Genomic DNA, 57,671 nt, shown 5'->3' with positions numbered 1-57,671 from the left:
TTCGGCGTCGAGCGCCTTCATGGTCGGCATCGCCGCCATCGTGGTGCAGTTCGGGTTCGCGATGATGCCCTTCGGGGCCGCGTCGATCGCCTCGGGGTTGACCTCGCTGACGACCAGCGGAACCTCGGGGTCGAGTCGCCACGCGCTCGAGTTATCGATCACCAGGGCACCCGCCGCCGCAAACTCCGGCGAGTACTTCTTCGACGCGGTGCCGCCGGCCGAGAAGAGGGCGATATCGATCCCGCTCTTGTCCGCGGTCTCAACATCTTCGACGGTGATCTGCTCGCCGCGGAACTCCAGGGTCGTGCCCGCGGAGCGAGCGCTGGAGAAGAAGCGCACCGAGGCGATCGGGAACTCGCGCTCCACGAGGAGACGACGCATCACCGCGCCGACCTGACCCGTCGCGCCGACTACGGCGACGCGGACGCCATTCTGTTCTGACATGTGTGTTCCTATTCGTGAAGTGTGGGGGCCTACCGGCCGGTGCCTGCGTAGACGGTCGCGTCCGTATCGGCGTCGAGTTCGAACGCGGTGTGCAGTACGCGCACGGCCTTGTCCATGACGTCCGCACGGGTGACCACCGAGATCCGGATCTCCGACGTCGAGATCATCTCAATGTTGATACCTGCGTCGAAGAGGGTGCGGAAGAGCTTCGCCGATACCCCCGAGTTGGTGCGCATCCCGGCACCGACCACGGCGACCTTCGCGATCTGGTCGTCGTACTGCAGCGTCTCGAACTCGAGTGCGTCGCGTTCGGCCTCGAGCGCATCGATCACGCGCTTGCCGTCGCCGACGGGCAGCGTGAAGGAAATGTCGGTGCGGTTCGTGTCCGCGGCCGAGACGTTCTGCACGATCATGTCAATGTTCGACTGGGTCTTCGCGACGATCTCGAAGATCTCCGCGGCCTTGCCTGGGACATCTGGGACGCCGCCGACCGTAATCTTGGCCTCGTCCTTTTCGGCCGCGATACCAGTGATGATCGGATCTTCCACCTGATCTCCCTTCGGATGCCCCTTCGCGGGGTCGTAAACAATGGTGCCCTCTTCACCCGAGAACGAGGATCGAACGTGCAGCACCACGCCGTGACGGCGAGCGTACTCGACGGCGCGCAGGTGCAGCACCTTCGCGCCGGAGGCGGCGAGCTCGAGCATTTCCTCGGCGGTGATCGCGTCGATCTTGCGCGCGCGCGGAACCACGCGGGGATCGGTCGTGAAAATACCGTCGACGTCGGTGTAGATCTCACACACGTCCGCGTTGAGCGCGGCGGCGAGCGCCACGGCGGTCGTGTCGGATCCGCCACGGCCCAGCGTCGTAATGTCGCGGGAATCCCGGCTGAACCCCTGGAACCCGGCAACGATCGCGACGGCACCCTGATCGAGTGCCTCACGCACGCGGCCCGGCGTGACATCGACGATCTTCGCGGAGCCGTGCTCCGCGGTCGTAATCATCCCGGCCTGGCTCCCGGTGAACGACAGCGCTTCGATTCCCATCCCCTTGATGGTCATCGCGAGCAGCGCCATCGAAATGCGCTCACCAGCAGTGAGCAGCATGTCCAGCTCACGCGGTGCCGGGATCGGAGTGCACTCGGCGGCCAGATCGAGCAGTTCGTCCGTGGTGTCACCCATGGCGCTCACCGCGACAACAACCTCGTTCCCGGCGCGGCGGGTCTCGACGATCCGCTTGGCGACGCGCTTAATGCTCTCCGCATCGGCAACCGACGAGCCCCCGAACTTCTGCACGATCAATGCCACGCGGGTTCCTCCTCAAATGCGAACGCGAAGTGCCAGTCTATCGCTTCGCATATGACGATTCGATTTCGGGTGTCATATTGCGGGGTTCCCGGGCCGCGGCGTGCCCGATCCGGCGGGCCTCCCGATCCGGCAAGCACGTCGATCCGGGGGCACGTCGATCCGGGGGCTACTCGATCCGGCGACGTCCCTCGAACGCGCGTCCCAGGGTGACCTCGTCGGCGAACTCCAGGTCCCCGCCGACAGGGAGCCCGGAGGCGAGCCTGGACACGGGCACCTCGATGCTGTTCAGCAGGCGCGAGAGGTAGGCCGCGGTGGCCTCGCCCTCGAGGTTGGGGTCGGTCGCGATGATCACCTCGCGGATCTCGGATTCACCGAGGCGCCGCATGAGCGCGGGAATGGAGAGGTCGTCGGGGCCGATGCCGTCGATCGGGCTGATGGCACCGCCCAGCACGTGATACACGCCACGGAACTGGCGGGTCCGCTCGATCGCCACGACGTCCTTCGGTTCCTCGACCACACAGATCAGGCTGCGGTCCCGACGCGGGTCCCGGCAGATGGAACACTCTTCCTGCTCCGTGATGTTGCCGCAGACCGCGCAGAACCGCACCTTCTCGCGGACCTCAGTCAGGAGCTCCGCGAGCTTGCTCACATCGAAATTCTGCGTCTGCAGGATGTGGAACGCGATGCGCTGGGCCGATTTCGGCCCAATGCCGGGGAGCCTGCCGAACTCGTCGATCAGGTCTTGAACGATGCCGTCGTACACGGGGCGTGCCTCCAGAAGTGTGATGCGCGGATAGCCGCACCCCGCGTTCGCGGGACGGTTTCAGTGTAAGCGCTGCGCCGCCTACCGGGGCGGGAGCGGGCGTTCCTCCACAAACCGCGCCCCGAGCACCTCGCGGACGACCGCCTCGCCGTAGCGGGTAAAGGTCGGCGTGGTGCGCTGGGGAGCGCCCGTGGGCGGCGCGTCCGTGGGCGGCGCGTCCGTGGGCGGCGCGGAATCGGCGGGGCCCCGTGACGGCTCGGCGGCGGGCTGCGCCGGGGCCGGAGCAGGCGCGAAGGCTGGTGCCTGTGCCTGTGCCTGTGCCTGTGCCTGTGCCTGCGGCTGCGGCGCAGCCGCAGGCGCCGCAGCGGATGCCGCTGACGGTGCCGGTACGTGTGCCGGCGCAGGTACGTGTGCCGGTGCGGGAGCCGCAGCGTACGGGTCACTCGCCCCGTATGCATCTTCGTCGCTGTCCCCGCTGGGCAGCGCGTCCAGGTCACTGTAGGGATCACCGTGGGCGAACGGGTCCGCCGGGTCGCCCGCCGCGGGGCCGCCGGCGGCGGGTGCTGGGCGCTGGGCGGGTGCCGGGCGCTGGGCCGGTGCCGGGCGCTGCTCAGGTGCCGAGGCCGTGGGCAGGTCGTCGCGCGGCGTGACCTGCGGGGGCATCGCACCGGCAGCAAGTGCCGCGGCGGGTTCGGGCGCGGTGGGGCCCGACTCCGGAGTCGTGACGGGAGTCACGGGCGCGGTCGCCTCGTGCGGCGTCGCCGGCCCAGGGGTGCGCTCCGCCGCGGATGCCTGCGGGGGTGTCGGCGTCCCGTGGGGTGCCGGCGCTTCCGGCGCGGCACCCTGCGGCGGCGCGGGTACGGGATCCGCCCACGCCGGCGCGCTGAGCGCGGGGCCCAGCCCGTTCAGCCGCGCGGTTGCGCGAGCGACCGGGTCGTCAGCCCCCGCTCGGTGAGGCTCCTCTGCGTCGGCGTCCGGCCGGGGCTCGCGCGCCGTCGTCTGCGCGCCGGGGGCGGACCCCGCTTGCAGACGCGTCGGCTTGTACTTCACACTGATGCCGACCGCGGACAAGATCGTCTCGCGCAGCGGCCCGGCACCTGCCGCCTTGAAGGCCGCAAGGTCCGAACCGGAGGCGAGGCCCACCGTCAGTACCTCCCCCTCAAGCGCGAGCGGTGTGACCGGACGCACGGCGTTCCAGGCATCGCGGTTCGATTCGAGGAGCTCGTCCAGGAGATCCGGCCAGAGTTCCATGAGGTCGTCGAAGCCCGCGATGTGGCCGTCGTCCTCGGTCTCGTCACTCGGGTGCTCGCCGGTGACGCCGGTCTCCGGAGTGCCCGCGACGGGCGCGGCCGGGGAAGCCGGACCCGTGGCCGACGCTGCGGGGGCAGCGGCTTCGGGCGTCGACGGGGACGCCTGCGCGGGCGCGGATGCCGCGCTCGGGTAGGGACGCGTCGGCTCGGCCCCGATGCTCGCGACCTGCGCGGCGCTCAGGACGTCAGTGATCGGCCGGCCGAACTTCGCCACGCCCGCGTTTGGGTGCGGCTCGCCCGCGGCTGGAGAGGCGGACGGCGCGGGTTCCGCAGGCGCCGGCTGCGCCGCAGCGGGCTGCGCCGGAGCGGGCGGGGTCTGGGCCGGCTCGGTGTGAACCGAGGCGGTCTGTGCCGGAGCTGCAGGATCGGCCTGCTCGGGAGCCGCGGGTGCGGCCTGCGCCGGAGCTGCAGGATCGGCCTGCTCGGGAGCGGGCGGGGCTTGGTCCGGGGCTTGGGCTGCCGGGGCCCCGGGGACAGCCTGGGCCGGAGCGGGTGCAGCCTGGCCCTGAGCGGGTGCGGGCTGAGTGGGTGCAGCCTGGCCCGGCGCGGGCGCGGGCGCGGGCGCGGGCGCGGGCGCGGGCGCGGGCGCGGGCGCGGGCGCGGCTGACGGCTGCGCGGGCTGCGGTGCCGCGGCGGCATCTTCCTCTCGGAGGAAGTCACGAATCGATGCCGCGGTCTGGGCCGCATTCGGCACCGCGGGTGCCGGCGTGACCGGTGCGGCCTGGCCGGCGCTCGGCGCGGGCGTTGCGGGCACCTGCTGCGGGGCTGCGGGCTGCGGAGCTGCGGGCTGCGGCGGGGTGGCCGCGGCATTGCGGGCTGCGGCCACCGCGGAGAGCGGGTTCACGGCGGGGGCGGCCGGAGCTGCGGGAGCGGCCGGGGCCCCCGGACCTGCCGCGGCCGGAGCGGTCCCCGCCTGCGGTCCCGTGCGTGGCTGCATGCCGGCCTGGGCGCCGGCCTGATTCCCTGGCGCGGCGGACGTCTGCGCCGGCGCCGCGGACTGATCCGTCCCGGCAGCCTGCACCAGCACTCGGGCAATCATGAGTTCGAGCTGGAGCCGGGGCGCGGTTGCGCCGGCCATCTGATCGAGCGCAGCACTCACCACGTCGGCCACGCGTGACAGCTCGCCGCGGCCGAAGCGCTGAGCCTGCTCGAACATGCGCGTGAGCTGGTCCTCGGGCACTCCCCGGAACACGGCGGCCGCGCCGTCGACAGAGGTCGCGCTGACGACGATGAGATCGCGCAGCCGTTCCAGCAGATCCTCCACGAAGCGCCGCGGATCCTGCCCCGTCTGCACGACGCGATCCGTCGCCCGGAAGGCGGCCGCCGGATCATGCTGCCCGAACGCGGACACCACTTCGTCGAGGAGCTCGGTGTGCGTGAACCCGAGCAGCCCGGCCGCACGCTCCGCGGTCACGAGTGCCGTCTCGGATCCCGCGATGAGCTGATCGAGGATCGAAAGGGTGTCACGCACGGATCCACCACCCGCGCGCACCACGAGGGGCAGCACACCGGGCTCGACCTGCACACCCTCGCTGTCACACAGCGACTGCACGTAATCGATGAGCGTGCCGGGCGCGATGAGCCGGAAGGGGTAATGGTGCGTGCGGGAACGGATCGTGCCGATCACCTTGTCCGGCTCGGTCGTGGCGAACACGAACTTCACGTGGGGCGGCGGCTCCTCGACGATCTTGAGGAGCGCGTTGAAGCCGCCCGGCGTGACCATGTGGGCCTCATCGATGATGAAGATCTTGAAGCGGTCGCGTGCGGGGGCGAACACCGCGCGCTCGCGCAGGTCGCGCGCGTCATCGACGCCACCGTGGCTTGCGGCGTCGATCTCGACCACGTCGAGGGAGCCACCACCGTCGCGGCTGAGTTCCACGCAGCTCGGGCACACACCGCAGGGGGTGTCCGTGGGGCCCTCTGCACAGTTCAAGCAGCGCGCCAGGATACGCGCCGACGTGGTCTTGCCGCAGCCGCGCGGGCCGCTGAACAAATAGGCATGACCGATGCGCCCCGTACGGAGCGCGGTCATGAGCGGATCGGTCACCTGGGCCTGTCCGATCATCTCGGCAAAGGCTTCGGGCCGATAACGGCGATAGAGTGCGGCAACCACGGGGTCCATGCTACCCGGCACCCCCGACAATCACCCCCGAGGGAACGATCCCCCGCTGCCGCCGCCATCCTCCCCGACGCATTTTCCCCAAACTGAGCGAAACTCCGCGAAGAATACGTCGCGCGAGATATATTCCGTCGGTGTGGGCGGGGTGGACCGGCGCGGGTGCCCGGAGGGTGGGCCAGGCAGGCAGGGCCAGAGCCCTGCCCCACCCGCGCACACTATGCCGTGACGAGATCCCAGGTTTGGCGGGCGATTTCCGCTTCCTCGTCCGTCGGGACGACGAGGACCGCCACCGGCGAGTCGTCGGTGCTGATCCGCCGCGCCTCGCCGTTCGGTGCCGCGTTGCGCTCCGGATCGATCCGGATCCCGAGCCATTCGAGCCCCGCGCACACGTCGGCGCGCAGCGCGGCGTTGTTCTCGCCCACGCCCGCGGTGAATACGACGGCGTCGGCCCCGCCGAGCGACACGAAGAACGCCCCGAGGTAGTGCCGGATCCGGTGCACCATCACCGCGATCGCGAGCTCAGCTTCGGGTTCGCCCCGGTCGGCCGCCGCGCGCACGTCCCGGAAGTCCCCGGTGCCGGTGAGCCCCAGCAGGCCGGAGCGCTGGTTCAGCAGGTCGTCGACGTCGTCCGGGCTGAGCCCGGCACGCATCAGGTGGAGCAGCGCACCCGGATCGATGTTGCCGGAGCGGGTTCCCATGACGAGCCCCTCGAGCGGGGTGAGCCCCATACTCGTGTCGACCGAGCGCCCCCGATCGACCGCGCACGCGGACGCGCCGTTGCCGAGGTGCAGCACGAGCTGCCGCAGCTCCGTGACCGGCCGGCCCAGGAACTCGGCCGCGCGCCGCGAGACCACCTGGTGGGAGATCCCATGGAAGCCGTAGCGCCGGATCCCGTGCTCCGCCGCCACCGCGGTGTCGATCGCGTAGGTGGTTGCCTGCGGCGGCATCGTCTGGTGGAACGCGGTGTCGAAGACCGCGACGTGCGGCACGTCGGGGAAGACCTCGCGCGCCGCCACGATCGCCTGGTAGTGGCCGGGGTTGTGCAGCGGTGCCAACTCGCTCAGCGCGTTGATCCGCTCGGTAACCCGGTCATCGAGGAGGGTGGGCGCGCTGAACTCGCCGGCGCCCTGCACCACCCGGTGGCCGATCGCGACGATGCCAAGGTCCTGGGCCGCGAGCCCGTGCCGCGCGAACGCGTCGAGCATCGCGGTGAATCCCGCCGTGTGGTCGGGGACCGCGAGTTCGTGCTCGTCGGAACGCTCACCGCGGTGCAGGATCCGACCCTGAGGTTCCCCGATCCGCTCGACGAGGCCGGACGCCTGCCGGATACCGGTTTCCGCCTCGATCAGCTGGTACTTGATGGAGGAGGATCCGGCGTTGACCACCAGGACGTTCTTCATGCGCCTGCTCCGTCCCGCGTCATGCCGGCCTGGACCGCCGTGATCGCGACCGTGTTCAAGATGTCGGTGACCGTCGCCCCGCGCGAGAGATCGTTCACGGGTTTGGCGAGGCCCTGCAGCACGGGCCCGACCGCGACGGCACCCGCGGAGCGCTGCACCGCCTTGTAGGTGTTGTTCCCGGTGTTGAGGTCGGGGAAGATGAACACGGTGGCGTGACCGGCGACCTCGGAGCCCGGCATCTTGGCGGCGCCGGTCGCCGGATCGCTCGCCGCGTCGTACTGCATCGGTCCTTCGAGCAGCAGCTCCGGGCGAGCCGCGCGGGCGAGCGCCGTGGCCTCGCGGACTTTGTCGACGTCCGCGCCGGATCCGGACTCACCGGTCGAGTAGGAGAGCATCGCAATGCGGGGGTCGACGCCGAACTGCGCGGCCGTGTCGGCAGAGGAGATCGCGATGTCTGCGAGTTGCGCGGCGGTGGGGTCCGGGTTCACGGCGCAGTCGCCGTAGACCAGCACGCGGTCGGCGAGGGCCATGAAAAAGACGCTCGACACGACCGAAACGCCGGGGCTGGTCTTGATGATCTCGAGGCCGGGCCGGATCGTGTGGGCCGTCGTGTGAGCCGCCCCGGACACCATGCCGTCGGCGAGTCCGAGGTGCACCATCATCGTGCCGAAATAGCTGACGTCGGTCATCGTCTCGCGGGCCTGGTCGAGTGTGACGCCCTTGTGCGCGCGGAGCCGGGCGTACTCGGCGGCGAAGCGCTCGCGGAGATCGGAGGTCGCCGGATCGATCGTGTCGGCGGCCTCGATGGAGAGGCCCAGTTCGCCGCCGCGCTTCCGGATCGCGGCGGTGTCGCCAAGGATCGTGAGTCGCGCGGTGCCGCGGGAGAGGAGCGTGCTTGCGGCGCGGAGGATCCGGTCGTCGCTGCCCTCCGGCAGCACGATGTGCGCGTTGGCGGCGGCCGCGCGGTCGAACAGTTCGTAAGCGAACATGACGGGCGTGCGCACCCCGCCCGAATGCAGGCGGAGGCGCTCGCGAAGCGTCACTCCGTCGACGTGCTGGGCGAAGAGCGCGAGCGCGGTGTCGAACTTCGCGGTCGAGTCCGCGGTGATCAGGCCACGCGCACGCGTGATCCGGCGCACCGTGTCGAAGGTGCCCGTGTGGGTGCGGATGATCGGAAGCGTCGAGTCGATGCCGTCGAGGAGCCGCTCCACGTCGGCGGGCAGGGCGAAGTCGCCGTTCAGCACGACCGCCGCGATCGTCGGGAACGTCGGGGCCTCGTGCGCCATCGTCACGGCGAGCAGTGTTTCCGAACGATCGGCCGCGATGACCACGATCGACCCTTCAAGCAGGCGCGGCAGGACATGCTCCATGGACATCCCCGCCACGACGATGTCGCGCGCCTCGCGGGCGAGCAACTCGCGCGAGCCGCGCACGAGTTCACCGCCGACCGACTCGATCACGCTCGAGACGGGCGGGGCGACCAGGAGCAGTTCCTCGGGCACGGTCCAGACGGGAACCCCGGCGGGCAGGGCGGCCATGACCGCGCGCTCGATGTCGCGGAGGCGATCGGGGTCTGCGCGGTTCACGAGTGCGGCGAGCACGGTGGCGTGTTCGGATCGAAGCTCTGCGAGCCCCAGTTCCGCGAGCTGGCCCAGCTCCGCGGCCGTGCGGGCGGGCTGTTGCCCGAGGGACTCCGGCTCCTCATTGGATCGCCCGCCCAGGACGAGCAGCACGGGGGTGTCGAGGTTCGCGGCGATGCGGGCGTTGAACGCGAGTTCGGTCGGCGCGGCGACGTCGGTGAAGTCGGATCCGACCACCACAATCGCGTCGCAGTGCGCGCGGAGTTCCTGGTAGGCGGCCACGATTCGGGTCATCGCGGCGTCGGGATCCGCGTGCGCGTCCTCGTACGTGACGCCGACGCATGCCTCGTAGGGGACGTCCGCCGTCGCCCGCCGGTGCAGCAGATCGAGCACGCGATCGCGCTCGCTGGCGGATCGAATCAGGGGCCGGAACACGCCCACGCGCGGGGCGTCCGCGAGCAGGGTATCGAGCACGCCGAGTGCCACGGCGCTCTTTCCAGTTCGGCCCTCGGCCGAGGTCAAGTAGATGCTTGCTGCCACACGCTCAGTCTACGCGGGCACCCCTTCGGATCGATCGGGGGGGCGCTCGGCCCCGCGCAGGTGCCTCCGCGCAACACCGCCGAGCGGTGCCGCGGTGCCCGTCTCAGTCCGCTCACGACACAGGGCCGAATCGGAGGCTGCCGCCCCTGATCCGGCCCCGCGAGGAGTCCGAACTCGGACCGGGCGCATACGCACCCGCGACCGTGCCGGCTCCCCCGTTAGCGCGCGTCCGAGCCACGGTGTCCGGCCACAAAGCCCGCCGAGTAGCCGCGTTCGAACGCGATGCGTCCGGCACCGCGACCGGCACCCCGACCGCGCCCATACCCGTAGCCCTCGCCACGGCCGGAGAAGCCCCGGTCAGCGCCGTGGTCCCAGTCGTGGGCGGTGCCGTGGCCGGTGCCGTGGCCACGGCCGGTGCGGTGTTCTGCGTGCGCATCGTATGCGGGGCGTTCGCCGGCCCAGCCACGCGCGTCTGCGGAGTGGCCGCAGTGGCCCGGACGCGGCGCATGTCCGCGGTGGTGCTCGCCGCCGAAGTGGCCGCGCTCACCGCGCCCTCGGAACCCCTGCGGGTGGCGGTGCCCACGGCGGGGCAGGCGCGTGTCCTCGGTCCAGCCGAACTCGCGGGCAATCGCCTCGAGCGTGGCCCGAGTGGTGGCCAGGTCCTCCGGGGAGACCGCACCGGTGACGCGGTCCCGCGTGTCTTGCGCGGCGGCGGCGAGCCGCACCTGGGCCGCCGCTCCCTCTGCGGTGAGCTGCCAGCCCCCGCCACTGCGGGTGATCCACCCGCGCTCGGCGAGCGCGAATACACGCTTGCCCCCGCGGTCCAGGCGGGCCCGCAGCTCGGTGGGCACCGAGTCCGGTTCCGCGATCGCGGTCAGGATTCGCAGGTCCCGTCGCGTGGCACCCTCCGCCCCAAACCGCTGTGCGTGTTCCTGGGACACGAGGGCATCCGCCGCCTTGAGCCAGTAGCGGAGCGAACGCTCCGGTGCGGTCGGGGTGGCGGCAGTTTCTGAGAAGTCATGAGAGTTCGTCATGAAGAAGTCCTTTCGAGGGGCGGGAATCCTTCCCGCCGAAGTTGCATGTCAACTTGCATGCATATGTAGTGTGACATGGAATGCACATGCATGTCAAGTGGCATGTAAAATATCCGCATGACCAGCACAGCCCCCGACCCCTCGCCAGCGGACGCCGGCCCCGAGGCGGACCAGATCGTCGCCGCCCTCGCCAAGCTGCGGGGCCGCCGCGGTCACCGCGGCGGCCCCGGCCACCCCGGCGGCCCCGGCGGCCCCGAATTCGGCGGAGCGCCCCGCCACAGCGGGCCCGAGGGCGTGCGCGGAGCCGGGTTTCGACACGGGCGCGGCGAGCACCCCGGATTCGGGCCCGGCGGCGGCCCGGCGTTCGGGGGTCGCGGCGGCCACGGCCCCCGCGGCGGCTTCGGCGGCCCGGCCCTGCTTCGCCTCCTCGGGCAACTCGCTCACGCGGCCGAGGCGCAGAGCATCAGCGCACTCGCCGAGCAGATCGGCGTCGATCAGCCGCGCGCCTCGCGGCTGGTGCAGCAGGCCGTCGAGCGCGGCTTCGCGGTGCGAGAGGCGGACCCGGAGGACGCCCGCCGCACCCGCGTCCGGCTCACCGAGGCCGGTCAGCAGGCGGTGCACGGCTTCCGCGGGAGACAGCGCGCGGACATGCTCGTGGCGCTCGAACAGTTCGACCCCGCGGAGCGGCGCGAGCTCGCACGCCTGATGACCAAGCTCGCGGCGGCCTGGCCCGAGCACTAGGGCAGGCCAGCGCCAGCACCCGGGCGACCCTGCCCCGGCTGCGGCCCGGATGCCCCGCGCAGCAGAGGCCACCGAAACCTCGGAGATCCTGCACCCATGCCCGGTTTCCGGGAGAAAATCTCCTCGGATTCCGTCGATCTCCGAGGAATTGAGCGCGGAGCGATGAGCGCGGCGGCGGCGCCATGCGCTCCCGGAGCGCGATCGGCCGCGCGGAAAAAGAAAGACTCCCTACGCACCCGCTAGAGCCCGAGTACCCTTGCTTCGTTTCCGACCTGGGGGAGTTCCTCGAGATAGCGCCACGTAGGGAGCCGTTCTAGTCTAGCGGACTATTCACCCGCCTCGCGCCGCACGGCGTCCGGGCCGGGCGCGTCGCCCAGCGCGAGCGCGGACCGTCGCCGCGCCGCAACCACCGCGATCGTCGCTGCCCCCACAAGCAGCAGCGCTCCGCCGGCAATGATGATCGGCAGCGCGGATCCGCCACCGGTCTGAGCCAGCGGCCCACGCGCCTGCTGCTGCGGCTCGGGCGTCGTGGGCACGACGGGCTCCGGCTTCGGCTTCGGCGTCACTTCGGCCGCAATCGTGCGCACCGGCAACGTCGACGCGGCGGTCTGCCCCTCGGCGCCCACCGCCGTCACGCGCACCAGGTACGCGGTGTCTGCCGCGAGTTCGGTGAAGCGGTGCCCGGTCGCGTCCGCGGGCAACTCCACGCTTGCGAGCGGTGCGGGTGCCTGGTCGGCGCTCGGCGTCGCGGCGCCGGCGGCACCCGCCGCCTGCTCCGCCGCGCCGGGCAGGAGGTCAACGCGCAGGCTTGCGGCCCCGGCCACCGGGTCCCAGCCCACCGCGAACCCGCTCGCCGTCACGTCGGTGGCGCGCAGGCCCGTGGGCGCGGCGGGACCGACGGGTGCCGCGGGCAACGCTTCGAGCAAGCCCATCGCGTCGACGATTCCCGCACCGAACACGTCGGCATCGGAGTGTCCGGCGGCGAGATACGGGTTGACCGGACCGCCCTCGGCGGTGCCCCGCGCGGTGGCTTGAATCAGCGCGCTGAGCTCGGCCCCGCCGACGCTGGGCGCGTAGGACTTGCCGAGCGCCGCCACGGCGGCGGCGTTCGGTGCCGCGGCAGAGGTCCCGTAGAAGCGATACTCAGGCTGCTCCCCGTCCCCCTCGTCCTCACCGAAGAACGTCGTTTGGGTCCCATCGACGGCGGCGATATGCGGCGACTGGACGCGCACCGGGCTCGGCAGCGCGGCCGACGGCGTCGGGGCCTGCAGGTTCACCGGCTCAAATCGCAGGGTGGCTGATCCCAGCGAGCTGTAGTCCCGCACCGTTTCCGGCGCGTCCCAGTGCAGGGAGGCGGTGCTGAGTCCGGAGCCGTCCGCGCTGTGCCCGAAGGTGCTCGGGCCGACGATGTCGGTCACGCCGTCGCCGAGGTGGGCGCGGTCGGTGAACGCGGGGCCGCCACGCATGAAGCTGATGGTGACCGCCGGCAGCGGTGCCGCGGGATCGTGCGCCGTGCGCACCATCACCATGCGGATCTCCGCGCCGCGCGGCACGGCGACCTGTCCGGACACCCCGGGGAACTCCGCTCCGATCTGCGGAACGACGCCGACGAGCTCCGGCTCCTGCGTCGCAGGATCGACCGCGAAGTAGCGCCACTCGTACTGGGTGGTGACCCCGAACAACGGCTCTCCGATCGAGCCGATCGGCTGCACGGTGATGTCATTCCCGCCGGGCTCCCCCAGCGTGTGCAGCGTGTCGTACGGCGTCGCGACGGCGTCGCTCGGATCAAAGTCGAGGCAGTCGAAGCCCGTGGCCCCGTACAGCGGATCGTCCTCGTCATCGGTGACCACCCACGCCGGGCACTCGGTGGGCCGGTAGGCCGCGGTGCTCCATGAGGAGATCGGACGACCGGCACTCGCCCCGACCGATCCGACAGCGTTCGAGTTTCCGGCCGAGGTGAAGTAGGCCACCCCACGCGACTTCACTTCCTCGATCGCGCTCGAGATAAAGCCCTGCTGGTACAAGGTTTCCTGGGTCCACGAGATGTCGTCGACGATGATGTCGGCGCCAGCCTCTTGCAGCGCCACGATGTGGTTCGCCATCTCCATGTCGCTTCGCCCGGCGTCCGCGAACAGGATGCGGGCACCCGGCGCGATGCCGTGCACGAGCTGCGCCATACCGCGCCCCTCGTCGCTCGCCCCCGAGGTCCCGTCGAAGAGCACCTCGACCGGCGTCTCGCGTCCGCAGGGGTTTCCAGGTCCGGGCAGCGCGCCCGACGCCACGTCGTCCTGCCACGAGGTGGGTGCCGCGGTCTGGGCGAACGAGTCGGAGATCACGCCCACCGTGACCCCGGTGCCGTCGACGCCGAACTGCGCCCGCGCCTCCGCGGAGCGCAGGGGGCTGTCGGCCTCGATCGGGATCGGCCCGCAGGGTGCCACCGGGGCGTCGGTGGCAGCTCGGGGGCCCTCGGCGCGAACGTCAGTACCGGTGAACGGGCTGAGCGCGGGGGTCGCGCTCAGCACCCCGGGAAGCTCGCCGAGCGTTCCCAGCTGCGCCGGATCGACTCGGACCGTGAAGGCGGGGAACGGGGCGAGGTCGGTATCGATCTCTGCGAGGGCCGCGAGCGCCGCGCGGTCCGCGTCCGTGGGGGCCTGCGCGAAGACCACCGTGGCGACGATGCGTTCGGCCGCGTCGAAGGTGAGGCTGCCGCCGCCGTCGGCGGGCAGCGAGACCTCTGCAGCGAGCTCACTCGGCGCGGTCGCCCCGGCCTCAGCGGCCTCGACGATCCGCTCGGTCAGGGTGGTGGCCGGCGCCTCGCTCACGGGCTCCTCGGCGTGCGCGGCGGGGCCGAGCATCATCACTGCGATGGGGATCGCGGCACACACCGCGAGCCCTCTCCAGACGGGTGCCCGCATGTGGCCCACCTCTCAATTTGGGGTATCAACTCTGATGTAACGGTCCGAGACTAGTCAAACTTTCAGACGGTGTCCAACATTATCGCAAGTCTTCACTTCCTGGACACGCGGCATGGGCCACCAACACGCAGCGCCCAGCACGACGCTCGTCGTCCTGGGCGCTGCGCCGCTCACGCGGGAGGCTGCGTGTGAGTTACTGCCCGGTGCCGCCAGCCTCGCCGACGACCGGCACCGTCCCCGTGGTCACCACCGGCACCGCGCCCGTCAGCAGTTCCTCGGCGTGCGCCTCGTCCACTTCACCGGCGAACTGCGCCTGGTAGAGCGCGTAATACGCGCCGCGCCGCGCAAGCAGCTCGACGTGCGAGCCCTGCTCCACGATGTGACCGCTCTCCATCATGAGGATCATGTCCGCATCGCGAATCGTGGACAGTCGGTGCGCGATCACAAACGAGGTGCGGTCCGTGCGGAGCGCGCTCATCGCCTGCTGCACGAGCACCTCGGTGCGCGTATCCACGGACGAGGTCGCCTCGTCCAGGATCAGCAGCGAGGGCTGCGCGATGAACGCGCGAGCGATGGTCAGCAGCTGCCGCTCACCCGCCGAGAGCGAGGAACCGTTCTCCGTGATCACCGTGTCGTACCCGTCCGGCAGCTGGCGTACGAAGCGATCCACCATCGTGGCCTTCGCGGCGTCCACCACCTCGGCGTCGCTCGCATCCAGGCGGCCATAGCGAATGTTCTCGCGGATGGTGCCCTCGAACAGCCACGCGTCCTGCAGCACCATCCCGACGTGGCCGCGCAACTCGGCGCGAGACAGCTGGGTGATGTCGACACCGTCGAGCAGGATCCGCCCGCTGTTGAGCTCGTAGAAACGCATCACGAGGTTGACCAGCGTGGTCTTGCCCGCGCCGGTCGGTCCGACAATCGCGACCGTTTGCCCGGGGCGCGCCTCGAGCGACAGGTGCTCGATCAGCGGTTGCTCGGGATCGTAGCTGAAGCTCACGTCCTCGAACACCACGTGCCCGTCCGTGCGATCCGGCAGCGACGCCTCTTCGGTGTCGGGGTCCTGCTCATCAGCGTCGAGCAACTCGAAGGTGCGCTCCGCGGAGGCGACGCCCGACTGCAGCATGTTCGCCATGCCCGCCATTTCGCCGATGGGCTGAGCAAACTCGCGCGAGTACTGAATGAACGCGGTCACGTCGCCCAGGGTCATCTGGCCCGCGGTGACGCGCAGCGCCCCCGCCACGGCGATGAGCACGTAGCTGAGATACTGCACAAACTGCATCGCGGGCATGATGGTGCCCGACAGCGCCTGCGCCTTATAGGCCGCGGTGAACAGGCCCTCGTTCCGGCGATCGAACTCCGCCGCCATTTCCGCGTCGCGGTTGAAGATGCGGACCAGCTCGTGCCCGGTGAACGACTCCTCGATGTGCCCGTTCAGGTCGCCCGTGTGCTTCCACTGCGCCACGAACAGCTTCTGCGCGCGCACGCCCACCACGCCGGCGATGATGCCGGAGAGCGGAAGGGCGATCAGCGCGATGAGCGCGAGCTGCCACGACACCACGAACATCATCGCGGTGATGCCGATGACGGTGAGGAGCGACTGCACGAGCTGCGACAGCGCTTGCTGCAGCGCCTGCTGGATGTTGTCGACGTCGTTCGTGACGCGGGAGAGCACGTCGCCGCGCTGGCGCCCATCAAAGTAGCTGAGCGGCAGCCGGTTGATCTTGTCTTCGATGTCCTGGCGCAGGGTATACACGACGCGCATGACGAGCTTGTTCAGCAGGAACCCCTGCAGCCACATGAGGAACGAGGCCACCAGGTAGAGCCCGAGCACCACCAGGATCAGGCGGCCGAGGAGGCCGAAGTCGATCCCCTGCCCGGGCACCACGCCCGAGCCCTCGAGCATGTCGGCGAACTGATCCTCGCCGCGGTCGCGCGCGACGGAGACGATCTGCTCGAGCGGCACGCCCGCGGGCAGATCCTTCCCGAGCACCCCGTTGAAGATGACGTCCATCGCCTGGCCGAGAATCTTCGGCGCGATGACGGTGAGCACCACCGAGCCGATGACGAGCACCACGACGAGCGCGAACAGCATCTTCTCGGGAGCGAGGAGCCCCACCAGGCGCTTCGCCGCCGGCCAGAAGTGCTTGGCCTTCTTCGTGGGCTGGCCGCCCGTCCAATCATCGTTGTCGGGCTGGTAATCGTCGGGGAGCTCGAACTCTTCGACGGCCGCGGGTTGCGCGGACTTTCGGTCCTTCTTGGCCATTACGCCGCCTCCGCCTCTTCGAGCTGCGATCGAACGATCTCTTGGTAGACCTCGTTGCTCAGCAGGAGCTCATCGTGAGTCCCGCGACCCACAATCTCGCCGGCCTCGATCACAAGAATCTGGTCGGCCTCCGTGATCGTGGACACACGCTGGGCGACGATGATGGTCGTCGCACCCTCGGTCGCGCTCGGCAGCGCGGCCCGCAGGCGCGCATCCGTCGCCACGTCGAGCGCGGAGAACGAGTCGTCGAACAGGTACACCCGCGGCTTCGCGACGAGCGCTCGCGCGATCGAGAGTCGCTGCCGCTGGCCGCCGGAGACGCTCGTTCCGCCCTGGGAGACGGGCTCCTCGAGGCCGAGCTCCTTCTCGCGCACGAAGTCCTCGCCCTGGGCCACGCGCAGCGCATCCCACAGCTCGGCGTCGCTCGCGTCGGTCTTGCCGAACCGCAGGTTCGAGGCGATCGTGCCCGAGAACAGGTAGGGCCGCTGCGGCACGAGGCTCACGGTGTCCGCGAGCTGCGCGCGCGTGAGCGCGGCAACCGGGGCGCCGTCGATCGTGATAGATCCCTCCTGTGCGTCATACAGGCGCAACATGAGGTTCAGCAGCACGGTCTTGCCCGCACCGGTCGAACCGATGATCGCGGTCGTCTTGCCGGGCTCGGCAACGAACGTCGCGTCCCGGATGACCGGCTGCTCGGCACCCGGGAACCCGAAGGTCACACCGCTGAACTCGATGCGGCCGGCCTGCGGCGTCGCCTCGGTCTCGCGATCGGGGAACGAGAGCGTGGACGTCGTGTCGAGCAGCTCGCGAATGCGCTCGGCACACACGACCGCGCGCGGAATCATCATCGTCATGAAGACGCCCATCATCACGGCCATGAGGATCTGCAGCAGGTACTGCAGGAAGGCCGTGAGCGAGCCGACCTGCACGACGCCGGCCTCCACACGGTGGCCGCCGAACCACAGCACCGCCGCGGTCGCGAAGTGGAGCACCATCATGATGACGGGGAACATGAGCACGAAGATGTTGCCCACGCGCACCGACACATCGGTGATGTTGCGGTTGGCGGTCTCGTAGCGATCCGCCTCGAAGTTCTCGCGCACGAAGGCGCGCACCACGCGGATGCCCATGATCTGCTCGCGCAGCACGCCGTTGATCGCGTCAACGCGATCCTGCATCGTGCGGAAGAGGGGCAGGAGCAGCCAGACGAGGAAGCTGACAATCACGGCGAGCACGGCCACGGAGACCCAGACGAGCCACGACATCCCGGCGTCTTCGCGGAGCGCCATGATGACGCCGCCGATCGCCATGATGGGTGCCGACACCATGAAGTTCAGCGCCATCAGCACCAGCATCTGGATCTGCTGCACGTCGTTCGTGCCACGGGTGATGAGCGTGCCCGCACCGAACTTCGTGGCTTCGAGCGTGCTCAGCGAGTCCACCTTGCGGTAGACCTCGCGGCGGAGATCGCGGCCGATGCCCATCGAGGTGCGCGCACCGAAGTACACGGCGACGACCGCCGTGAGGAGCTGACCGAGCGAGACGATGAGCATGAAGCCACCGGTACGCCAGATGAAGCCGGTGTCGCCCTTCGCGATGCCTTGATCGATGATCTGGGCGTTGAGGCTCGGAAGCCACAGGGCGGCAATCGTTGAGAGTAGTTGGAGCACAAGCACCGCAACCACGAACGGCCAGTACCGTTTCGCGTGTCGCAGTGTCAGTGAGATGAGGGCCACGAGGATCCTTTCGTCGCGCGCCAATCGCCGAAGAATCACGCAGGGCAGGCGAGAAACACGAACGACGGAGCAGGCGAAAACATTACCATCGCTTGCGCCCAGATTCGACGGTTTGACCCGAATTCAGTAGTTACTCCGGGGTGCGCTGCGTTTCACGCTCGGCCGCGGGCGCCGTTCCGCCCTGCACTTCGGCGACTTCACGGTCGCTCAGCATGCGCCAAGGCGAGTTCTGCGGCAGGACCAGCGCGGCGTCCGGACTCTCGCCCGTCGTCCACCAGCGCGCCTCATATCCGATGCCGTCGAAGATCACCCGGTCGCCCTGGCGGTACTCGGTGGCGTGGCTCCACGCGGGGTAGGCACCCTCGGGGAGCTTCGGGCGCTCAATCGGTGTCTCCCCGGGCAGCACGGGGCCGAGGAGACGCCACGGCTGCGCGCCGCTCTCGCTGGGTTCGTCGGGCTGCTCGGCCTGCGTCCACCACTTCGCCTCGTACACGTTGCGCCGCCACACGACCTTCGTCTCGGCCGGGTACGCCGCGTCGCTGTTCCACACCGGGTAGGGGCTCGTCTCCGGATCGTCCACCGCCGCCCCGTGATCCGGATCCACCGGTTGGGGCGTGGGCGTCGGCTGCGCGATCGCGCCGCTGCGCTCCCCCGCGAGCGTGCGCGAGAACCGCTCATCGCCCTGGTCGACGCCACTGCACGAATCTGACACCTGCTTGGGATCGGGCCAGTTCGCGTCGCACTCGCGGTCGCGGTTCAGCGACCACATGGACAGGCGTGCCATGCCGTGCTCGGCGGCGAACTCGGAGAGCGCTCGCGCATCGGCGATGGTGAACACCTCATCGCGCACATCGTTCTGCCCGATCATCGGTGTGGCCCCGATCCGGCTCCACGCGGTGGCCTCACCGATCGGGGTTCCGGTCTCCTGCGCGAGCGCGCGCACCTGCCCGTGGAGCGCGGTGAGGCTCCCGCGGATCGTGTCGATCAGCGGCTCGTCCAGGCCCGAGTTGTAGTTCATCGTCATCGCGTTGACACCGGCGACCGTGACACCAGCGTCGAGGTAGCTCCGCACGGCGGCGAGCCCGTCCTCGGTGAGGCCGCTCGGCGCGATCGGGAGCGTGAGCCACACGTCGAGCCCGTCGCTCACACTGGCCTGCACCTCGTGGATCGCGCGCGCCTGCCGCTCGACCGCGGCGCGATCAGCGAGCATCTCGCCCTCAAGATCCATGTCGATGCTCGCGAGTTCGTAGCGCTCGACCACCTGCCGATACCCGTCGGTGAGCGCCTCGCGGTCGGTGCACTCGAGCGCGAGATCGGAATTCGCCTGGCCGCCGAAGGCCACCATCGCCGACCCGCCGAGGTTGCGCAGGCGCGCGAGCCGGCGATCGAGATCGAGCATCTGCTCCGCCTCGTCGAGACCGTACACGCCGCCCCACGCCGGGCTGCAGGCAGCGCCGGGGTCTCCCACGACAAACGCGAGCGCAACGTTCTTCGGCCCCGCACTGCCCGGGCTTTCGAACGGGAAGCTCGGCGTCGCCGTCACATCGACGTAGCCGTCACTCCAGGGGTGCTGCTCGCTCGCCTCGCGCTGGTCCTGCCACTGCCCCCAGCCGAAGATCCCGCCACCCACGAGCGCCGCAACCACGATGAGCAGCACCGAGAGCCGGAGCCATGAGAGCTTGCGCCCCGGAAACCACTTCGACATTACTTCCCCACCGCGTCCTCATCGGGTCTGACGTTGCACGCGATCGATCACGCTCGATCGGCGCCCTCCCGGATAGGATTATCGTGACACACTCGGCACCGGATCGACGAGATTCCGCTCGAGTCGGGTTCGCGCCGCCCACAGGGAGCGCGCCACCACTGGGGATGGAGGAGACGCGTGCCAGAAAACGATCCTCAGCGCGCCCGCCGCAGGCAGTGGGGAGCTGAACACCGCGCTGAGCCGCTCGCGATCGTCCCCTCGCGTCCGTCGCCCGCCGCGATCGTGTGGGCCCGACTCGCGATCGTCATTACGGTGGTGTCCTGGTTCCTGTACATGCTCACCACCATCATCCGCATGGTGATCGAGGGACCCAAGGAATCGTTCGTGTTCCACCTGCAGACCTGGGTGTATGGGCTCACGGTCACCGCGCTCACGTTCTCGGCGATCATGTATCTCACCGCCCGCTACGGAGCGCTGGTCCGCTTCCGCGAGCACCGCCGCGTCGAACGCGCGCTCCTCGACGAACACTTCGCGCGCTCCGACGACCGCGTCACGGTGCTGATCCCGAGCTACGACGAGGAACCCGACGTGGTGCGGTACACCCTGTGGTCGGCCGCGCTGCAGGAGTTCCCCGACATTCGCATCGTGCTGCTCATCGACGATAAGGCCGCGGGGCTCACGGGCGAGCCGCTCGCCCGGCTGGAGCGCACACGCGGCCTGCTCGGTGAGATCTCGGCGGAGCTTGAGGCACCGCGTGCGGCCGCCCAGGCCGCGCTCGACGCGTTCCGTGCGGACGCGCCCGCGGTTCCGGGCCCGCTCGACGCGAAGCGCGCGGCCGATGCCTACGCCACGGCGGCCGGCTGGCTCGACCGCTTCGCGGGGACCGAGCAGATCGACGAGCACATGGGCGAGTTCTTCGCGGAGTACGTGCTGCTCGGCCTGTCGAACGATCTCCGTCTCACCCGCCTCGCGCTCGACGCGGCCCACGACCAGGGCGCTGCGCCCGACTGGGAACGGCTCCGCCAGCTGCACCAGCGCCTCGTATGGATCTTCAGCGCCGAACTCGGCTCCTTCGAGCGCAAGCAGTACGCCTCGCTCTCGCAGGAGCCGAACAAGGCGATGAACCTGAACTCGTACATCTCGCTGATGGGCGGGAACTACCGGATCGCGCGCGAGACGGGCGAGCAGATCCTCGAGGAGCTCGGCGTCGATGAGGATCCCGCCACCGCCGACCTCGTGATCCCCGATTCGCGCTACCTGTTGACGCTCGACGCCGACTCGCAGCTGCTGCGCGAGTACTGCCTGCGGCTCGTCTACCTGCTCGAGCAGCCCGAGAACGAGCGGGTCGCCGTGACGCAGACGCCGTACTCGTCCTTCCGCGGTGCCAGCACGCGCATCGAGCGCATCGCCGGTGCGACGACCGATCTGCAGCACATCCAGCACCAGGGCCTCACCTACTTCGGCGCGACGTTCTGGGTCGGCGCGAACGCCGTGATCCGCACGGCCGCGCTCGACGACATCGCGGTGACGCAGACGGTCGGCGGGTTCGAGATCACCACCTACGTGCAGGATCGCACCGTGATCGAGGACACCGAGTCAAGCATCGACCTCGGGCTCCACGGCTGGACGCTCGAGAACTACCCCGAGCGGTTGAGCTACAGCGCGACGCCGCCCGACTTCGGTTCGCTCGTGGTGCAGCGTCGCCGCTGGGCGAACGGCGGCCTGCTCATCATGCCGAAGTTCTTCGAGATGATCCGGGCGCGCAAACACTCCCCTGACCGGGTCCGCCTCACCGAGAAGATGCTGCGCAGCAACTACATGTCCTCGCTCGCGTGGGCGAGCTTTGGGCTCCTGTTCCTGCTGTTCTTCCCGTTCGACTCCCGGCTGCTCAGCCCCCTCGTGATCGCGGCCGCGCTGCCGTACTTCATCTCGATGGGGCTCGACCTGCGCGCGAGCGGGCACCGCTTCGGCGATATCTTCCGGATCTACGGCTTCAATCTCATCCTGCTCCCGGTGAACCTCGCGGGCGTACTGAAGTCGATCCAGCAGGGGGCCACGGGCGCGAAGATTCCGTTCGCGCGCACCCCCAAGGTGGTCGGCCGAACGGCGGCACCCGGCATCTACGTCACGCTCCCCTTCATCATCGTCGGGTTCTCCGTGCTCACGGCGGTGCGCGACTTCACCGTGGGGAACTGGGGCAACGCCGCGTTCGCCTCGTTCAACGCGATCATGGCGGCGTGGGCGATCGTGGCCTACATCGGCATCCGTGCGTCGATCGCTGATGCGACGCTCGGTCTCATTGGCTGGCTCTACGTGCCGATCAAGCCCAAGCGCGTGAAGCAGGCGTCGCTCGTCGACCCCAGCGCGACCATCAACTGGCAGGCGATCCTCTACCACGGCGACCGCCGTCTGCGCCGCGACCTCGCGCGCACGAGTGACCGCCGCCGGCGCCTGAGCGGCGTGCGGGCGGACGTGCGAGACGACACCGCCCCGGCCGAGGTGCCGCGGGTCAGCGGTCGCGCGCGGCGACGTGCTGCGCGGCATTCCAGCACTTCGCGCTAGGGGTCCACCCGGGACGCGCACGCAGTCTTTTCTGCGGTCACTGTTCACTTTCTCGGTTCCGTGGGGCAAGGTGGGGATCACGGCCCCGCTGCGGAGCACCACTCCACGTCGGGGAGAAGATGCGGTGGGGGTACGGTCCAGCGTTCCCCTCCGCGACACGCGAAGGGGAAGCAATAGTGCACACTGATATCCCGCAGCTCTCGGAGATCGAGCAGCTCGCTCAGGTCAACCGGCCCAATCTCGTGACCATCGTGCTGCGCACGACACCGGTCACCACGGAGGCGGAGGCGAACCGCATTACCTTCGGCACACTCATCGGGGAGGCCGTCGCTCGCCTCGCCGCGGTGGGTGGCGATGCCGCTGAGCGGGATCGCACCGAAGCCGGATTGCGCGCCCTGCACGAAGATCAACACCTGTGGCGCTACCTCTCGCACACGCTCGTGGTGTTCGCGAGCCCCGACCGCACGGTGAGCTACCGGCTACCCAACGAGCTCGAAACCGAGTGGTTCGCGGGAGAGAACTTCCGCATCGTGCCCCTCCTACGCACGCTCACCTTCCCCCATGAGGCGTCGGTGCTCGCGCTCAGCCAGAACGCGGTGCGTCTCATTGAGATCGGGCCGTCCGGCCCCGGCACCGAGGTTGAGGTGCCCGAGTTGCCGAGCGACCTGCTCGATGCGTTCAACGTCGAAGACCCCGGGGTCGACTCGCATCGCCGCCGTCTGCACGGGCCAGAGGGGCACACCATGCGGCTCCTCGGCTACGCTCGCGCCGTGGACCGCGCGGTTGCTCCGCAGCTGCGCGGCACTCAGCGCCCGCTGATCCTCGCGGCAACGCAGCCCCTCAACGGCATGTTCCGCTCGGTCACGTCGGCCTCGCGACTGCTGGCGTCATCCATCGACGGGAACCCCGACGAGCGCAGTGCGGCCGAGCTCGACGAGGCCGCCCGCGCGCTGCTTGACGAGCACTACGCTGCGGAGCTGGTGCAGCTGCGCGATCGCTTCGAGACTCGCCGGGCGGCCGGCCGTGCGGTGACCGACCTCACGGACATCGCCCGCTCGGCGATCGCGGGGGCGATCAGCACCCTGTACGTGGATGTGGACGCGCGCCCCGAGGGCACCCTCGACGTCGCGACCGGCAGCGTTGCCGCGGAGTCGGCTCCCGGCCGCAGCCTCATCGATGAGATCGCGGGGCAGGTCCTCCAACACGGCGGCCGCGTGCTGGTGCTGCGCGGCGGAGACGTCCCAGGCGGGGGCGCGCACGGCGCGGAGACCCGCTTCGCGGTCTAGCCCGCACGAGAAACACAAAAAAAGGGGGCCCGCTCAAAAGAGCGGGCCCCCAGTTTCGCAAGTGCGAAAAGACTTAGACGAGCTTGACGCCCGCGCCTGCCTCTTCGAGCTTTGCCTTTGCCTCTTCGGCAGCATCCTTCTTCGCGCCCTCGAGCACGTTCTTGGGTGCTTCCTCAACGAGAGCCTTCGCCTCGCCGAGGCCCAGGCCGGTGAGCTCGCGCACAACCTTGATGACCTGGATCTTCTTGTCGCCAGCCGACTCGAGGACGACGTCGAACTCGTCCTTCTCCTCGACAGCCTCAGCAGCGCCGGCAGCCGGAGCAGCAGCAACGGCAACCGGAGCAGCAGCCGACACGTCGAAGGTCTCCTCGAAGGCCTTCACGAAGTCGGAGAGCTCGATGAGGGTGAGGCCCTTGAACTGCTCGAGCAGCTCTTCAGTCGAAAGCTTAGCCATGATGTATCTCCTTGATGTTTGCCTCAGGCGCTCGCGCGCCTCAGGCGGGGTGTGTGTACGTGAACCGGCGTGAGCCGATCCTTACGCGTCCTGCTTCTCCTGCAGCGCGCCGAAGCCGCGTGCGGCCTTGGCGGGCAGGGCAGCGAACAGCTGAGCTGCACCGACGAGCGAGGCCTGCATGGCACCTGCGGCCTTGGCCAGCAGCACCTCACGGCTCTCGAGATCGGCGAGCTTGCCTACCTCAGCGGCGGTAAGCGGCTTGCCATCGAAGTAGCCCGCCTTCACCACCAAAAGAGGGTGTGCCTTGGCGAAGTCACGCAGTGCCTTGGCGACCGCGACGGTGTCACCGTGAACGAAGGCGAGCGCGGAGGGACCCGCGAGCTCGGCATCGAATGCGGTGATTCCGGCGTTGTTGGCCGCAATCTTGGTGAGCGTGTTCTTCGCCACAGCGTATGTCGCGTGCTCGCGGATGCTGTTGCGGAGTTCCTGCAGCTGAGCAACCGTGAGACCGCGGTACTCAGTCAGCAGAACGGCGCTCGACTCTTCAAACTTCCGCTGAAGATCGGCGACCGTAGCGTCCTTCGTTGCCATGGCGCTCCCTAGCTTGTTGTACCCACGCGGCGGATGCCACCTGGGGGCCGTGCCGCAAGAGCTTCATCCAATGAAAAAAGCTCCGGCGCGCACGCACGGAGCTTCGAGAATTGGGATTGGATCCGCCACTCAAGGAGTTCAGTACCTGCGCTGGTCTCTGCTCTCGCAGACGTTCCGGGATCCTCGCGGATCCTACCGGCGGTCTTTGGCCAGGGACTACTGTAGCACACCTTCCGCGCGCTGCGTCGCACGCACGTGCCACGCACGCAACGCCTCCACGAGCACGACGCCCACGCCGACGACCCCGAGGACCAGCAGGCCCAACTCGTTCGGGAGCCAGGTGACCTGGAAAAACTCGCGCACGAAGGGCACCGCCCACACCAACGCGAGGCCCGCATACATCGCGAGCACGATGAGGACGCGGAGCGGGTGGATCGGCCGCGCGAGCACCGCGAGCACCCACAGCGCGATGCCGGCGAGGGTCAACGTCGACGCCGACTGCAGTTCCATCTCGGTGTACTCCCCCAACCGCGACGCGCCGAGATGGACGGCCACAATTGCGAGGGTCACCACCAGCCCTGCGGGGATCGCGAACGCGAGCGAACGCTTCAAGAAACCGGAGCGATAGCGTGCGGCGTTCGGCATCAGCGCGAGGAAGAACGCCGGGATCCCGATCGTGAGCCCGTCGGTGATCGACAGCTGGCGCGGCAGGAACGGGAAGCTCCAGGCGATCAGGCCGAACACGACCGCAATGGCGAACGCATACGTGGTCTTCGTGAGGAACAGCATCGAGACGCGCTCAATGTTCGCGATCACGCGACGCCCCTCGGCGACCACTCCCGGCATCCGGTCGAAGCGTCCATCGAGCAGCACGAGCCGCGCCACGGCCTTCGTGGCCTGAGCTGCGGTGTCCATCGCGATACCGAGATCGGCTTCCTTGATCGCGAGCGCGTCGTTCACGCCGTCGCCGGTCATGCCCACGACGTGCCCGTTCCGCTGCAGGGCCCGCACCATATCGAGTTTCTGACGCGGGGTGACCCGCCCAAATACGCGCTCCCGCTCCATGACCTCGGCGAGGGCGTCAAGATCCTCGGGGAGCGTGCGTGCGTCGCGCGCCGTCGCGCCCTCGAGCCCGACCTTGCGGGCGACCGCGGCGACCGTGCGCGGGTCGTCGCCCGAGATCACGCGGACATCGACTCCCTGTTCAGCAAAGTAGCGCAGTGTCTGTGCCGCGTCCTCGCGCACCTCCTCGTGGAAGGTCAGGAGCGCGACGGGGAGCAGTTCCTCGGGCAGCGCGGGCTGCTCGCCCGCCGGCGGGCGCTCCGGGCTGTGCGCGAGCACCAGGGTGCGCGATCCCGCGTCGGCGAGCCGACCGGCCTCGGCGAGCGCGTCGGCGACGCGGGGATCCGCGCTCGCGTCGAGCACGAACTCCGGGGCGCCGAGCACCCAGGTGCCCGCGGCGGGCGCGGCCTGATCTGCCGGATCTGCCGTGCCCGAAACCACGAGGGCACTCCACTTGCGCGCGGAGTCGAACGGGATCACCTCGGGCTCTTTCGGGGCGACCGCGTCACCAAACGGGGCGCTCAGGCAACGCGCGGTGCCGTTCGCGTCCGGGGCCGCCCCCATGCACCCCAGCACGCCCTCCCAGCCGGGAACCGGCCGAAGCAGAATTTCGCGATCGAACGCCATGTCCCCGGTCGTGAGGGTGCCGGTCTTATCGAGGCACAGGGCGTCGACGCGGGCGAGTCCCTCCACCGCGGGAAGCTCCTGGATCAGGACCTGCCGCTGCGCGAGCGTGACGCCGCTCACGGCGAAGGCGATGCTCGTCACGAGCACGAGCCCGAGTGGCACCATCGCGATCACCGCGGCGACCGCGCCGACGACGGCTTCACGCCAGTGGCCGCTCGCGATCGCGGCTTCCCAGCCGCCCTGGGCCTGCATCTGCCCGTTCGCGACGATCAGGATCATGGGGCCGAGCGCCCAGGTGACCCACTTCAGGAGCCGATCGATGCTGCCACGCAGCTCCGACCGCACCAGGGAAAACTGCCGCGCCTCCGCCGTCAGCTTCGCGGCGTAGGAGTCGGCACCGACGCGGATGACCTCCGCGGTGCCGCTGCCGCCGACCACGCTCGACCCCGAGAGGACCTCATCCTCGGGGCGCTTGCGGATCGCGTCGGACTCTCCAGTCAGCAGCGATTCGTCGAGCTCCAGGCCGCTCGGCCCGAGATGATCACTCTCGACGACGCGGGCGTCCGCCGTGACCTGATCCCCCGTCTGCAGCACCAGGAGGTCGCCGAGCACCACACGATCCAGCGGGATCTCCACCGCGACCCCGTCGCGGAGCACGCGCGCGGTGGGGGCGTTGAGGACGGCCAGCCGATCGAGCGTCCGCTTGGCGTTGAACTCCTGTACGACACCGATCACGGTATTGAAGAGGGCGGGCAGGCCGAACAGTGCGTCCTGCCACCGGCCCAGCGCGAGGAGCACCCCGAAGCCGGCAAAGACGATGCCGTTGAACAACGTGAACACGTTGGCCGCGAGGATCTCCCAGAGGGAGCGGCTCGAGCCGTTGGGTGCCACGTTTCCCTGGCCGTCGGCGAAGCGCCGTTCGGCTTCGGCGGTGGTCAGGCCCCGGTTCCCCGTCAACATCATGGGTCACAGCTTAGGAGACGAGGTGCAGGGAAAACGCAGATTCTGCACCATTCGGCGGCAAATCGGGACATCCCATCGGAAAAATACGGATCCCCCGAAGAGCACTCAGTGAGCTCCCCGGGGGATCCGTGTGAAATCCGGTCAGTCCTGCGCGGCCGCCTTCAGCATGTAGCCCGCGCCGCGAACGGTGTGGAGCATCGCCGGCCGTCCGGCGTCGATCTTCTTCCGCAGGTAGGAAATGTAGAGCTCGACGACCGTGGACTTGCCGGAGAAGTCGTAGGCCCACACGCGGTCGAGAATCTGCGCCTTCGAGAGCACGCGGTTCGGGTTGCGCATGAGGTAGCGCAGCAGCTCGAACTCGGTGTTCGTGACCGTGATCGGGTCGCCGCCACGCTCCACCTCGTAGCTGTCCTCGTTCAGCGTCAGGTCGCCGATGCGCAGCACCGGATCGGCCTGCTGAGCCAGGGTGATCTGCGAGCGCCGGACCAGCCCGCGCAGGCGGGCGATCAGCTCTTCCAGGCTGAACGGCTTCACGACGTAGTCGTCGCCACCCGCGGTCAGGCCGTTGACGCGGTCCTCGACGGAATCGAGTGCGGTGAGGAACAGCACGGGGAACATCTCGCCGGCGGCGCGGATGCGCGAGAGCAGCTGCATCCCGTCGAAGTCGGGCAGCATGATGTCGAGGACGGCAACGTCCGGGCGGAAGCTCGCGATCTTCTCGGTGGCTTCCTGACCGGTCTCCGCGGTCTCCACTTCCCAGCCTTCATAGCGCAGAGCCATAGCGATCAGTTGCGTGATCGACGCTTCGTCATCGACAACGAGTGCCCTGATCTTCCCTCCGTCTGCTCGGGTGAGGTGTTGTGAATCCATAAATCTCGGTTTCTTCTCTCTGGGGGATATGCGTAGGGAATCACGAATGCGACGCGTATGGGGGGAACGTCCACTCGGTTGGCGGGCTCTCTGCTTCGTAGACGACGACTACCGGCAGGAGCTTCGTCTGAAATCCTACCGGCCTTTACTGACCCCCGGCCCAGCATCACCTGGGGCGATCCTGTGCGTAGTCTCGTCGACGTCTCCGACACACCCGCGGGGTCGTGGGAGACTATACGGGTGTCCGATCCCATTCCGCATCATCTCGCCCGCGTGGTCACCGATGGGACCGATCGCTTCGCCTGGCTCAGGGCGCGTGCCCAGGGGATCACCGCCACCGACGTTGCCAAGCTCTCGACACCGCGGTCGCTCGAAACCGCGGCGCACGAGAAGCTCCACGGGAGCCGTTTCACGGGAAACGCGTACACGGAGCACGGCAAGGCACGCGAACCCGAGATCGCCTCGTGGGTATTGCGCGAGTACGACATCGCCCCGAGTCAGGCGCTGTTCCATGCGGCAGCCGACATGCGCCACCTTGCGACGCCCGATGGGCTGACGCAGCGCGAATCGGGCACGCTCGAACTCGCCGAGATCAAGACCACCAACAAGGAATGGCGCACGATCCCGCGCCAGTACCTGCGCCAGATCTGGTGGCAGCAGTACGTGCTGGGTGCCGAGCGCACCCTGATGGTTTGGGAGCGGCACGAGAACTTCGTCCCGGTCGGGGATCCGGAGTGCCGCTGGATCGACCGCGACGAGAACGAGATCGCTCGGCTCGTGGGGCTCGCGGGCAATCTCATCGACATCCTCATCGCCCGCACGAGCTAGCACGCGGTTCCGGCGCCGCCCGGCGCTACGGGCGTGTGGGGGCGAACGGCTGCGCCGCCGTGCCGCCCAGGTGGGCCGGGAGCGCGGCCGCGCTCGCGCGCTGCAGGCGACTCTCGACCGCGAAACTGCGCTCCATGAGCTCCTGCAACACCTCTGCGGTGTCGCTCACCCCCGGCACATCGCGGAGCACCAGACGTTCGGCACCGTGCAGCAGGTCGATGCTCCCGGTGCCCCACAGGCGCTGCCCGAGGCTCCGGCGCTGGCGCACCTCACGCACGCGAGCCAGGGCGAGCTCGGAGCGATGCCGCACGAACAATCCGCTCCGCACGATCACGCGTCGCGTCGTCACGGTGGTGCGCCCCGCCATCCAGGACAGGATCGGGACGATGCCCAGGAGCGCCCCCGCGGCAGCGGCACCCGCCGCGGCGGCGAGATTCATCCAGCTCTCGGGGAACCGCCCCACCCAGTACCCCGCCACCGCCGCGACCACGAGCAGCACCAGCGCGGGCAGCACGAGCCGGCGGCCGTGGCGACGGAATCGCACCACGACCACCTCGGGCTGCGCATAGCTCGCGGGGGCCGGTCCGAGCACGGAATCGACCTCCGCGGTCATCGAGCGGACTGAGCGGGGGGCCATACCCCTATTCTGCCCGGTCCGCCTGGGTTTCCGGTGCCTCAGTCGCGTCCGAGGCGGCCGGCGCTTCACCGCCCGCACGCGGGGCGGCATCGGTGGCGGCGTGCGCGGGATCATCGGCGCGCGCGGAGACGATCACCTCGGCCGGGTGCGTCGTGCTCGCGGCACGTCCCGCCGCGGCACCCGCGGCACCGCCGGTGACGACGCCGTTCAGCATGCCCACGAGGTCGATGCCCACGGTCTCCCGCGCCATCTCGAGCAGCCCCTTGATGTTGCCCATCGCGTCGCCGGCAACCTTCGACGTGCCGTCGGCGGAGACCACCGTCATGTTGTCGATCGAGCCGATCGCCTGCGCGTACTCGCCCGCGATCTGCGGCAAGAGGTGGATCAGTTCCTGCGCCAGCACGGCCTGCGACTGCGTCTCCAGCGCGCGGGCACGGGCGTCGATCGCGGCGGCCTCGGCCGTGCCCTTGGCTTCCAGGGCCGCGGCCTCGGCCCGGCCCTCCGCCTCCAGCGCCTCGGACGCGGCGATACGGGCCGAGCGGCTCGCGAGCCCCTCGCGCTCCACCGACTGCGCGCGGCCCTCGGCGGCAGACACTGCGGCGGCGGCCTCGGCCTTTGCGAGCGCCTCGACGCGGTAGGCCTCGGCCTCGGCCACGGCCCGGACGTCGGCGTTCAGCTTCTCGGTGCGGAGCGCGACCTCGCGCTGCGCCGTGATCTGCTGCTGCTCCACGATCGCCTGCTGCTGGATCGCCTGCTCGAGCGGCTCGGCGGCGCTCGCCTGCGCGGTCGCCTTATCCGTCTCCACCTGGATCTCGGCCTGGCGCAGCTTCAGCTCGCGGTTGCGGTCGAGCAGTACGCGCTCGGCGGCGATCTTTGCCTCCTGCGAGGCCTGGTACGCGTTCGTCTCGGCGATGTCGGCGGCCTGGCGCACCTTCGCGGACTCCGGGCGCCCGATGTTCGTGATGTACTCGACGCCGTCGCGGATCTCCTGGATCTGCAGCGTATCGACCACGAGGCCCTGCTTGGTCAGCGCCTCTTCGGCGGCCTCGAGCACGCTCTGCGCCACGACGGCGCGGTCGCGGATGATCTGCAGCACGGTCAGCCCGCCGATGATGGAGCGGAGCGAACCGGAGAGCACCTCCTGCGTCGATTCGTCGATCTCATCGGAGTTCGAGAGGAAGCGCTGCGCGGCGGCGCGGATCATTTCCTGGGTGCCGCCGACCTTGACGACCGCGACGGCCTGCGCCTGGATCGTGATGCCGTCGGTGGTCTGCGCCTCGGTGGTGATGGAGAGGCGGCGCGAGCGCAGCGAGATCGTGAACGACTTCTGGACGAACGGGACCACGAAGACGCCGCCGCCGGTCACGACCTTCTGACCGGAGAGATCCCGGGAGCGCTGGCCCGTCGCGTCGACGACTTCTTTCCCCTTGCCCCCGGTCACGATGATTGCCTCATCGGGTTTCGCGATGCGATAGCGCTTGATGATGACGAGCGCGATCAGCACCAGCGCGATGACCGCGCCAAAGATGCCTATGATGGCCGGGCTTGCAAGGAACATCCGGTCTCCGTTCGGTGGTGGGGGGGGTTACGTCGTGGGTGCGGTGGGCGACGTCTCGGGGACGGGCTCGACGCGCACCGAGGTCGAGGTGACAATTTGCACGATGCGCACGGCGGTGCCGCGCGGGATCGGGGCGTCCGCCGAGGCCGACAGCGACACCCGCTCGCCGTGGCGGGTCAGGGCGACCTCGCCGAGGCCGGTCGCGGGGATCGCGAGCACAACGGACCCGATCGAGCCGACGAGGTCGTCGCCGCTGAGCGCCGTCGTGGATTCGGCACCCCGGATCAGGCGGGTGAGCCACCACGCGGCAAGACCCCCGACGAGCCCGGCGAGTGCCCCGACCACCGCGGCCACCGGGGTCGCCATCCCGGCCCCCACGCTCGCGAAGGCCGTGAAGCCGAAGATCGCGGTGAAGGCGGAGATGGTCGTGAGGCTCAGCGGGCCGTCACCGAAGTCGAAGGCGTCGAAAATCCCGTCGAGCACCAGGGAGAGCAGGAGGAGCACCGCTCCGATGATCCCGATCAACAGGAACACCCCGCCCGCGAGCAGCGAGCCGTCGATCAGGCGATCCAACCAGTTCATGATGCCGTCCACGGGTGTCTCCTTTCATGGTGCTGTGCTTCGAGCGTAGCAATCCTCGGGCGCAGCGGCGCAGCGGATTCCGCCCCGATCACTCCAGGCGCGGCACGGCGGCAAGGAGCTCGCGTCCGTACGCGGACCGGGGAGCCCGGAAAAACTCTCGCCCGGCGGTCTCGACGATCCGTCCCCCGCGCATCACCAGCACCCGGTCGCAGAGCGCGTGAACCACGGCGAGATCGTGCGAGATGAGCACAATTCCGAGCCCCAGCTCGCGCTGTAGCTCGCCCAGGAGCTCGATGATGCTCGCCTGGACCGCAACGTCGAGGGCGCTCGTCGGTTCGTCCGCAACGAGCACCCGCGGCGACAGCGCGAGCGCGCGGGCCAGGGCCACGCGCTGCCGCTGGCCGCCGGACAGTTCGTGGGGGAACGCGGCGGCGAGCGCCGGATCGAGCCGCACCCGTTCCAGCAGCTCCCGCACCCGGGCGTGCACGGCCGGACGCGGGACAACGCGGTGCACCCGCAAGAGTTCACCCACCGTGTCCTGCACCGTGAGCCTGGGGTTCAGCGATGAGGTCGGGTCCTGCGGGACGAGCTGGATGTCTCGCAGCTCGGACCCGGTGCGCCGCGCTCCGAGCACGGTGTCGTCGAGCCGGATCTCACCACCCGCGAGACGGAGCTGTCCCACGATCGCGCGCGCGAGGGTGGTTTTCCCCGATCCGGACTCCCCGACGATCCCGAGCGCGGTGCCGGCGGGCAGCGCGAAGGTGGCCCCGGTGACGGCAACGGATCGGCCGTAGGCGACGCGGACGTCCCGGGCCTCGAGCAGCGCGGGACCGGCCTGCGCGGCCGGGCCCGCAACGAAACCGGCGGCGACCGCGGCGGCGGCTCCGGGGAGCGTGCTCGCGGCGGCTGAGCCCTCGGCAACTGAGCCCGCGGCTACTGAGCCCGCGGCGGCTGAGCCCGCGGCGGCGCGAACGGTGCCGGGTGCCGGTGCGCGCTCCGGCACCGCCTGCGGCGTCAGACGCGGCAACCGCGGCACGGCGTGCAGGAGCTCCCGCGTGTAGGGCTGCTCCGGCTCGCGCACGATCCGGCCGGTCGGTCCCGCCTCCACGACCGTGCCGCCGCGCATCACGATGACCCGGTCGCACAGCTCCGCGACCACGGCGAGATCGTGGCTCACGAACACCAGTGTCAGCCCGCGGCTGCGGCGCAGCTCGTCGAGCAGGCGGAGCACGCCGCGCTGCACGGTCACGTCGAGCGCGGTGGTCGGTTCGTCGCAGAGCAGCACGGCCGGGTCCCCCGCGAGGGCGAGCGCGATCACCACGCGCTGTCGCTGCCCGCCAGACAGCTGGTGGGGGTACGAGCGGGCGATCCGTCCGGGATCCGGCAGCTGCACTGCCGCGAGCAGATCGCGCACGCGGGCCGCGGTTGCCGCACGGTCGCGGCGGGCTCCCGCCGGGGCGCTTGCCTGCACTGCGGCCCGCAGCTGACTTCCCACCCGGGTCAACGGATCCAGCGCGGTGAGCGGATCCTGGAACACCATGCCGACGGGACCGCCCACGCGGAGCTCGTCGGCGGCGACGCGCACGCCGCGGGGCGGCAGGCCGAGCAGCGCGCGCAGGGTCAGGCTCTTGCCCGAGCCGGATTCCCCCACGATCCCGAGTGCCGCGCCGGGGGCCACCTCGAGGTCGAGGGCGGCGACGAGCGGGGCGGCGTCGGGCCGTCCCGCGGCCGTGATGCGCAAACCCCGCACGTGCACCGCGCCCGCGGAAATCTCGCCGAGCCCCCGTGCCGGGGGCACGGCCGCGGCCGCCTCAGCAGCCCGGGCCACCTGCACCGCCCCCGTCGCAGGACCGGCCCCCGTCGCCTGCACCGGCCGGCGGCTCCGAGTCCGAGCCCCGCGCCCGGCATCGAGCCGCAGCACGTCGCCGATCCCGTCGCCGAGCAGGGAGAACGCGATGCCCGTGAGCACCACCGCGAGGCCGGGGAAGGTCGGCAGCCACCAGTGCGTCGTCACGAACTGCTGCGAGTCCGCGATCATGGTGCCCCAGTCCGGGGTGGGCGGTTGGATCCCGAGCCCGAGATACCCGAGCGTGACGATCGCGACCATGATCAGGACGATCTCGGTCGCGAGCAGCACGATCGCCTGCGGCAGCACGTTCGGCAGCACGTGGCGCAGCAGCACCCGCGCGTGGGAGAGTCCGCCGCCGCGGGCGGCCTGCACCCACCCGGATTCGCGCAACGCCGCCGTCATGGCGCGCAGCACGCGGGCGTACCCCACCCACCCGACGAGCGCGAAGGTGAGGATGATCCCGCCCTCCCCCGCGCCCACCGCGAAGACGATGGCGATCACGAGCACGTAGAAGGGGAACGCGATCACCGTGTCGGTGACCCGGGACGCGATCCAATCGGTCGCGCCGCCGAAGTACCCGGAGACGAGCCCGACCGTGACGCCGATAACCCACGGGGCGAGGGCCGCGGTGACCGCGAGCCGGAGGTCGGTCTGGGCGGCGTACAGGATCCGCGAGAACACGTCGCGGCCGAGCTGGTCCGTGCCGAACCAGTGCTCGGCCGAGGGCGGCAGGAGGCCCCCCGTGAGGTTCTGCGCGGCGGGGTCCGCGGGCGCGATCACCGGCGCGAAGAACGCCGCGGCGAGGAGCGCGAGGGTGAGGATCGCGCCGGTCACGAACGCGGGAGATGCGGCCGCGCGCCGCCAGCTCGCCGCCCTCATCGTGCCGCCCCACCCGCGGGCAGCTGCGCCGAGGCGTCCGCGGCACCGGCGAGTGCGTCCGCCGCGTCCGCCGCGCGCAGCCGCGGATCCAGCACCGCCGACAGCACGCCAGCGAGCGTCGTCACCACGACCACCAGCACCGCGCAGTACAGCGCGATGCCCTGCACCACGGGGAAATCTCGCGTGCCGATCGACTGGAACAGCAACGTGCCGATCCCGTTGATCCCAAACACCTTCTCCACGACAAGCGTGCCGCCGATCAGGTAGGCGGTGTTGACGCTCAGCAGTGTCAGCGTGGGCAGCGCCGCCCCGCGCAGCACGTGCCGGAACACGATCCGGCGCTCCGGGACCCGGGCCGCCCGCAGGGTCGTCACGAAGTCTGCGTGCAGCACCTCGATGAGCTGCGCGCGCAGCGAGCGGATCAGCGGCGGGGCCATCCCGAGCGCCACGGCGAGGGCGGGCAGGAACAGGCTGCGCAGCGGCTCCCCGGGGCCGGTTCCGACGCCTCCGACCGGGAACCAGCGCAGCTGCACCCCGAACACGATGATGAGCAGCAGGCCGATCCAAAACAGCGGCATCCCCATGCCCACGGCGGGCAGGATCCGGATCACGTGATCCGCCCAGCCGTCCTGGCGCAGCGCGGCCGTCACCGCGAGCGGCACCGCGATGAGGATCGCCAGCACCACGGCGAGCACCACGATGCCGAGGCTCACGGGCGCTTTCGCGAGGATCAAGTCACGCGTGGAGACGCCGGTGACCAGGGAGTCTCCCGTGTCGAAGCGGGTAATGAGCCCCCCACAGAAGTCAGTGAACTGCTGCCACAGCGGCAGGTCGAGCCCCAGTTGCGCGCGGAGCGCGGCGATCGACTGTGGCGTCGCACGGTCACCGAGGATCATGGCCGCCGGATCTCCCGGCACCATCCGGAGGAGGAAGAACACGGCGACGACCACGCCGAGCATCACGGGGACCACCCGGGCGAGTACGCGGCCGAGCGCGCGCAGCGCCGTGCGCCACGTCGCCCGCGCATTCCCCGGCTGCTGTCCGTCCGTCCTCACCACGTCCTCACTGTAGTCGCGCCGCCGCCCGCAAGCCACACGTCCTGGAACAGGACGCTGCTGTTCGGGAGCACGGTGAAGCCGTGCACGTCGCTCGTCGTCGCCTTCAGGCTCGCCGGGAAGAACAGCGGGATGTACGGTGCCTCGTCAGCGAGGATCTGCTGGATCTCCGCGTAGATCTGGGTGCGCGCTTCGCCCTCGGGGGTGGTGCGCCCCTCGTGCATGAGCTTCGTCACCCGCTCATCGGTGAAGTGGGTCCAGTACGACTTGCTGAACCCTTCCGGGTCGGCTTGGAAGGTGATGAAGCCGTTCGGATCCGGCGCATCCGACTGTCCGCTGTTGAGCATGAAGTCGTAGTCGTAGGCGCGGAACCGCTCACGGAACACCGCAATGTCGAGCTGCTCGATCGTCACGTCGATCCCGATCTTGCCGAGCGATTCCTGCACGATCTGCGCGATCTGCGCGCGCTGCGCGTTGCCGCTCGGGATGAGCAGGGTGGTGGCGAAGCCATCCGGGTACGCGGAATCTGCGAGCTCCGCCTTCGCGGCGTCGAGATCGAAGTCGAGCGGGGTGACCGTGTCGTTGGCGGAGTCCGTGATCGTCGGCGGCAGCAGCGCGTTCGCGACCTCGGCGGTGCCGAAGGTCGTCGCCGCGGTGATGCCCTCGCGGTCGAGGGCGTGCGCGATCGCCCGCCGCACGTTGCGGTCCGCGAACTCTTCGCGCTGCGTGTTGAAGAACACCTGCTCGGTCGCCCAGCCGGGGGTCTGCGAAAGCTCGGTGTCGGCAGCGCTCGAGACCTCAGCGGCGTTCGCGGCGGGAACCGTGTCGATCGCGTCGATCTGCCCGGCCGCCAGCTGCTGCCGTAGCTGCGCATCGTCGGCAATAACCGTGTAGACGAGCCCGTCCAGGTACGGCTTGCCCTCCTGCCAGTAGTGTTCGTTTTTCACGAACTCCAGGTCACCGTTCGGATCGAAACTCTTGACGGCGAACGGCCCGGTCCCGACCGGCTGCTGGAAGAACTCGGCCTCCGCAGCGCCCCCGAAGTCCGCCGGGAAGATGCCGTTCGAGAAGCCTGCAAGCTCCGAGAGGAACGGGGTGTAGGGCTCGCTCAGCGTGATCGTGACCTCGCGGTCGCCGGTCGCCGCGATCTCCGTGATTGGCGCGGTGAGCGGCAGCGGCCCCCCGACCTCGAGATGCCGGTTCAGGGAGAACACCACGTCATCGGGGGCGACGTCGGTGCCGTCGGAGAACTTCAGGCCCTCGCGGAGCGTGAAGCGGTACTCGGTGCCCGCCTCGTTCGTCTCGAACTCGGCGAGCCAGGGCACGATCTTCCCGTCGGCGTCGAAACTCACGAGGGGTTCGAAAATCTTGTCGATGGCGAACGCGTTGTTCGCCGTGATCTGCTGGTTCAAGTCGAGATCATTGGCCGAGGCAACGCGGCCGAAGGTCAGCGTGCCGCCCGCCTCGGGGCTGGCCGTCTCGCTGCCCGCGCCGGGAGCGGTGCCGCCCGCGCAGGCGGACAGCAGCAGTGCGGCGGCGAGCGCGGTCGTTGCGGCGGCGAGGCGGCGGCGCCTCGCGGGGAATGCGATCTTCACTTCGGGTCCTCTCGGGGTGGGATGGGTGCGTGGGCGCGCTGGGGGTCCAGCGTCGCGGGATCGTGCAGCACGCCGCGCGCCAGCACGGCGACGACCGCTGCGGGGTCGGAGAGCGCGCCCGGCTCGCGCGGGTCGCGCCGGAGCAGCACGGCGTCCGCGACCGCGCCCGGGGCGAGGGTGCCGGGGAGACCCGGGGTGCCGGGAGTGCCGGAGGTGCCGGGGAGTCCCGGGGCACCTCGGACGCCCGACGTTTCCTGCGGGGTCTCGGCGACGCGGGCGAGCAGCTCGGCGCCGGACCGCGTCGCGGCGGTGAGCGCCTCGCTCGGGGTGAGCCCGGCCGCAACCAGGGCGTCGAACTCCAGCCGCGCGGTCCCGTGCTGCGCGGGCGTGCCGGAGTCGGTGCCCACGGCGATCGTGAGGCCCGCATCTCGTGCCCGGCGTACCGCGTTCGGGTGCGCCGCGATCGCCTCGTCGACTCGGGCGCGGAACGCCGCGGGGAGCGCGCCGTCCACGATCATGCGCTGCACGAGGGTGTAAATCCGCAGCGTCGGGACGAAGGTGAGCCCGGCCGCGGCGGCGCGGGCGGCCTGTGCGTCGGTCAGGAAGATGCCGTGTTCGAGGCTGGTCGCCCCGGCGTCGATCGCGAAGTCGATGGCCGCGCCGCCCCAGGCGTGCACCATGGTGCCCGCGCCCACGCGCTCCGCCCGCCGCACCGCGTCGCGTGTCTCGGCGGCAGTGAATACCGGGTCGAGGCCGGTCCCGGCCGGGGCCGCGACGCCCGCGGTGGCCACGAGCTTGATCCAGCGCGCCCCCGCGGCAAGCGCGTCCTCCACGGCGGCGTCGAGCCCTCCGGCGGCGTCCGCGGCGGCGCGATCCAGCATCCGCACCGCAAGCTGCACCCGGGGCCGCCGCCCGGCGGGCACGGCGGCGAGCGCCTCCGGGGTCAGCCCGCCCGCGTCGCGCAGTTGCGTGATGCCCGCGGCGAGGTTTCGGGCGAGGCCGTCCGCGGTTGCGCGCGCGGTCGCTTCGGGGCCGAGCGCGGCGCGGTCTGGCTCGGTGAAGGCGTGCCACGCGGCGTGCACGTGCGTGTCGACGAGGCCGGGAATCAGCCAGTACCCGGTTCCGTCGAGCTCGTCTGCCGCCGGGGCCGCCGGGAGCCCTGGGGCGGGCGACTCGGTGAAGCGGCCGTCGGCCCACCCGATCCGGCGCGGCTCGCTGAACCGGCCTGCGGCGTCGAGCGCGCGCACGCCGCGGATCCCGGACACCACAGGTCCCGGGAACGCCGCGCTCAGCCCGCTCGCTTGGTCCATGTTGTTACGGTATCCGCCGGGAGTTGAATGGACCACTTGCGGGCGGAGGGCCTGTACCACGGCAACCGCGCGGTCCTCCGGCACCGGTCCGGCGCACCGCGCGCAGCGGGTACCATGGAGGGTGTGACTAGCTCCACCTCTCAGCCCGCAGCCCCGAACGCCACACTTCAGCTGGTTCGGGGACTGTTCCAGCTCGCCGCGATCGTCATCATCACGGTCTGGGGCTTCCTCGCATGGCCACTCCCGTTCCCCGGGATCTTCACGGGGCTCGGCATGCTGGCGCTCGCCGTGCTCCTGTGGGCGCTGTTCCTCTCGCCCCGCCCGGTGCTGCGCGTGGACCGCTTCGCCGCGGCACTGTTCGAGCTGCTCCTGCTTGCCGCCGCCGTCGGCGCGCTGCTCGACTTCGGCCTGTTCTGGGTCTGGCCGGTGCTCTTCGGCGTCGCAGGTGCCGCCCTCGGCTACCTCGTCTCGCGCCGCCCGCGCTAACGGCCCCGCGCGTACTCGCGCCGCCCGCGCCAGCCCTCGCGTCACACGCGCCAGCCCTCGCGCCACCTCGGGTACGCCCCGGGTACGCCCCGGGTCCGCGCCGCCGCGGTTCCGCGTCGGGTATGGCCCGGGTCCGCGCCGGAATAGGCGGGGCGAACCGGGTGTTGAGACCCGTATGACCCTTCCGCGCACCATTGCCGGCGCCTCCGCCGAGCAGCTCATCCTCGGCCTCGACACGTTCGGCGACGTCACCACGGCGGCAGACGGCACCCGCGCCTCTCACGCGCAGGTGCTCCGCGACGTGGTGGAGCAGGCCGCCCGCGCCGACGCGCTCGGCGTCGACGCCATCACCCTCGGCGAGCACCACCGCGACGACTTCGCGCTCAGCTCCCCCGAGATCGCGCTCGCTGCTATTGCGGGGAAAACCGAGCGCATCCTGCTCGGCACCGGCGTCACCGTGCTCTCGAGCGACGATCCGGTGCGCGTGTACGAGCGCTTCGCCACCCTCGACGCAGTGAGTTCCGGCCGCGCCGAAGTGATCCTGGGCCGCGGCTCCTTCACGGAGTCGTTCCCCCTGTTCGGGTACCGGCTCGAAGACTACGAGACGCTGTTCACCGAGAAACTCGATCTCTTCGCGCGGCTCCGCGAAGAGGGGCCCGTCACCTGGTCGGGCCGCCACCGCAGCACCCTCGTCGAGCAGGAGGTCTACCCCAAGACCGAGCAGCCGAACGGCGTGAACGCCTGGATCGGGGTGGGCGGCAGCCCACAGTCGGTGCTGCGCAGCGTGCAGTACGGAATCCCCATGATGCTCGCGATCATCGGCGGCGACCCGGCCCGGTTCCTCCCGTTCGCAGAGCTGTACCGGCGCACGCAGGAGGAGGTCGGAAGCGCGCCCATGCCGCTCGGCGTGCACTCCCCCGGCCACGTCGGCGAGACCGACGCCGCCGCCCGCGACGAGCTCTGGCCGCACTTCGAGGCGAATCGGAACCGCATCGGAGCCGAGCGCGGCTGGCCGAACGCGACGCGCGCCGAGTTCGAGCGCGAGGCAGACAGCGGCTCGCTCTACGTCGGCTCGCCGGAGACCGTGGCGCAGCGCATCGCGGCGACCGTGCGGACGCTCGGAGCCGACCGCTTCGACCTGAAATACGCGAACGGCACCATGCCGCACGCGCAGCTCATGGCGAGCATCGAACGCTACGGCGACGTGGTGATCCCGCGCGTCCGCGAACTGCTGCGCGCCGCATAGGCCGAGCGTCCCGGCCTCCCCTGCCGCCCCTCCTACACGAGGGAAATTATCTACGGCGATGGAAATATGGCGAAAAATCACTCGGGCAAGATAATTTGCCTCAGGTGAGGCGCGGGGTGGCAGCCTCGGGTCGGACGATCACCGCGTCGTGGCCGAGCTGCTCGCCCCCGCCGCCGGCCAGCACGCGCAGGAGCAGCTCCGCCGCGGCCCGCCCGTACTCCCGTGGACGGAGGTCGACGCCGACGACCCGGGGCGGGCCCAGCTCGGTCGCCATCGCCCCCATGCGCACGTTCGCCGCGACCCCCTGCGCCTGCAGGGCGAGCGCGTGCGGCACGATGCCCTGCGCCACCCACAGCAGCCCATCGCACCCTCCCGCGGCAACCGCCTCCAGCGTGGCCGCGATCTCCCCGTCGTTGGGGGTCACGGACACCCGCCGGATCTCCGGCGTGACGCCGCGCTTCGCGCACCAGTCCTCGTACCCCGCGACGACCTGGCTTGCCCAGAATGGTTCCCGATCCGATTCGATGGCGGCGAGCGCGGGCCGCGAAGCTCCCGTGTCGGCGAGGGCATCGAGCACCTCGCCCGCCAGCCCCCGATGGTCCGCGGCGATCCATGCGGCGATCCGCTCCCGTTCGGGCCCGCGGTACTCGCCGACCGCCACGACAGGGACATCGCCGAGGCCGGCAACGGCACCGCCAAAGGTCGCGGGCGTCGGATCCACGATCAACAGCCCGTCGATCTGGGGCCGTGCGGCGCCGCCCGTGTGTGCGGTGCGCAGCAGCAAATCGACCCCCGCGAGCGCGGCCGCATCGGCGACCCCGAACGCAAATTCCATGTAGAACGCGAGCTCACGCAGATCCGCGGGGAGATGGAGCCCGATCGCGCCGTGCCGGCCACCCCGCAGGCGCTGCGCGGCGCGGTTCGACACGTACCCCATGCGTTCGGCCTGTGCGAGCACGCGCTGCCGTGTCTCCTCGGACACTCGACCCCGGCCGTGCAGCGCAGACGACACCGCCGTTTTGGAAACCCCAAGCGCCCGCGCAATGTCCACAATCGTCACTCCAGAAGACGCCATGCGCATCAGTCTACGGGCCGCCACCGGCCGCGCCCCGGGGGCGGCCCGCCCAGGATTCCGGGGGCACGTCGCCGTGGATTCCCAGGGCACCCGACCCACCGCCCCGGAGGCTCGTGGCCCACCATGCCGCGGGCACGTCACCGATGATTCCGGGGACGTCCGGTTTGCGTTCCCGCGTATCCCGCCGTATATTTACGCAGTGCGGGAACGTTCCCGCACTTGCGTGCCGCACCTCCGCGTGCGCTCCCGCCCCACCCCGCCGTTCCGCACGACAAAGGAGTCACCCCGTGTCCACCACCGCCCCACCCGCCTCCGGGCTCACCGCACTCACCGGCAAGGTCATCATGGGCTTCGTTGGCACCTGGGTCTTCGCACTCATGGCCGCGAACCTCGTCCCCGTGCTGATCGCCGCCATGGTGCAGGATCTCGGCGTCGACATCGCAACCGCCGGCGCTCTGGCTACCGGCATGACCGCCGGCTCCGCGGTCGCGATGTTCGTCACGACCCGCTTCATCGCCCACGCGGATCGGCCGCGCCTCGGCCGGATCGGCCTCATCGCCATGATCGTCGGCTACGGCATCGCCGCCGCGCTGCTCACCACTCCCGCGGTGATGGGCGGCCTCATGCTGGGCGGGATCGGGGCCGGCGTGATGATCGCGACCGGCACCGCCGCGGCCTCCTCCACCCAGAACCCCGACCGCACCGTGACCACGGTCATGGTGATCAACCGTCTCGGCGCGACCGCGCTGCTCGCCATCGCCCCGCTGTTCCATAACGACCTTCGCTCCGTGCTCATCGTGATCACCGCACTCGGCGTGCTGGGCCTGATCCTCGCGGGCGGCCTCCCCAACCTCCCCGAGGCCGGCGCCGGACGCCAGGCGCAGCCCGCCTCCCCCGCGACCGCGCTGATCCCCACGAGCCGCGCGCTGACGATCACCACCATCGTGATCGCCGTCTCCATGTGCCTGTGGTCCCTCACCGAGGACATGGTGTACTCGATGACCAGTGTGCTCTCCGTGCAGGCTGGCGTCTCCCCGGAGACCTCGAGCTTGCTGCTCGCGGGGAAGGTCGGCGGGGGGCTCGTCGGTGCCCTGCTTGCGCCGCTCGCCCTCAAGTGGCTCGGACGCAGCTGGTCACTCGCCCTGATCATCGCGCTCAGCACCGTCACAAAGTTCATCATGATCACGAGCGGTTCCGCCGTGGCCTACAGCGTGTCGATCCTGGTCTGGGGCGTGATGTACGGCGCCATCCTCGTGCTCGTGACGGGCCTCGCCGCGGTGATGGACGTGACCGGCCGCGTCGGAGTAATCGTCTCCGGCTTCTACCTCGCGGGCGTTGCGTTCGGCCCCCTCATCGGCGGCCAGCTCGTCGGCGTCCTCAGCCCGCTGCAGTACGCGCTGATCGTCACGGCGCCCAGCCTCGTCTTCGGTGCCGCCCTCTTCGTGATCTCGCGCAGCCGCCGCAAGTTCGAGGACGGCAACACCACCGCGCTCCCCGTGCCCGCGAGCGCCGACGCGGCTGCCCGCCAGTAATCCACAGCCCCCACCCCGACCCGAGGAGCCCGCATGTCCACGTCGTCCACGCCCCCGCTCGCAGACCGCCTCGTCGTGGGCGCCGCCGTCCATACCATGGCCGCGGCAACGCCCGAGCCGCCCACCGCCGTGGCGCTCGTCGGCGACCGCGTCCTCGCGGTCGGCACCCCCGAAAGCCTGCGCCCGCACCTGGGCCCGGACACCCAGCGTGAGGAGTACCCGGGGGCCACCATCACGCCCGGGCTCGTGGATGGACACACCCACATCGTGTTCGGACTCGAGCTCACCCGCGGGGTGCAACTCACCGACCTGAGTCTCGCCGAGGCGCAGGCGCGGATCGCCGGGGCCGCCGCCGCGGCGGCCCCGGGCACATGGGTGTTCGGATGGGGCATGGACCCCAATATCTTCACCGGGATCGGGTTCACCGGCAGGATCTTCGATGACGCCTCGGGCGGCCACCCCGTGTTTCTCCGGATGCGCGACGCGCACTCCGCGGTGATCAACAGCGCCGCGATCGAGCGCGTGGGCCTCACCGGGACGGAGACCTTCCCCGATGAGTCCGCCGTGGGCGTCGACGAGGCCGGGGTGCCCACCGGTTACCTCCTTGAACTCGCGGCGATGACCCTGGTCCTGGACCAGATCCCCGAGGAGACGCTCGCGGCGCGAGCCGAACGTCTGTCCACGGTTCTCGCCGGCATGGCCCGCGCCGGTCTCACCGGCACCCACGTGATGGACTTCCACCCGGGCAGTCAGGACGTGCTGGAGCTGCTCGAGTCGCGCGGCGAGCTCCCGCTTCGGCTCCGGTTCTCCCCCATGGTCCCCCCGGGTGCCGGCGCGGCGGAGCTCACGCGGATCGCGGACCTTCAGGGTCTGCATGGCCGACGCTGGCGCGTCGAGGGCGTGAAGTTCATGATCGACGGCACCGTCGACAATGGCTCGGCGTGGCTCGCGAGCCCGGACTGCTACGGCGAGGGCCTGCGTTCGATCTGGACCGACCCCGAGGCCTATCGCCGGGCACTCCGCTTCTACGCGGAGCGCGGGATCGCCACGGCGACGCACGCGATCGGCGATCGGGGCGTGTCGTTCGTGCTCGACGCGATCGAGTCGCTCGGCGAGATCGCGGGACGCGCGGCCCACCGCATCGAGCACATCGAGACGATCCCTGATGACACGGTGCCGCGTTTCGCGGCGCTCGGCGTCGCCGCCAGCATGCAGCCGATCCACGGCACCCGGCACACCCGCGCCGACCGAAGCGACAACTGGTCCGTGCGATTGGGCCACGAGCGCGCGGGGCACGGCTGGCGGTGCAAGGATCTCCGGGACTCCGGCGCGGTGCTCGCGCTCGGCAGCGACTGGCCGGTCACGCCCTTTGACCCGCGGGAGATGATGGCGGAGACGATCCTGCGCGTCCCGCTCGCGCACCCGGAGCTCGCACCGGTGCAGCCCGAGCAGGCGCTCTCCGCGCAGGAGGCGCTGGAGGGATACACGGTGCACGCTGCCCGCGCGATCGGCTCGACCGACGAGGGCGTGCTTGTCCCGGGCGCGCGTGCCGCCCTCACGGTGTTTGCCGCGGATCCCCTCGCGATCACGCCCGAGGAGCTCGCGCAGACCGCCGTGCTCGCCACCTACGTGGACGGCCAGCCGGTCTCCTAGCTCGCGCGGGCGGGGGCGGTAGGGCGGGGCCGCGTTCCCGCCCTGCCGCCCCGCACCTCCGCGCCCCGCCCAGGCCCCTCCAACACGAGGCAATTTATCCATAACGATGGAAATATCGCGATAAATCACTCGGGCAAGATAATTTGCCTCGGGTGGGGCGACGCAGGTGAGCCCGGCGGTGCCGGCAGGCGTGGGGGCGGGGGCGCTCCCGGACCACCACGCCGGATCGGACCGGGCCGCCGGACCACCGCCACGCCGGACCGGACCGGACCGGACCACCGGGCCGCCGGACCACCGAACCGCCACGCCTGGCCGCCGGAACGGACCGCCGGATCGGCGCTACGCGACGAGCGTGCGCCACTCCCCCGTCTCAGCGTCAGTCGGCATGCCGTCCAGGATCCGGATCGTGTGCGCCCCGGGATCGGTGATCACGGTCGCGAGCGTGGCCCAGCGCTCGCCGAACTCCTTGCTCATGTCCGCCACGCAGGTGAGCGGGGGCTGCGTCTCGTCGGATACCAGCAGCTCGACCATCGCTGCGGCAGCCGTGGGCAGCCCGCCGGCGAGCCGCTCACGCATCAGTGCCAGGCGCTCCGAGGAGTCCGGCTCGTAGAGCGCACTCTTCTGACCGGCGAGCGGCGCCTCGTGCTGGAAGTGGTTCGTGCGCTGCACCGAGCCCGCGACTTCGGGGATCGGGAACACCCCGGCGGGGCTCATCTCGACCGACACCGCGCCAGTCGCGTCCACCATGGTGAACGCCGATGACGAGGTGATCGGGGCGCTCCGGATCAGCTCCAGCGCCTCCGCGATCGTCGCGCACTCCGCGAGCACGACGCGCGACAGCACGTGCATCGGCACCCCGGAGGGCCGGTCGTCGCGGTGCCCCAGAATGTTGAAGTGGAGGCCGAGCCCGGCCTCGTTCATCCCGATCTTGCTCACGATGCCCTGCTCGGTGAGCCCGACGAACCGGTGCCCCGGGCCGGTCACCTCGTGCGTGTGCCAGAACGGGTCGAACTCGATGTGCCAGTCCCAGGTCTGCACGCCGAGGCGCTGCCCGTCGATCATCGCCGTCACCGTGGAGCACTCGTGCCCGCCGCGGTTCCCCAGCGCAAGGATCTCGGTGCGCGCGTTCAGCGCGACCACCTGCGCGAGGCTCACCCCGGACCCCGCCGCGATGCCCTCGAGTTCCGCGACAACGTCCGGCCGCCACGCGGCGAGGGTGTCCAGCACTGCCGTGACGCCGGCGCGTTCGCGCGCTTCGCTCACGCCCGCCATGCGGAACAGGCCTTCGTAGCGCGCTGCGGCGTCCGCGAGGCTTTCGCGGAGCGCGGTGCCGCGGGCAACGCCCAGTTCGTGCGCGGTGTCGCCCGCGACCTGGACATGGAGTCGGGTGTGCTTCTCGGTCATCTCGTTCTTTCTGAAATCGGTGCGCCGGATCGGGCCGGCGAAGGGTGCGTGCGGACGGCGAACCGCCCGGCGCCGGTCAACGGCGCCGGGGCGATCCCCATCCGGCTAGGTGGCGGTGCCCAGCAGTGCCGCGCGAAGTCCGCGCTGGGGCTTCCACCCCGGACGCGGCGCGGAGGCAATGAGCAGCTGCGTGTACGGATCCTGCGGCGCGTCGAGCACGTCATCGACCGTGCCGCGCTCGATGATCCGGCCCTGCCGCATCACCACCACGTCGTCGGCGATGTCGCGCACCACGGAGAGGTCGTGCGTGATGAACAGGTAGGAGAGGCCGTGCTCTTCGCGAAGCCGCTTGAGCAGGTCAAGGACCTGCGCTTGGACGGACACGTCGAGCGCCGACACGGCCTCGTCCAGGACGATGATCCGCGGCTCGGCGGCGAGCGCCCGCGCGATCGCGACGCGCTGTTTCTGCCCGCCCGAGAGCGCGGCCGGCTTCGCGTCCGCGTGCCGCTCGGTGAGCCCGACCTCCGCAAAGAGCTCCAGCACCCGAGCGCGGCGCCCGGCGCGGTCGAGGTCGGGACGGTGCGCGCGCAGCATCTCGTCGATCGTCGCGCTGACCGGGAGCGAACGGTTCAGGGAGCCTTGCGGATCCTGGAACACCATCTGCACGAGCTTGGCCCGTTCACGCAGCGCCGCGCGCGCCGTGGTCGGCTTCACCGCGGTACCCGCGATGCGCACGGAGCCGGCGTCCGCCGATTCGAGGCCCACGATCACGCGCGCCAGCGTTGATTTGCCGGATCCGGACTCGCCCACGACCGCGAGGCACGTGCCCGTACGTAGCACGCACGAGACGTCGTCGAGCGCCGTGACGCTCGCCTTGCGGCTCAGGTGGAAGGTACGTTGCAGCCCCTCGGCTTCAATGATCGGTGCCGGATCGGCCCCGGGGGCCTGGGGTGGGGTGACGTCATTCATCACTGCGCCTCCGTCGTCTCGGTGTCCGCGAGGAACGCGGCCGGGTGGCCGTCCGGGTAGAGCATGGGTCGCGCCGCCATCAGCGCGCGGGTGTAATCGGTCTGCGGCTGGTCCCGGATTTGTTCGGGGGTGCCGATCTCGAGGATCTCGCCGTTGCGCATCACCGCGAGGCGGTCGCACACGGCCGCCGCGAGGTCGAGGTCGTGGGTCACGAAGATCATCGAGAGCCCGTGTTCGCGCCGCATTTCGTCGAGGATCGCGACGACCTCCGCCTGGGTGGTCACGTCGAGCGCGGTCGTCGGCTCGTCGGCGAGCAGCAGCTTCGGAGATCCCGAGATCGCCCCCGCGATGACGACGCGCTGCAGCAGCCCGCCGGACAGCTGGTGGGGGTAGGAGGCGAGCACGCGCTCCGCGTCGGCGATCCCGACGTCGCGGAGCAGCTGCGCGGCTTTCGCTTCCGCGTCGCGTCGGCTCATGCTGCGCGCGTCGGTCATGCCCTCGATCAGGTAGCGGCCGACGGGGAGGACGGGGTTCAGGGCACCGTGGGGATTCTGCGCGATCAGCGCGAGGTCGTTGGCGCGGATCCGGCGCAGCTCTTCGCCGCCGGCACCCAGCAAGTCCGTGCCTTCGAGCACGATCCGGCCGTCAACGCGTGCGCCCGCGGGTTCGATGCCGAGGATGCATTTCAGCGTCATCGATTTACCGGAGCCGGATTCCCCCACAAGGCCCAGGGCTTCGCCCGCGCCGAGGGTGATCGAGTTGCCGTGCAGGATCTCCGTTTCCTGCCCGGTGTCCGGGTCAGTGACGGTGAGGACGAGGTCGGTGATTTCGAGCATCAGCGGGTCCTTCCCGCGGCCTTGCGGCCGCCCAGCTGTTCACCGACGTACCCGAACGCGGCGACGGTGATGACGATCATGAGGCCGGCGAAAATGCTCTGCTCCCAGAACCCCTGCTGCAGGGACGCCTGGCCGTTGGAGACCATGAGGCCCCAGTCGGGTGTGGGCGGCTGGACCCCCAGCCCGAGGAAGGAGAGCGCGGCGAGCTCGATCATGGCGTAGCCGAAGTTGATGGTCATGCCGGTGAGGATCTGCGTGCGCACGTTCGGCAGAATGTGGCGCACCGTGATGAGGAAGCCGGAGATGCCCTGCAGCTGTGCGGAGGCGACGTACGGCAGGTTCCGCTCGCGCAGCGCCACCGAACGGATCACGCGTGCGGAGTACGGGGTGAAGCCGATCGCGAGTGCGATCGAGGCGGTGATCAGCGACGGTCCGAAGATCGCGACCGCGAGGATCGCGAGCAGCATGTTGGGGAACGCGAACAGGATGTCGAGGATCCGGCTGATGAAGGCGTCCACCTTGCCGCCGAACCACACCGCCGTGAGCGCGAGCGTGGTCGCAAGGAACGCGGTGATGACGATCACAATGGTGGGGCCGATGAGGCTGGTGCGCGCACCCCACATGATGCGGGACAGGATGTCGCGACCGGACTGATCCGTCCCCATGAGGTGGGCGAGGCTCCAGGCTTCGTGCCGCGCGGTGACGCTGCCCTCGTACGGATCGTAGGGGGCGATCACTGGCGCGAGCACGGCCATGAGCACCACGAGCACGATGATCGCGAGGCTCACGACCCCCACCGGCCCGAGGCGGCGCTGCAGCAGCCGCCAGCCGGAGGTCGGAACGTCGCCGCGGTGCTTGCGCAGCAACTGCACCGCCACGGTATCTTGCGCCCGCGTGTTCGCGTCAGGGCGCTTCGTGAAGTTCTGATCGGTCATCGCGCTGCCACTCCCTTGGTGAGCCGGACCCGGGGATCGATCACTGCGTAGAGCAGGTCGACGATGAGGTTGATGAGGCCGAAGGCCAGCACCATGATGAGCGCGATCGCCTGGACCACCGCGAAGTCTTTCTTCTGCACCGAGTTCACGAGCAGCGAGCCGATGCCGTCGAGCGTAAACGCGTACTCGATCACAAAGGCGCTCGCGAGGAGGCCGGCGATCTGCGTGCCGATCACGGTGGAGACCGGCAGCATGGAGTTGCGGATCGTGTGCCGCCACAGCACCAGCTGCTTCGGCACGCCGCGCGCGATCGCCATGATCACGTGCTCGGAGTCCTGCTCCTCACGTACCGCGGTGCGGGTGATGCGGGCCACGACCGCGATCCCGGGGAACGCGAGCGCCACGGCCGGAAGCGTGAGGTGCCAGAGGCGGTCCACAAAGCCCTCGCCGGATCCCGACACCGGGAACCAGCCCAGGCTCGAGCCGAAGAGGAACATGAGGACAAGCGCGGCGAAGAACGTCGGCACCGCGAAGCCGAGGTTGGATCCGAACACGACGAGCTTCTCGAAGACGCCGGACTTCGTTGCGGCGAGCACGCCGAGGCCCACGCCGAAGATCACGATCAGGATCGCCGCGTAGGCGGCCAGGGCGAGCGTCGTCGGGAGGCGCGATGCCACGAGCGTGGTCACGTCCTGCTGCGTGAGCAGCGAGCGGCCGAGGTCGCCCTGGAAGACGTCACCGAGCCAGTGCCAGTAGCGCAGCAGGAAGGGATCGTCCAGGCCGTACTGCGCGCGGATCGCCGCGAGCACTTCCGGGCTCACCGTGCGCCCCTGCACGAGGAACTGCTCGGGGCTGCCCGGGGCGAGGTACATCCCCGAGAACACGATGAAGCTGGACACGATGAGCACGCCGAGGAGTGCGGCGAGCCGTTTACCGAGGTAGACCATGAATGATCCCTTCCTGCTGCTGGATGCGCAGACTAGGCGGTTGCGCCGATGTCAGCGGCCCACGGGTAGTACAGGTAGACGAAGGACGCCGGTGCGCCGGTGATGCTCTCGTCCATGTAGAGGCGCACGGCGAGGTCGTTGATCGGGACCCACGGCTGGGCCTCCATGATCATGGCCTCGGCCTCGACGGTCAGCTCGGCGCGCTTCTGGGCGTCGCTCTCGCCGATTGCGGCGTCAAGCGCGGCGTCAACCTGGGGGTCGGAGAAGCCGGCGTAGTTCTGGTCGCTCCCGGTCTTTGCGACGCTGATCAGGTGCAGCAGCGGGTCCGGAGCGCTCAGGTAGTTGGTCGTGACAAAGCCGTCGAAGCCCTTGCGCGCCTCAGCGTCGGAGAAGAACGCGCCGAACTGGGCGCTCGGAACGCCGGTGGGCTCGAGCGTGATGCCCAGCTCCTTCGCCCCGTTCGCCATTTCGTTCAGGATGTCGGCGTAGAAGCCGCGCTCGCTCGGGTAGGCGATCTTGATCGGCTGCGACAGATCGACGTCTGCGGCCTCGAGTTCCGCCTTCGCGGCGTCCAGGTCGAAGCTCAGGTCGGGGAGCTGCTCGTCGCGCAGCTCGGCCACACCCTCGATCGCGTCCCATGCGGACTGCGGGACGACCGAGCGGGCCACGGTGCCGGTGCCCTCGTAGACGGTGTCAGCGATGGCCTGGCGATCCGTCGCCCGGGTCAGGGCGCGGCGCACGACGGGGTCTCCGAAGAGGCCCTCACCGGTGGAAATGATTGCCATGTCCTGCATGCCCTGGCCCGCGTAGAGCGTGCCGGTGCTGCTCGAGCCCAGCTGGCCGAGCGCCGGGAGCGGCACGTCGTAGGAGCCCTGGATCTCACCGGTGGCGAGGCCGTTGGCGATGGCGGTCGGGTCGACGACGAACCCGATTTCCACCTGCTTCGCCTGCGCCTGCTTGTCGGCGTTCCAGTAGCCGTCGTAGCGGTCGAGGGTGATCGACTGCCCCTGCTTCCAGTCACCGGGGGTGAACTGCAGCGGGCCCGTGCACATGACGCCGGTCTCGGGGTTCCCGTAGTTCTCGCCCGCGGCCTCGCGCTGCTTCTGTTGCACCACGACACCGATGATCGTGCTCAGCGAGGACGGGAGGGTGTAGTCGGGGGTGTTCAGCGTGATCGTGATCTCGTTCGCGCCGGTGCCCTCGACGGAGGCGATGTTGGCGACGACGCCGCCGCCCCAGTAGCTGCCCTCTTCGGGGACGAGGTGGCGGTTGATCGAGAACACGACGTCCTCGACGGTCATGGGGGTGCCGTCCCAGAACGTCACATCGTCGCGCAGGCTGATCGTCCAGACCTTGCCATCGCTCGTGTCCGATTCGGTCGCGAGGTTCGGCTGGATCGAGAGATCCGGCTGCATCTGGAAGAGCGGCTCGCAGAGGTTCGAGACGATCGTGTTCTCGGGGTAGTTGAAGGCCTTGACCGGGTCGAGGCTGGCGAGCTCACCGTAGGTGGAGTTCCAGACCACCTTGTCGGCGACGGCGGCGGGCTTCGGGGTGGTTTGCAGCAGCGCAGCCCCGTCCTCGGTGCCGCCGGCGTCGCCGCCGCGGCTTCCGGATGCGCAACCCGCGAGAGCGAGTCCCGCGATGGCAAAGAGGGCGACTGCGGCCCGCGTCGGTGCGAGTTTCACGTTGTTCTCCTGTTCGAAGTTTCGTCATTGAATCTCCCCTGCCCGACCGTGCGTCGAGCGAAGACCCTGGAAGGATCGTAGCACCCAAAACGGTTTGGGTAAAACGGTTTGGGAAATCTATCCTCCCGCCGCGGTTTCCTTCCCCGCCCGCGGGGCGGCGGGCGGGCGGCGCGCAGAAACTGTGGGTAGTCTGACGGAATGCGAGGAAGCGGCAGAGCAACCATTAAGGACGTGGCCAAGGCGGCCGGGGTGTCTCCCACGACCGTTTCCCACGCCCTCAACGGGAAGGGCACCGTGCGCCGCGAGACGGTCGAACGCATCGAGCGAGTCGCCGCCGAGATCGGCTACCGCGCGAGCCCCATCGCCCAGGGACTCCAGAGCTCCCGGCTCGGCCTGCTCGCGCTGGTCATCCGACCCCTGCACAGCCTCGACACCTTCCTCCCGGAAGGCGTCGACTACTTCCTCCGCATGTCGGGAGCGGCCTCCCTCGCCGCGATGGAGCACGGCTACAGCATGATGCTGATCGACGATCCCACGCGCCCCGACGCCCCGCTCAGCGCCACTGCCGCGGACGCCTACATCGTGACCGAGCCCTTCGAGAACGATCCGGTCCTCACCATGCTGTCCGAGCGAAATATCCCGTTTGTGTCGGTGGGATCCGATCCCGCACGCCCGGGGCAGTTCGTGGAGTTGGCCACCCGCGACTGGGAAGAAGCCATCCTCGTGCTGGATCACCTCGCCGAGGCCGGCGGGACCCGGATCGCACTGCTCACCGGCACCGACCAGAACGCCTGGAATCGGGAGTCCGAGGACGCTTACCGCGACTGGTGCGCCCGGCGCGGCCAGCAGCCCGATCTGGCAGCCTTCCCCGAGGTCGAGGGTGAGCGCGTGGGCGAGGCCGCGGCGGAGCGCTTCTTCGGCGCGGACGGCAGCCACCCCGACGCCGTGTTCTGCCTCACCGGCCGGCACGCGGCGGGCCTGAACGCCGCCGTCGCCGCGCGCGGCATGCGCGTACCCGAGGACGTACTGATCGCCGCCGGATCCGGCGCGATGCAGAACCGCATGTCGACACCGAGCGTCACCACCCTCGATCTGCACCCCGAGGGCATCGCCGCCCTCGCGGTGGAGGTCGCCGTGCGCCTCGCCGAGGGGCGCCCCACGGCCGAGTTCCGCGAGGTGCCGCGCGCGACACTCGATATCCGGGAATCGACCTCCCGCGGGGCGATCCCCCCTGCGCAACGTCATGGCTACTCGGCGGATCCGATGTCGGCGGCCCAGGGGTAGTACAGGTACACGAACGAGGCCGGGGCGCCCGTGACCTCTCGGTTCATGAACAGCCGCACCGAGAGGTCCGCGATCGGCACCCACGGCTGCGCGTCGAGGATGAGCGCCTCCGCGGCCACCGTGGCGCGCGCACGCTCCTCCGGATCCTCGATCGCGGCCGCGTGCTGGAGGGCCGCGTCGATCTCGGGGTCCGAGAACCCGGAGAAGTTCTGGTCACCCGCTGTGTGTGCGATCGACCGGAGAAAAGGCAGCGGGTCCGGACCGCTCAGGTAGTTTGTCGTCACGAAGCCGTCGTAGCCCGCACGCGCCGCAGGATCCGAGAAGAACGCCCCGAACTGCGCGCTCGGCACGCCGACCGGTTCAACGGTCAGCCCGATCTCGGCCGCGGCCCGCGAGACCTCGTTCAGCACGTCGGCGTAGTGGGTGCGCTCACTGCCGTAGGCGATCCGGATCGGCTGCGTGATGTCGACGTCCGCCTCGGCGAGCGCCTCCTTCGCTGCCGCAACGTCCAGGCTGAAGTCGGGGAGCTGCGCCGCGCGCTCCTCGGCCACTCCCGGGATGGCGGCCCACACATCGGCCGGCACCAGGGACGTGGCGGCGGTGGCCGTCCCCTCGAAGACGAGTTCGGCGATCGCCGCGCGGTCCGTCGCACGGGTGAGCGCGGTGCGCACCGCCGGGTCCGCGAAGGCCCCCTCCCCCGTCCCGGCGATCGCGAACAGCTGCATCCCGCGTCCGGCGAACAGTTCGCCGGCCTCGCTCTGCCCGAGCTGGCTCAGCGCGCTGAGCGGGACGTCGTAGCTGCCCTGCAGCTCCCCGGTTTCGAGGCCGTTGGCGATGGCGGTGGGATCCAGCACAAACGACAGCTCCACGCGCTGCGCGTGCGCGCGGCGATCCTCCCGCCAGTACCCGTCAAAGCGCTCGAGCTGGATCGCCTGGCCCTGCTTCCATGCCGCCACCGAGAACGGCCCGGTGCACATGACCCCGGCGTCGGGGTTGCCGTAGTCGCTGCCGGCCTGCTCGCGGTGCGCTCGGCTCACCACGAATCCGACGTTCGTGGCGAGCTGCTCGACGAAGGTCGTGTCGGGCTCCGTCAGGCGGACCGTCACCTCCCAGTCGCCCGTGCGCTCGATGCCCGCAATGTTCGCGGTCGTCTCGGAGGCCCAGTAGCTTCCTTCCGCCGCGTCGCGGTGCCGGTCCAAGCTGAAGATCACGTCGTCGACGGTCATCGGCGACCCGTCCCAGAACGTGACATCCTCTCGGATCTGCAACACGTACGTGCGGTCGCCGACAGCTTCGACGCTGGACGCAAGGTGGGGCTGCACCGAGAAGTCCGGCTGGATCTGGAACAGCCCCTCGCAGAGGTTGGCCACCACGGTGTTTTCCGGATAGTTGAACGCCTTGATCGGGTCGAGGGAGGCGGGCTCCCCGAACGTCGAGTTCCAGCGCAGCACGTCGAGCTCCCCGGCGGCGGCCGGGGTCACCTCCAACAGCTCGCGAGCCGCACCCTCCGAGGAGCTCCCGCGCGCGCCCGAGGCGCACCCTCCGAGCAACATCCCCGCGATCGCCGCCACCGCCACATACGCACGCCTGTTCATGGGTGCCCCACTTCCGAATTCGCCACTGAATCTCGGCCAGGGCGTGTCATCGCCGCACCCCGAGCATATTGCCCAGGTGGACAATACTTGTGGGAGAGCGTAGGTGGCGGGCCGCCGGGCTGTCAAGACCCGCGGCGCAGCGCCAGGGAAGCGCCCCGGCCGGTCGCGGACGGGCGCGGCAAGTCGCGGTCGGTCGCGGCAAGTCGCAGCAAGTCGCGGCCGGTCGCGGTCGGTTGCGGCTCGTCGCATCCAGTAGCGGTCGGTAGCGGCCGGTTGCGGCTAGTCGCGCGACGGGGCGACGCCCGGAGCCCGCGGCCCGGGGGCGCGATCCGACGCCGCGAACGCGCGGGGGTCTACGCCCAGCTCCAGCGCGACGACCCGCATCACGAGCTCGCCCCGCTCCCCGGCCTCGCGCGCGGCACCCACGCGCCGGCGCACCAGCGCCTGGGCGTTCAGGCCATCCACCATGCCCATCACGCCCCGAGCGAAGGCGGGAACGTCGAGCTCCCGGAAGTCGCCCGCACGCACCCCGGCGGTCACGATCTCGCACAGCGCCGTTTCCCACGCGGACATCTGCTCGTGCACGGCCTGGGCGAGCGCCTCGGACCGCCGGCCCAGGCTCCACCCGTCGGCCCACACGGCGGTGACATCTTCCCGCCCGCCCTCGAGCAGCGCCCGGAGCAGCACCGCCAGCCGGTCACGGGGCCCGTCCGCACCCTGAACCAGCGCGTGGACCTCGGCGAGCTCGCGCGCGCTGATCGCCGAAAAGGTCTCCGCGACGAGCGATTCCATGGAAACGGCGTAGTGGCCAACGAGCGCGGGGGCGATGCCGAGGCGGGCGGCGAGGGTTCGCTTGGAGATGGCGTGCAGCCCCTCGGCGAGCGCGAGCTCGCGTGCCGCCGCGTAGATCTGGGCGCGGCGCGCCTCAGGGGACATCCTCCGGGCCCGGGATCGCGGCGCTTCCATACCGCCCATTCTAGCCGCGGGACACCGGGGCACCTCAGTCGTGGAGTTCGCTGAACTGTGTTATTGTCCGGTATGGCAATAACTGGTGTTGCCCCGGGCAAGGAGGCTCAGTTGCACCCGATTTCCATCGTCGAGGCCAGCATCGCGGATCTCCGCGGCGCGCTTGAGGCAGGCACGGTGACGAGTGTCGAACTCGTCCACGAATACCTGCGCCGGATCGCGCACTACGACCGCAGCGGCCCCAGGCTCAACGCCATCCCCATTCTCGACCCCGGGGCGTTCGCCGCGGCGCGGGCCTCCGATGAGCGGCGCACTGCCGGGCGTCTCCTCGGGCCGCTCGATGGCATCCCGTACACCGCGAAAGACAGCTACCTCGCTACCGGGCTCACCGCAGCCTCCGGCTCCCCCGCCTTTGCGGGCGTCGTTGCCCAGGGCGACGCCTTCGCGATCGAGCGACTGCGCGCCGGCGGGGCAGTGCTGCTCGGCCTCACGAACATGCCCCCGATGGCAAACGGCGGAATGCAGCGGGGGGTCTACGGGCGCGCCGAGAGCCCCTACAATCCCGCATATCTCGCCGCGGCCTACGTCTCCGGTTCCTCGAACGGTTCCGGGGTGTCGACGACGTGCTCGATGGCCGCGTTTGGCCTCGGAGAGGAGACCTGGTCATCGGGCCGCGCCCCCGCATCCAACAACGCGCTCGTGGCGTACACCCCGTCGCGCGGAGTCATCTCCACACGCGGCAACTGGCCCCTCACCCCCACGATGGATGTCGTCGTTCCGCACACGCGCTCGGTGGCGGACCTGCTTGAGATCTTGGAGCTCCTCGTGGTTGACGACCCGGAGACGCGCGGCGATCTGTGGCGCCGGCAGGAGTGGATCCGGCTCCCTCGCCCCAGCGAGCTCCGGCCCGCCGACTTCCAGCAGCTGCACGATCCGGACGCGCTGCGGGGTCGCAGACTCGGGATCCCGCGCATGTACATCAACCAAGACCCCGAGACTCCCAACCCCATCGAGACCCACCCGGATGTCATCGCGCTATGGGACGCGGCACGCGTGGCCCTCGAGCAGCTGGGCGCCGAGGTCGTCGAGGTCGACTTCCCCGCCGTCTCGCGCTACGAGCGCGACCGGCCAGGAATCCCGTCGCTCGTGGAGCGCGGCATCTTGCCGGCCGGGTATCTGAGAGAAGAAGTGCACGAGCTCACCGCGTGGGCGTTCGATGACTTCCTCGCCGCGAACGGGGATCCGCAGCTGTCGCGCCTCGAAGACGCGGTGGGGGCGCAGATCTACCCGATGCCAGCGGGTACGATCCCGGATCGCCTCGGCATCTACGATCCGGTGTACGACCTCGATATGTCGCTCTACGTGGAACTTGCCAGAACGGGCCTCCCGGAAGACCTGGGCGGCTTCGCGCATCTCGAAGCGGGACTCCGCGGGCTCGAACGCGCGCGCGAGGAGGACCTCGAAGCCTGGCTCGACGATCTCGGCCTCGACGCGCTTGTGTTCCCGGCAGCCGCGGACGTGGGCCGCGAAGACGCGGAACGGGACCCCGAGGCCCACGCCCACAGTTTCCGCAACGGTGTCGGCGTCTCGAACGGGAACCTGGTGCCACGCCACTACGGCATTCCCACCGTCACGGTTCCCATGGGCCGCATGGCAACGCACGGGATGCCCGTCGGGCTGACCTTCGCCGGGCGCGCCTACGACGATTGGCGGCTCATCGGCTTCGCGTCCGCGTACGAATACGGCACGCAACTCCGGCGGCCACCGGAGCGGTGCCCGGCCCTGCCAGCACTCACCCCGAAGCGTTCCCCCGGCGGGAACGTCCCAGCACCCCAGCCCGGCACACCGGCGGCGCAGGATCCCGCGCCGCCGGCCGCGCCCGGGCGGGCAGCAGAGGACCCGACCGTGACCATCACAGCCGAAGCCGTGGCACCGTCGTCCACGCGCCGTGCCGACCGTGACGCGGGAAGCGCCGAGCTCGAGCGGACGTACCGCGTCAGCATCGACACGAACGGCACGGAGGTCGTCGCGACGCTGAACGGGGATGAACTCCCGCTCAGCTATCGTGACGGGGCCTGGGTCGCGAGCGTCACTATCCCCGCAGCGCAGGATCTCCCACTGCACAGCGAGTGGCGCGGGCCATACGGAGCCCTACTCACCGCCGTCGCCTCGATGGGCGGGTCGGCCCAGGTGGGGGCCTGTCGCGCGGTCGGGGGACTGATCTAAGCGAGGCGCTGCGGCGCACACGGCGGCGCAGCGACGGACGCGCACGAGCGCGTGCGCAATCACCCCAGAAACACACAGAGCCCCGCCAGGATCCCTGGCGGGGCTCTTCCGGTGCGCGTGGGCGCTCCGGGTATGCGAAAGGCCCCAGACCGTGACACCATCACTGGTGCACAATCTGAGGCCCTTCTAAAAGGTGTCCGGCGGTGTCCTACTCTCCCACACCCTCCCGAGTGCAGTACCATCGGCGCAGTCAGTCTTAGCTTC

Annotated in this window: 40 protein-coding genes, 1 other RNA gene and 1 pseudogene (1 of these 42 running past the window's edge); 10 read left to right on the top strand and 32 right to left on the bottom strand. The window is 70.2% G+C overall.

Annotated elements, in window-relative coordinates:
• From D3230_RS10055 to D3230_RS10025, 7 genes are all read right to left on the bottom strand, one after another.
• Positions 1 to 444: the beginning of an aspartate-semialdehyde dehydrogenase gene (locus D3230_RS10055; protein WP_202344916.1), read on the bottom strand. Its footprint begins 621 nt before the window's first position; only the first 444 of its 1,065 coding nucleotides appear in the window; the start codon lies at positions 442 to 444; the stop codon falls past the left edge of the window.
• Between the two features lie 29 nt (positions 445 to 473).
• Complete coding sequence (locus D3230_RS10050) at positions 474 to 1,751, bottom strand: aspartate kinase (RefSeq protein ID WP_202344915.1); 1,278 nt, start codon at positions 1,749 to 1,751, stop codon at positions 474 to 476.
• A gap of 166 nt (positions 1,752 to 1,917) precedes the next feature.
• A complete protein-coding gene (gene recR, locus D3230_RS10045) occupies positions 1,918 to 2,514 on the bottom strand; it encodes a recombination mediator RecR (RefSeq protein ID WP_202344914.1) in 597 nt (198 codons plus the stop codon).
• Between the two features lie 81 nt (positions 2,515 to 2,595).
• Positions 2,596 to 5,946, bottom strand: a complete 3,351-nt coding sequence (locus D3230_RS10040) for a DNA polymerase III subunit gamma and tau (protein WP_202344913.1) — start codon at positions 5,944 to 5,946, stop codon at positions 2,596 to 2,598.
• Positions 5,947 to 6,158: 212 nt separating this feature from the next.
• Positions 6,159 to 7,343, bottom strand: a complete 1,185-nt coding sequence (locus tag D3230_RS10035) for an acetate/propionate family kinase (protein WP_202344912.1) — start codon at positions 7,341 to 7,343, stop codon at positions 6,159 to 6,161.
• The gene (gene pta, locus D3230_RS10030) at positions 7,340 to 9,463 is read right to left on the bottom strand and encodes a phosphate acetyltransferase (RefSeq protein WP_202344911.1); all 2,124 of its coding nucleotides are present in this window, start codon (positions 9,461 to 9,463) and stop codon (positions 7,340 to 7,342) included. Before pta ends, D3230_RS10035 begins: the two co-directional genes overlap by 4 nt.
• 218 nt (positions 9,464 to 9,681) lie before the next feature.
• A complete protein-coding gene (locus D3230_RS10025) occupies positions 9,682 to 10,497 on the bottom strand; it encodes a hypothetical protein (RefSeq protein ID WP_202344910.1) in 816 nt (271 codons plus the stop codon).
• Positions 10,498 to 10,614: 117 nt separating this feature from the next.
• Between D3230_RS10025 and D3230_RS10020 the strand changes: the two genes are divergently transcribed.
• Positions 10,615 to 11,238: a MarR family winged helix-turn-helix transcriptional regulator gene (locus D3230_RS10020; RefSeq protein WP_202344909.1), complete on the top strand. Its 624-nt coding sequence runs from the start codon at positions 10,615 to 10,617 to the stop codon at positions 11,236 to 11,238.
• Between the two features lie 216 nt (positions 11,239 to 11,454).
• Here the strand turns inward: D3230_RS10020 and ffs are convergent.
• The 5 genes from ffs to D3230_RS09995 form a co-directional block, all read right to left on the bottom strand.
• Positions 11,455 to 11,551: signal recognition particle sRNA small type (ffs, locus tag D3230_RS10015), an RNA gene on the bottom strand.
• Between the two features lie 13 nt (positions 11,552 to 11,564).
• Positions 11,565 to 14,153 (bottom strand): S8 family serine peptidase, encoded by a 2,589-nt coding sequence (locus D3230_RS10010; RefSeq protein ID WP_202344908.1) that lies wholly within the window; start codon positions 14,151 to 14,153, stop codon positions 11,565 to 11,567.
• Between the two features lie 193 nt (positions 14,154 to 14,346).
• Positions 14,347 to 16,419, bottom strand: a complete 2,073-nt coding sequence (locus D3230_RS10005) for an ABC transporter ATP-binding protein (RefSeq protein WP_202344907.1) — start codon at positions 16,417 to 16,419, stop codon at positions 14,347 to 14,349.
• Positions 16,419 to 18,155, bottom strand: a complete 1,737-nt coding sequence (locus D3230_RS10000) for an ABC transporter transmembrane domain-containing protein (protein WP_202344906.1) — start codon at positions 18,153 to 18,155, stop codon at positions 16,419 to 16,421. Before D3230_RS10000 ends, D3230_RS10005 begins: the two co-directional genes overlap by 1 nt.
• 130 nt (positions 18,156 to 18,285) lie before the next feature.
• Complete coding sequence (locus D3230_RS09995) at positions 18,286 to 19,860, bottom strand: chitinase (RefSeq protein ID WP_202344905.1); 1,575 nt, start codon at positions 19,858 to 19,860, stop codon at positions 18,286 to 18,288.
• Positions 19,861 to 20,037: 177 nt separating this feature from the next.
• Between D3230_RS09995 and D3230_RS09990 the strand changes: the two genes are divergently transcribed.
• A complete protein-coding gene (locus tag D3230_RS09990) occupies positions 20,038 to 22,422 on the top strand; it encodes a glycosyltransferase family 2 protein (RefSeq protein WP_202344904.1) in 2,385 nt (794 codons plus the stop codon).
• A gap of 176 nt (positions 22,423 to 22,598) precedes the next feature.
• Positions 22,599 to 23,708 (top strand): baeRF11 domain-containing protein, encoded by a 1,110-nt coding sequence (locus D3230_RS09985; RefSeq protein ID WP_202344903.1) that lies wholly within the window; start codon positions 22,599 to 22,601, stop codon positions 23,706 to 23,708.
• A gap of 73 nt (positions 23,709 to 23,781) precedes the next feature.
• Here the strand turns inward: D3230_RS09985 and rplL are convergent, their stop codons facing one another.
• From rplL to D3230_RS09965, 4 genes are all read right to left on the bottom strand, one after another.
• Positions 23,782 to 24,162, bottom strand: a complete 381-nt coding sequence (rplL, locus tag D3230_RS09980) for a 50S ribosomal protein L7/L12 (RefSeq protein ID WP_046454235.1) — start codon at positions 24,160 to 24,162, stop codon at positions 23,782 to 23,784.
• A gap of 81 nt (positions 24,163 to 24,243) precedes the next feature.
• Complete coding sequence (gene rplJ / locus D3230_RS09975) at positions 24,244 to 24,753, bottom strand: 50S ribosomal protein L10 (RefSeq protein WP_202344902.1); 510 nt, start codon at positions 24,751 to 24,753, stop codon at positions 24,244 to 24,246.
• A 216-nt stretch (positions 24,754 to 24,969) separates the two neighbouring features.
• Positions 24,970 to 27,405, bottom strand: a complete 2,436-nt coding sequence (locus D3230_RS09970) for an HAD-IC family P-type ATPase (protein WP_202344901.1) — start codon at positions 27,403 to 27,405, stop codon at positions 24,970 to 24,972.
• Positions 27,406 to 27,546: 141 nt separating this feature from the next.
• Positions 27,547 to 28,275: a response regulator transcription factor gene (locus D3230_RS09965; RefSeq protein ID WP_202344900.1), complete on the bottom strand. Its 729-nt coding sequence runs from the start codon at positions 28,273 to 28,275 to the stop codon at positions 27,547 to 27,549.
• A gap of 240 nt (positions 28,276 to 28,515) precedes the next feature.
• Here D3230_RS09965 and D3230_RS09960 point away from each other — a divergent pair, with 240 nt between their 5' ends.
• Entirely contained in the window at positions 28,516 to 29,103 is a 588-nt protein-coding gene (locus tag D3230_RS09960; protein ID WP_202344899.1) for a YqaJ viral recombinase family protein, read from the top strand.
• A 25-nt stretch (positions 29,104 to 29,128) separates the two neighbouring features.
• Here the strand turns inward: D3230_RS09960 and D3230_RS09955 are convergent, their stop codons facing one another.
• The 7 genes from D3230_RS09955 to D3230_RS09925 all read right to left on the bottom strand — a co-directional run bounded on the left by D3230_RS09955 (position 29,129) and on the right by D3230_RS09925 (position 38,568).
• Positions 29,129 to 29,740: a PH domain-containing protein gene (locus D3230_RS09955; RefSeq protein WP_237467338.1), complete on the bottom strand. Its 612-nt coding sequence runs from the start codon at positions 29,738 to 29,740 to the stop codon at positions 29,129 to 29,131.
• A gap of 4 nt (positions 29,741 to 29,744) precedes the next feature.
• A complete protein-coding gene (locus D3230_RS09950) occupies positions 29,745 to 31,298 on the bottom strand; it encodes an SPFH domain-containing protein (RefSeq protein ID WP_202344898.1) in 1,554 nt (517 codons plus the stop codon).
• Between the two features lie 27 nt (positions 31,299 to 31,325).
• Positions 31,326 to 31,892 carry an NfeD family protein gene (locus D3230_RS09945; protein ID WP_202344897.1) on the bottom strand — a complete coding sequence of 189 codons (567 nt, stop codon included), beginning with the start codon at positions 31,890 to 31,892 and terminating at the stop codon, positions 31,326 to 31,328.
• A 76-nt stretch (positions 31,893 to 31,968) separates the two neighbouring features.
• A complete protein-coding gene (locus tag D3230_RS09940; RefSeq protein WP_202344896.1) occupies positions 31,969 to 34,608 on the bottom strand; it encodes an ABC transporter ATP-binding protein/permease in 2,640 nt (879 codons plus the stop codon).
• The gene (locus tag D3230_RS09935) at positions 34,605 to 35,666 is read right to left on the bottom strand and encodes an ABC transporter permease (RefSeq protein ID WP_337249149.1); all 1,062 of its coding nucleotides are present in this window, start codon (positions 35,664 to 35,666) and stop codon (positions 34,605 to 34,607) included. The genes D3230_RS09940 and D3230_RS09935 overlap by 4 nt, the downstream gene beginning before the upstream one ends.
• Complete coding sequence (locus tag D3230_RS09930) at positions 35,660 to 37,258, bottom strand: ABC transporter substrate-binding protein (protein ID WP_202344895.1); 1,599 nt, start codon at positions 37,256 to 37,258, stop codon at positions 35,660 to 35,662. Before D3230_RS09930 ends, D3230_RS09935 begins: the two co-directional genes overlap by 7 nt.
• Positions 37,255 to 38,568: an amidohydrolase family protein gene (locus tag D3230_RS09925; protein ID WP_202344894.1), complete on the bottom strand. Its 1,314-nt coding sequence runs from the start codon at positions 38,566 to 38,568 to the stop codon at positions 37,255 to 37,257. The genes D3230_RS09930 and D3230_RS09925 overlap by 4 nt, the downstream gene beginning before the upstream one ends.
• 123 nt (positions 38,569 to 38,691) lie before the next feature.
• On the opposite strand from D3230_RS09925, the gene D3230_RS09920 reads away from it, so the two are divergent.
• Positions 38,692 to 39,054 (top strand): DUF2568 domain-containing protein, encoded by a 363-nt coding sequence (locus D3230_RS09920; protein ID WP_202344893.1) that lies wholly within the window; start codon positions 38,692 to 38,694, stop codon positions 39,052 to 39,054.
• Between the two features lie 175 nt (positions 39,055 to 39,229).
• Complete coding sequence (locus tag D3230_RS09915) at positions 39,230 to 40,300, top strand: LLM class flavin-dependent oxidoreductase (RefSeq protein ID WP_202344892.1); 1,071 nt, start codon at positions 39,230 to 39,232, stop codon at positions 40,298 to 40,300.
• Positions 40,301 to 40,400: 100 nt separating this feature from the next.
• On the opposite strand, the gene D3230_RS09910 is transcribed toward D3230_RS09915, so the two are convergent.
• Entirely contained in the window at positions 40,401 to 41,375 is a 975-nt protein-coding gene (locus D3230_RS09910) for a LacI family DNA-binding transcriptional regulator (protein ID WP_202344891.1), read from the bottom strand.
• 287 nt (positions 41,376 to 41,662) lie between these two features.
• On the opposite strand from D3230_RS09910, the gene D3230_RS09905 reads away from it, so the two are divergent.
• Together D3230_RS09905 and D3230_RS09900 are read left to right on the top strand one after the other, a co-directional pair.
• Positions 41,663 to 42,907, top strand: coding sequence for an MFS transporter (locus tag D3230_RS09905; RefSeq protein ID WP_202344890.1), 1,245 nt, complete (start codon positions 41,663 to 41,665; stop codon positions 42,905 to 42,907).
• Positions 42,908 to 42,940: 33 nt separating this feature from the next.
• Positions 42,941 to 44,560 (top strand): amidohydrolase, encoded by a 1,620-nt coding sequence (locus tag D3230_RS09900; protein WP_202344889.1) that lies wholly within the window; start codon positions 42,941 to 42,943, stop codon positions 44,558 to 44,560.
• 339 nt (positions 44,561 to 44,899) lie between these two features.
• On the opposite strand, the gene D3230_RS09895 is transcribed toward D3230_RS09900, so the two are convergent.
• The 6 genes from D3230_RS09895 to D3230_RS09870 all read right to left on the bottom strand — a co-directional run bounded on the left by D3230_RS09895 (position 44,900) and on the right by D3230_RS09870 (position 51,336).
• Positions 44,900 to 45,964, bottom strand: a complete 1,065-nt coding sequence (locus tag D3230_RS09895) for a C45 family autoproteolytic acyltransferase/hydrolase (protein ID WP_202344888.1) — start codon at positions 45,962 to 45,964, stop codon at positions 44,900 to 44,902.
• A gap of 105 nt (positions 45,965 to 46,069) precedes the next feature.
• Positions 46,070 to 46,933, bottom strand: coding sequence for an ABC transporter ATP-binding protein (locus D3230_RS09890; RefSeq protein WP_202344887.1), 864 nt, complete (start codon positions 46,931 to 46,933; stop codon positions 46,070 to 46,072).
• Positions 46,933 to 47,769, bottom strand: coding sequence for an ABC transporter ATP-binding protein (locus tag D3230_RS09885; RefSeq protein WP_202344886.1), 837 nt, complete (start codon positions 47,767 to 47,769; stop codon positions 46,933 to 46,935). The genes D3230_RS09890 and D3230_RS09885 overlap by 1 nt, the downstream gene beginning before the upstream one ends.
• Positions 47,769 to 48,704: an ABC transporter permease gene (locus D3230_RS09880; protein WP_202344885.1), complete on the bottom strand. Its 936-nt coding sequence runs from the start codon at positions 48,702 to 48,704 to the stop codon at positions 47,769 to 47,771. Before D3230_RS09880 ends, D3230_RS09885 begins: the two co-directional genes overlap by 1 nt.
• Positions 48,701 to 49,651 (bottom strand): ABC transporter permease, encoded by a 951-nt coding sequence (locus tag D3230_RS09875; protein ID WP_202344884.1) that lies wholly within the window; start codon positions 49,649 to 49,651, stop codon positions 48,701 to 48,703. Before D3230_RS09875 ends, D3230_RS09880 begins: the two co-directional genes overlap by 4 nt.
• A gap of 32 nt (positions 49,652 to 49,683) precedes the next feature.
• Positions 49,684 to 51,336, bottom strand: a complete 1,653-nt coding sequence (locus tag D3230_RS09870; RefSeq protein WP_202344883.1) for an ABC transporter substrate-binding protein — start codon at positions 51,334 to 51,336, stop codon at positions 49,684 to 49,686.
• Positions 51,337 to 51,534: 198 nt separating this feature from the next.
• Here D3230_RS09870 and D3230_RS09865 point away from each other — a divergent pair, with 198 nt between their 5' ends.
• Complete coding sequence (locus tag D3230_RS09865; RefSeq protein ID WP_202344882.1) at positions 51,535 to 52,620, top strand: LacI family DNA-binding transcriptional regulator; 1,086 nt, start codon at positions 51,535 to 51,537, stop codon at positions 52,618 to 52,620.
• Here D3230_RS09865 and D3230_RS09860 read toward each other — a convergent pair.
• Positions 52,584 to 54,215, bottom strand: a complete 1,632-nt coding sequence (locus D3230_RS09860) for an ABC transporter substrate-binding protein (RefSeq protein WP_202344881.1) — start codon at positions 54,213 to 54,215, stop codon at positions 52,584 to 52,586. The two genes, D3230_RS09865 and D3230_RS09860, sit on opposite strands and share 37 nt — an antisense overlap.
• A gap of 279 nt (positions 54,216 to 54,494) precedes the next feature.
• Positions 54,495 to 55,181 carry a TetR family transcriptional regulator C-terminal domain-containing protein gene (locus D3230_RS09855; protein WP_202344880.1) on the bottom strand — a complete coding sequence of 229 codons (687 nt, stop codon included), beginning with the start codon at positions 55,179 to 55,181 and terminating at the stop codon, positions 54,495 to 54,497.
• 72 nt (positions 55,182 to 55,253) lie between these two features.
• On the opposite strand from D3230_RS09855, the pseudogene D3230_RS09850 reads away from it, so the two are divergent.
• A pseudogene (locus D3230_RS09850) lies at positions 55,254 to 56,966 on the top strand (amidase); the annotation flags it as partial.
• Positions 56,967 to 57,671: the final 705 nt, after the last annotated feature.

It is taken from the genome of Leucobacter chromiireducens subsp. solipictus (assembly GCF_016758195.1).
Classification (GTDB): domain Bacteria; phylum Actinomycetota; class Actinomycetes; order Actinomycetales; family Microbacteriaceae; genus Leucobacter; species Leucobacter solipictus.
The sequence above is the reverse complement of the archived record's forward strand: the minus strand, read 5'-3'. Positions and strand labels throughout refer to the sequence as shown.

What these genes read in the sequence shown, in the direction of transcription:
- D3230_RS10040 (WP_202344913.1), bottom strand. Translation starts at nt 5,946, where the DNA reads ATGGACCCCGTGGTTGCCGCACTCTATCGCCGTTATCGGCCCGAAGCC.
- D3230_RS10035 (WP_202344912.1), bottom strand. Translation starts at nt 7,343, where the DNA reads ATGAAGAACGTCCTGGTGGTCAACGCCGGATCCTCCTCCATCAAGTAC.
- D3230_RS10025 (WP_202344910.1), bottom strand. Translation starts at nt 10,497, where the DNA reads ATGACGAACTCTCATGACTTCTCAGAAACTGCCGCCACCCCGACCGCA.
- D3230_RS10020 (WP_202344909.1), top strand. Translation starts at nt 10,615, where the DNA reads ATGACCAGCACAGCCCCCGACCCCTCGCCAGCGGACGCCGGCCCCGAG.
- D3230_RS10010 (WP_202344908.1), bottom strand. Translation starts at nt 14,153, where the DNA reads ATGCGGGCACCCGTCTGGAGAGGGCTCGCGGTGTGTGCCGCGATCCCC.
- D3230_RS10005 (WP_202344907.1), bottom strand. Translation starts at nt 16,419, where the DNA reads ATGGCCAAGAAGGACCGAAAGTCCGCGCAACCCGCGGCCGTCGAAGAG.
- D3230_RS09995 (WP_202344905.1), bottom strand. Translation starts at nt 19,860, where the DNA reads ATGTCGAAGTGGTTTCCGGGGCGCAAGCTCTCATGGCTCCGGCTCTCG.
- rplL (WP_046454235.1), bottom strand. Translation starts at nt 24,162, where the DNA reads ATGGCTAAGCTTTCGACTGAAGAGCTGCTCGAGCAGTTCAAGGGCCTC.
- rplJ (WP_202344902.1), bottom strand. Translation starts at nt 24,753, where the DNA reads ATGGCAACGAAGGACGCTACGGTCGCCGATCTTCAGCGGAAGTTTGAA.
- D3230_RS09970 (WP_202344901.1), bottom strand. Translation starts at nt 27,405, where the DNA reads ATGATGTTGACGGGGAACCGGGGCCTGACCACCGCCGAAGCCGAACGG.
- D3230_RS09965 (WP_202344900.1), bottom strand. Translation starts at nt 28,275, where the DNA reads ATGGATTCACAACACCTCACCCGAGCAGACGGAGGGAAGATCAGGGCA.
- D3230_RS09955 (WP_237467338.1), bottom strand. Translation starts at nt 29,740, where the DNA reads ATGGCCCCCCGCTCAGTCCGCTCGATGACCGCGGAGGTCGATTCCGTG.
- D3230_RS09950 (WP_202344898.1), bottom strand. Translation starts at nt 31,298, where the DNA reads ATGTTCCTTGCAAGCCCGGCCATCATAGGCATCTTTGGCGCGGTCATC.
- D3230_RS09940 (WP_202344896.1), bottom strand. Translation starts at nt 34,608, where the DNA reads ATGAGGGCGGCGAGCTGGCGGCGCGCGGCCGCATCTCCCGCGTTCGTG.
- D3230_RS09925 (WP_202344894.1), bottom strand. Translation starts at nt 38,568, where the DNA reads ATGGACCAAGCGAGCGGGCTGAGCGCGGCGTTCCCGGGACCTGTGGTG.
- D3230_RS09915 (WP_202344892.1), top strand. Translation starts at nt 39,230, where the DNA reads ATGACCCTTCCGCGCACCATTGCCGGCGCCTCCGCCGAGCAGCTCATC.
- D3230_RS09910 (WP_202344891.1), bottom strand. Translation starts at nt 41,375, where the DNA reads ATGGCGTCTTCTGGAGTGACGATTGTGGACATTGCGCGGGCGCTTGGG.
- D3230_RS09900 (WP_202344889.1), top strand. Translation starts at nt 42,941, where the DNA reads ATGTCCACGTCGTCCACGCCCCCGCTCGCAGACCGCCTCGTCGTGGGC.
- D3230_RS09895 (WP_202344888.1), bottom strand. Translation starts at nt 45,964, where the DNA reads ATGACCGAGAAGCACACCCGACTCCATGTCCAGGTCGCGGGCGACACC.
- D3230_RS09890 (WP_202344887.1), bottom strand. Translation starts at nt 46,933, where the DNA reads ATGAATGACGTCACCCCACCCCAGGCCCCCGGGGCCGATCCGGCACCG.
- D3230_RS09885 (WP_202344886.1), bottom strand. Translation starts at nt 47,769, where the DNA reads ATGCTCGAAATCACCGACCTCGTCCTCACCGTCACTGACCCGGACACC.
- D3230_RS09880 (WP_202344885.1), bottom strand. Translation starts at nt 48,704, where the DNA reads ATGACCGATCAGAACTTCACGAAGCGCCCTGACGCGAACACGCGGGCG.
- D3230_RS09875 (WP_202344884.1), bottom strand. Translation starts at nt 49,651, where the DNA reads ATGGTCTACCTCGGTAAACGGCTCGCCGCACTCCTCGGCGTGCTCATC.
- D3230_RS09865 (WP_202344882.1), top strand. Translation starts at nt 51,535, where the DNA reads ATGCGAGGAAGCGGCAGAGCAACCATTAAGGACGTGGCCAAGGCGGCC.
- D3230_RS09860 (WP_202344881.1), bottom strand. Translation starts at nt 54,215, where the DNA reads ATGAACAGGCGTGCGTATGTGGCGGTGGCGGCGATCGCGGGGATGTTG.
- D3230_RS09855 (WP_202344880.1), bottom strand. Translation starts at nt 55,181, where the DNA reads ATGGAAGCGCCGCGATCCCGGGCCCGGAGGATGTCCCCTGAGGCGCGC.